The following is a 57671-nucleotide window of genomic DNA, read 5'->3' on the forward strand; positions in this document are numbered from 1 at the left end:
GGCGACCTGCTCCTGCAGCAAAAACGGGGGCGAACATACCCTCGTGCCGTGAAAAGCCGATCTCAAAAATATGCCACTCGGTTCGTCAAGGCTCTTAAGTGAACCGCATTAGGTCGCATGACCGGCCTTTTTCTTGTCGGCCCCTAGCTCCTTGTTTCGATGCGTCTTTGCAATTTTCGCCGATGCCGGCAAATCGCTAAACGCCTTGGCGATGCAGCACGAAGGCGGGATCATAGGGCACGCTGAATTCGCCGACGTCGGACAGCACGGCCAGCCGGTCTGCGCGCGTCTCCACCTCCGTCACCCGGTCCCAGCCCGGCGGCACCGGCATGATGCCGATGGCCTGCCGCAGGTCGACCTCTCCCGACGGCGTCAGGCTGATCGAGGTCGGGATGCCCTGCTCGCTATAGTCATTCGGTTCGACCGACGCCCTGTGGCCCGCCAGCAGATAGGTCCGCACTTCCTCCAGGCCGAGCACGCCGCGATGGCGGCTGTTCCAGGGGCTGTAATAGCGCCCCCCATTGCTCATCCACAAAAGGGTGGAGGGAAAATCTTCCGGCCGCTTCAGGCTCAGCACCAGATCCGCCTCGTGGTGCCGCAGTGCGGCGCCCCAGGCGAGCTCCCGGCCAGGCGCCTCGGGCATCATCACGCAATCCTCGTGATTGCGATCGAAGGGGTAGCAGCTGAGATTGGCCGTGCCGCCATCGGCAAGCGGCGCCTTCTTGAGATCGCTGAAGCGCGCGGGATAAGCCAGCGCCGAGCGCCCCTTGAGCGGATCGGCCTCTTGCGGATCGGCTGGCGTCTCGACGAACCGCTTGGGCGAAAAGCTCAGATGTCCGCCCTGCGGCAGCGACACCATCATGTGCAGGCCGACCGAGACGGCACCATCCCCGCCCTGGAACAGATGGCGCTGGTAGAGGAAAGGATGGCCGTCGCGAACAGTGAGTTCCTTGACGACGCGTGCGCCCATCACCCGTTTTTCCAGCTCGAAACGAGCCTGGCGCCCACCATCGATCGCGCGGATTTCGACAGGTTTCCAGGCCGAATTGGCCGGCCAGCCATGGGCCGGCGAACCATCGACATCGCTGAGGCCGAACGGGGCGCAGAGAAAGTCGCCCGACAGGCGCCGGAGATGGGCCGGCGTATCGGCGGCATGCGCCTCCTCCAACCAGGGCGCACGATGCAGGGGCGCGACCTGACGGCCGTCCCGTTCCACCATGAGTTCCCGGATATGCCCGACCGCAAGATCCAGAGTCACGCGGATGCCGCGCGCCTCGACCGTGACAAACTCCTCATCGGCGGCCATGAACTGCATCTCCCCTGAATCGGCTGTTTTTATTCGTGTCAAAACAACAAGATAGACTTCCCTTGCCGCCAGTATGATCCAAAAGCGGCCAGACGCAACAGGCGGCAAGCTGCCGCAAAGTGCCGCTCCTCGGCGCTTGTCTTCTGTCCCGCCGGAGGATTTCGAACCCCGGCGAAGAAGGCGCTTGCAACAATATAAATGCACTAATATATTAATCGACGTCACGCAGGAACCGATCATCGGAGCTATCCGCCATGCTGGACACGCTGCGACATGCGAATGTGAGGCCGCGCTCCACCGCTACCAATGTCTATGAGATGTTGCGCAGCGACATCGTGCTTGGCGTGCTCAGGCCCCAGCAGCCGATCCGCGAGGCGGAGATCGCCGCCAGCCTTTCCGTGTCCCGCACGCCGGTGCGCGAAGCCCTGCTGCGTCTTGCCAATCTCGGCCTGGTCGAGATCTTTCCGCAGAGCGGTACGGTCGTTGCGCCGATCCGGGTGGAAAAGGTCAAGGCTGCCCAGCTCATTCGCGAGGTCGTCGAGGTGGAAGTCAGCCGCAGGGCCTGCCAGGCGGCGAATCAGGCCGACCTCGACGCTCTGGCCGGCATCGTGGACGAGCAGGAATTCGCCGCCGGCCGCAAGGATTTGCGCCGTTTCTACGAATTGGATGAAGCCTTCCATCGCCGCATCTTCGCAACGGTCGATTGCCTCGCCGCCGCTGACGAGCTGGAGGACATGAAGGCCCATCTCAACCGCCTGCGCTTCGTCACCGTGAACTGGCCGAACCGGTCGGACGCCATCATCGCAGAACATCGCGACATCCTTGCCGGCCTCGCCGCCGGCGACCAGGACGCCGCAGCCATCGCGATGCGCAACCATCTGCGCACGATCCTGCAGGCGCTCGACAGTTTCGTCGCGCGCACGCCTTGAACCAGAGCCGCCGGAAAGGCGGCCGCCCTAACGACAAAACCAAAGCTTCGGCAACGACCGCAAGCAGGAGGGAACCCATGATCGTCACGAAGCTCCGCCAATTTCTGGCATCTTGCAGATTCCCCTTGAGCGGGCCCAGGGCTCGATCAGGGGGAATCTGCCTGGCGGCCGTCGCCGGCCTGCTCGCCGCGGGATTGTTGGCCTCGGCGACCCACGCCGCCGACAAGCCGCAGCTGACGGTCTCGCATGACAAGGCTGGCTGGCAGGCCAATTTCGAGGCCTATGGCAAGGACGACCCTACTGCGAGCTGGCAGGTCACGCCTTTCGGCGACACCACCAATTACCAGGCCGCCGTCCGAGCCGCCCTGCCGACCACCTCGGCGCCGGGCATGTTCACCTGGTGGTCCGGCTACCGCATGAAGGACCTGGTGGAAGCAGGCCTGCTGGAGGACCTGACGGCGATCTGGAAGCCTCTGCTGGCCGAAGGCAAGGTCAAGCAGGAAGTGGCCGATGCCTTCAGCTTCGATGGCAAGATCTATGCCGTGCCCAACAATGTCGCCTATTGGGCGATGTTCTATAACAAGAACGTCTACAAGGAACTCGGCCTCGAGGTTCCCAGGACCTGGGAAGAACTGGAGGGCAACCTCGCCAAGATCAAGGCTGCCAACAAGATCCCGATCGGCCAGACCATCGAGGGACGCTGGCCGGCCTTCATCTGGTTTTCCGAGTTCCTGGTGCGATCCGATCCGGATTTCTATGTGAAGCTGATGGCCGGCAAGGCCAAATATACCGATCCGCAGGTCGCCGCCGCCTTCGCCACCTGGAAGGACTGGATGGCCAAGGGCTGGATGGATGACGGCACCTCGCCCTTCGGCTTCACCACCGGCGACAGCATGAACAATTCCTTCGCCCAGGGAAAAGTCGTTCACATGCTGGTCGGCACCTGGTTTGCCGACACCGTCACCAAGGCCGGCACGATCGAGGGACGCGATTGGGGCCTGTTCGTGCTGCCCAACAAGAAGGCCAGCCTGCCGCCCAGCGTGATCTTCGAGGCGGGGCCGCTGCTGGTGTCGAAGAACTCCGACACGCATGAGACCGCCGTGAAGGCCGCCGCCCATTGGATGAGCAAGGCAGGCGAGCAGCGCTGGGCCGACCTCACCGGTTTCCTCGTTGCCAATACCGATGCCAAGCTGCCGGATGACAAGGAGGTGGCGAAGCTGAACGATGCGGTTGTCAAGGGCAACTACAAGCTGCTCGGCCGCTATTGGGAAACCACGCCCTCGCCGATCGCCGAAGCGGCCGTCGACGAGATCTCCAAATTCGTGCTCGACCCGAATTCCGCGCCGGAGGTGATGCAGAACCTGCAGAAGATCGCCGACGATTACTGGGCGGCGCATCCCAAGCCGTGAGAGACGGCACTTCTCCACGACGCTCGCAGAATGAGGCTCAGTTCGCCTCCCCCACGAAGCTGGGGGAGGTTGTCCGACGAAGTCGGGTCGGAGGGGGGGGGGCGGCGGGCGCGGTTGGCCTTGGCACGCCTGCTCGACCGTCGTGTCAGCTCGGCATGTTCCACGCGCTGCCCGCCACCCCCCCCTTCCGTCGTTGCTTTGCAACGACACCTTCCCCAGCTTCGTGGGGAAGGAGAATGGCGCCTTATCCTGAACCCCAGCACTCGGCTCTCCCATGTCCCCCCTGTCCGACCACAAGCAGCGCGAAGCCTATCTCTATGTCGCCCCGGCGGCGCTGATGGTGGGCGTCTTCCTGATCCTGCCGATGCTCTACACCACCCTGCTCGCCTTCACCGACTGGAACGGCATGACCGCGCCGCGTTTCATCGGCCTGCAGAACTTCTTCAAGCTGGTGACGGATGCCAATTTCACCCGCCCCTTCGTCAACACGCTGAAATGGATGGTGCTGGGCGTGGTTTTGCCGGTCGGGCTCGGCTTCTTCTTCGCCTATGCCATTTCAGGGCTGAAGGGGGCGAAGCTGATGCAGATCTGCATCTACATTCCCGCCACCATCTCGGCCTCCGCCGCCGGCATCGTCTTCGGCTTCGTGCTGCGCGACCAGGGCGCCCTCAACATCCTCCTGGACACCATCGGCCTGGGGGCACTCAAGGTGAACTGGCTCTATGTCCAGCCTTACAACACCTATGCGATGATCGGTGCCTATACCTGGCAGGCGACCGGGCTGAACGTGATGATCTTCCTGGTCGGCCTGCAGGGGTTGCCCAAGGAACCGGTGGAAGCAGCCACCCTCGACGGTGCCGCCGGCTTCGTGCTCGCCACCAAGATCATCATCCCCATGCTGATGCCCTATGTGGTGATCGCCTCCCTCCTGGCGGTGATCAACTCGTTCAAGGTGTTCGACACCATCTGGGTGATGACCGGCGGCGGCCCGGCCCGCATGTCCGAAACCCTGGCGGTGACCATGTACAAGGAGGGATTCGCCAACTTCAAGATGGGCTACGCCTCGGCCGTCGCCGTGGTGATCTCCGCCCTCTCGCTGGTGTTCTCCTATCTCTATTTTCGCAACATGCTCGCGCGCGAGAGCCAGGTTTAGTCATGGAGCGTATAGCCATGGAACGTGCAAGCGTGGCGCAATCCGGCGATCGCAGGAAAACCATCCTTTCGGGCGCCATGCTGGCGGTGACGCTGGTCTGGCTCTCGCCAATGGCCTTCCTCTTGATGAACACGCTCAAGACGGCCACCGATTACACCCGTGGCCCACTGAAGCTGCCGACCAGCTTCAACCTCCTCAACAACATCGCCAATGCCTGGGCACAGGGTATCCAGAGCGGCTTTATCAACTCGCTGCTCTATGGCGCGGCGAGTTCCCTCACGGCCGTGCTGCTCGCCGCCCTCGCCGCCTATGGCATCGTCAGGCTGAAGCTGCCGCGGGGCCTGGGCTGGTTCCTGTTCATCTATTCGGGCACGATCTTCCCGCTGCAGATGTATCTGATCCCGCTGTTCAAGAGCTATATCGCCCTCGGCATCTACGACACCAAGATCGGGCTGTTCGCCTTCTACACCGCGATCTGCATCCCCTTCGCCACCTTCGTAATGCGTGGCTTCTTCCTCACCGTGCCCTGGGACATCCAGGAAGCGGCCGAAATGGACGGTGCCTCGAGCTGGAAGGTGTTCTGGAAAATCATGATGCCGCTCGCCAAGGCGCCCTTCCTGATGCTGACGCTGGTGCAGTTCACCTGGGTGTGGAACGACCTGCTCTTCGGCATGATCCTGGTGCGTTCACCCGATGCCCGCCCCGTTCAGGTCGCCCTGCTCGGCATGCAGAGCCTCTACGGCCAGGCCGACGCACCCACCATCATCACCGCCACCCTGATCGTCTCGCTGCCGACCTTCCTCTTGTTCCTCATACTGCAGAAGCACTTCGTGCGCGGCCTCGCTCTATAGCGTTTTGCGATGCTGACCGAATCACCAAGAATCGCAAAGACGCGTTCGAACAAAGAGCCAGAGCAAAAGTGCGTTTTCGCTAAAACGCGCTTTGCTTCTGGGAACCGCGAGCTGATGCGTCATTTCTCCCTTTTCTCTTCCTGCAACCGGATAGTGCGATGAAGATCGTCGACCTTAAGGCCACCACCGTCGCCGTGCCGCTCGAAGCGCCGCTGCGCCATGCCGCGGGCGCGCATTGGGGGCGCTTCATCCGCACCATCGTGGAAGTGATCACCGACGAAGGCATTATCGGGCTCGGCGAGATGGGCGGCGGCGGCGAGTCGGCCGAGGCAGCGGTGCGCGCCCTCCTACCCTATCTCGAGGGCCATGATCCGCTGCAGCTCGAGCAGCTGCGCTGGAAGATCATGAATCCCACCGCCTCGCTCTACAACAACCGCATGCAACTCCACGCCGCCATCGAAATGGCCTGCATGGATGCCGCCGGCAAGAAACTCGGCATCCGGGCCTGCGACCTCATAGGCGGCGCCATACGCGAGACGATTCCTTTTGCCAGCTATCTTTTCTATCGCTATCCGCATGAAGAAACCGGCCAAGGCGGCGAGACCAGCCCGGACGAGATCGTCGCCCATGCCCGCGAACTCAAGGCCCGGCATGGCTTCACCAGCCACAAGTTGAAGGGCGGTCTCTTCCCGCCGGAGCACGACATCGAAACCTTCCGCGCCCTAGGCGCTGCCTTCCCGAACGATCGGCTGCGCCTCGATCCCAATGCTGCCTGGTCGGTGGAGGAAGCGGTCCGGGTCGGGCGAGCGATCGAGCATCTCAACAACGACTATTTCGAGGATCCGACCTGGGGCCTCGAAGGCATGCGCCGGTTGCGAGGCCTCGTCCGCATCCCCACCGCCACCAACACGGTGGTGGTGAATTTCGAGCAGCTCGCCGCCAATCTGCGCCTGGAAGCGGTGGATGTCGTGCTGCTCGACACCACCTTCTGGGGCGGCCTGCGCCAGGCGCACAAGGCCGGCACGGTGCTGGAGACCTTCCAGTACGGCGCCGCCGTGCATTCCTCGGGCGAACTCGGCATCCAGCTTGCCTCGATGCTGCATCTGGGCGCGGCGCTACCGAACCTCTCCTTCGCCGCCGATGCGCATTACCATCATCTCACCGACGACATCATCGTCGGCGGGCCGCTGCGCTATGTCGATGGGGCCATCGCCCTGCCGCAGGGACCGGGCCTCGGCGTCGAGCTCGATCGCGACAAGCTCGCCCGCTATGCCGAGTACTACCGTGAGGTCGGCGGCTATACCTATGACCGCGACCCCGGCCGCCCGGGCTGGTATTCGATCCTGCCCGAGCAGCGCTTCGCCACTCCCCAAAAATAAAGGGAATCCGGTCAGGCCGACCGATAGCGCTCGGCTGCGTGCTCCTGCCGGAAGTTCGGCAGCATGGCGCGGCGGGCGGCATCGAAGGCCTCCCACTGCCCCGCATCCGGCAAGGGCGGAATGGTGACGCTTTCCCGCCTGTCGAAGCCGACCAACGCGGCGTCGACCAGTTCGCCGACGTCCATCACGCCTTCCAGCGTGTTCACATCGCGGCCCGAGCGCTCCCAGATTTCGGTGCGGGTCGCAGCCGGCAGCACGGCCTGGACATAGAGGCCGCGCGGGCCGAGCTCCACCTGCAGGCTCTGCGACAAGGTCAGCACGAAAGCCTTGGTCGCTGCGTAGACACCCAGGCCGAATTCCGGCGCCAGCGCCACCACCGAGGCGATGTTGACGATGGCACCCGTTCCCGCCGCCAGGAACCGGGGCGTCACCGCACCGGCCAGCCGCGTCAGTGCCGTCACGTTGAGACGGATGAGCCTCTCCAGCGCATCCGGATCCTGGTCGGCAAACCCGCCATGGGCGGCCGCGCCGGCGTTGTTGATCAGGATGCCGATCTTGGCGTCCTCGCGCAGCCGCGCCTCGACGCGCGCCAGATCCTCGGCGGCCGTCAGATCCGCCCTGAGGATGTCGACGGCCACGCCGTTCTCCTGGCGAAGGCGGTCGGCAAGCGCGTTCAATCGCGCCTCGTCCCGCGCCACCAGCACAAGGTCGTGGCCGCGCCGGGCGAAGCGTTCGGCATAGGTTGCGCCGATGCCGGTGGAGGCACCGGTGATGAGAATCGTGGGTCGCGTTTGGGTCATGACATCTCTCCGTTCCTATTCATGGCGATCATCATATATAGTGCATTCATGATAGACATCATGTATAAAGTCAAGCGAGACAGGAGAGCCCGTCATGAAAGTCAGCCGCGAACAGGTCACCGAGCATCGCCACCGCATCCTGGATGCGGCTGCGCGCCTCTATCGGGAGAAGGGGTTGGACGGCGTGAGCGTTGCGCAAATCATGGCGGCCGCAGGTCTGACGCATGGCGGCTTTTATGGTCACTTCAAGTCGAAGGAGGATCTGATCGCCCAGGCGCTCGCTCATGTGCTGTTTCAACCGGAGGCGGCCAAGCCTCCGGGCCGGACGATGGCCGACTATGCTACGACCTATCTCAGCCGGACGCATCGCGATGCGCGTGCCGAGGGCTGCTCCTTTGCCGCGCTCGGCACAGAAGCTGTGCGTGGATCGCAGGATATCCGTGCCGTGCTGACCCGTTCCTTGCGTGAGCAGATCGAGGATTTCAGCACGACCGCCCCGGGCGAAACGCCGCAAGAACGGCGTAGCGCGGCGATCGCCGGGTGGGCCGCCATGGTCGGCGCCGTGGTTCTGGCCCGCATCGCCGACGATCCCGCCCTTTCCGACGAGATTCTGAAGGCGACGCTTCGGCAGGTAGCCGGTTCGTAACGACGCCTGGCTTTCCCTCACCAAGCCGCCGGCGCTCGTCCATGCGGCCCGATCCCTCCTGGCTCAGGCCCAGCCGAACAAGGTGGGTTCCGGCTTTGGCAGGGCGCCCTCGATCTCGAGCAGCCGGCGCTTGGTCTCCACGCCGCCATAGGCCGAGAAGCCGCCGAACTTGCCACCGGCCGCCATCACCCGGTGACAGGGCATCACGATGGTGAAGGGGTTCTGCCCCATGGCCTGGCCGACGTCGCGCGCCAACAGGGGATCGCCCAATTGCTTGGCGATCTCGCCATAGGTCATGGTGGAGCCGGGAGGGATGCCCCGCGCCACGGCATAGACCCGGCGATTGAATTCCGGCACTGCCGTCATGTCGAGCTCGATGAAGCCGAGATCGGCTGTCTCTCCCGCCAGCAGGGCTTGGATGGCCGCGATGGCCTGGCGAACCAGCGCCGGCGGTTCGGCCTCGATCGCACCCGGCAGGGAGCGCAGCATGCGCGCCCGCAGGCCCGTCGGACTGTGGGATGGCAGTTGCACACTGACCAGGCCCTTATCGCCCCAAGCGAGGGCGCAAGTGCCGATTTCGGTGTCGAACAAGGCAAAATGGGGGGAAGTCATCGCTTCGTCTCCCTGTGATTGAACTTGCCGCGATATCACCGCAAAAAGTCCCGCGCTTCCACCCGATATCTATGGTCGGCAAGTATAGTCCGCCAGTCCGGTGCTGTCCCCTGGAGCAAAGCGTAGGCCGGCAAAAATGCTTCCTTATTCTAACCCACTGATCTCCAAGGCATCTTTGCAATCCCTGGCGGGGTCCGTCAAAGCGCAAGGCATTTTCATCGCATCGCCAGCCGGGTGCTTACTTTACCAAACGGCATCGCCAGACAGGCGTTTGCAAACTCAAACCGCTCCAAACAAGAGCTGGGCGCGAGAAAATCCGTTCATATCCGTTGAAAAAGCAGGATTTCCGTGCGTTTCCGGTGTACATGCGATGGCGATATCGAACCGGTCATGCGATAACGCCATCGGACGAATCATCGAAAGGATAACATCATGCCCGTCAGCACCAGCGATCTTGCCGACCGTATTGCCGCCGCTCATGGCCTGACTAAGACTGCCGCTAAGGCAGCTGTCGAGGACGTTCTGAAAGGGATCACCGAGGCGGCTGTCAAGGGTGAGGAAGTCTCCCTGAACGGCTTCGGTAAGTTCAAGGTGCAGGCCAAGCCCGCACGCGAAGGCCGCAACCCTTCCACCGGCGCCACGATCAAGATCGCCGCTTCCAAGAAGGTGGTCTTCCAGCCTGCCAAGGCGCTCAAGGATGCCGTGAACGGCTGATTTCGCGGGCCGCAAGCCCCGTTTCAAACACGGGACGGTGTCAGCTAGACACCGTCCCGTTTTATTTTGCGCATACCATTTCGATCTCAGGCAGGCGGCATTGCAAGGCCGCAGCCGCGCAGAACGATATCGCCGATGGCGAGCGCGGCCGCCTCGAAATCCTTCTTGGTCAGCCGGCTGACTTCCATGGCATCGCAGGCCAGCACCTCGAAATCGGCGTAGAATTGTGTCGTGCTCCACAGCATGATGAAGAAATGCGGAATGGCGATCGGCGCCATCCTGCCGGCAGCGACCCAGCCTTCGACCACGGCCGCCTTGGCGCGGGTCGCCTGCTGCACGTGGCTGCGGGCCGCCTTGTCGAGAAATTTCGCACCGCTGAGAATCTCGTTGGCGAACAGCTTGGACTGGGCGGCGAAGCGGCGTGAATAATCGAGCTTGGCCCGGATATAGGCCATGATGGCTTCGGCCGGATCGCGCCCGGGCTGCAGTTCCTCAAGCGCCGTATCCCAACTGGCGATCAGCCGGCCGATCAAGGCACGGTAAATATCCTCCTTGCCCGGGAAGTAGTAATAGACGTTCGCCTTGGGCAATCCTGAATGTTCGGCGACCTCGGCGATCCGCGTCCCGTCGAAACCCTTGCGGGCGAACAGGTCGATAGCAGCGGCCAGGATCGCCGCCTCGTTGCGGGCCCGGATGCGTTCCTCGTTGTCCGAGCCATCCTTGCGCGCCTTCTTTGCGCTGGTCGTCGCCACCTTGTCCTCCCGCACTCTCGAGATGCGTCCGTGCTCCGGAAATGCCGGTATCGGAACCCAATGTCAAAACCTGACCGAAACGTCAGATTTTTTCAACTCATAACTTGACGTTTTGGTCAGGTTTTGACTATCCTTCATGCAACGAGGGGGATGCAGCGGCGATGTCGACATCATTGCGCGAAGTCATGCGGGACGTGCTGGATGGCTGGCAGGCCGATCTGCCGCCCGCCTGGCGCGACATCCTCGGCCCGGTCGAACTGGGCTTCGCCGACATGGATGCCGGCCTGACGCTGGAGCCGTGGGAACCGGTCTTCCCCGTACGCAAGGGGCGCCTCTTTCCCGGGCAACCCAAGGGCGCGCATATGCTGCGCGCCTTCGACGGTCTCGCCCCCCACCAGGTGCACTGCGTGGTGCTCGGCCAGGATCCGTATCCGAGCCCCGACTTTTCGACCGGCCGCGCCTTCGAGGCCGGCAATGTCGCCGAATGGCGCGAGCTGGAGAAGATGTTCTCGGTCTCCATCCGCACGGTGATGCAGATGATCGTCGCCGCCCGCACCGGTGAGGGCAGCTGGACTGGCAGCATCGCCGATTGGCCGCGCCTGCGCTCCGCCATCGAGGCCGGCGCCGTCGCACTCGAGCCGGCCAATGCCGTCGCCGATCGCTGGGTTGCCAGCGGTGCCCTGCTGCTCAACGCCTCGCTAACCCTCAGCCGCTTCCAGGTCTCCATCGATCCGCATCAGAGCCGGGGCCACCTACCGCTGTGGCGGCCGCTGATGCTGGCGGTGTTGCGCCATCTCGCTGGTTCCGGACAGAAAGTGATCTTCCTCGGCTTTGGCGAGGCGGCGGCGCAGACCCTCCGGGCAGCCGGCATCATGGAGGGCGACGACTGCATCCTGCGCGAGCATCCGGCCCGGGGCGACGCGGTGCTCGGCCTGCCCAATCCCTTCATTCTCGGCAATGAGCGTCTCAAGGCGCTCGGCGCTGCCCCGATCGACTGGTAAGGCCATGCGTAACGATGCCGAATACGACTATGTGATCATCGGCGCCGGTTCGGCAGGCTGCGTCGTCGCCAATCGTCTGTCCGCGGATCCCGGCAACCGCGTGCTGCTGCTCGAAGCGGGCGGACGCGACCGCAATCCCCTGTTCCGCCTGCCCATGCTGATGGGCAAGCTCTTCAATTCCGGCCTCTACAACTGGAATTACCGCACCGAGCCCGAGCCCCATCTCAACAACCGCACGCTCTATTGGCCGCGCGGCAAGGCGCTTGGCGGCACCTCCACCATCAACGGCATGATCTATGTGCGCGGCAACGCCCATGACTATGACCGCTGGGCGCAGATGGGCCTGCCGGGCTGGTCTTATGACGAGGTTCTTCCCGCTTTTCGTCGCTCCGAAACCCATGTCGAACGCAATGGCAGCTTCCATGGTACCGAGGGCGCCCTCACCGTCTGCCGTGCCCGCGGCCGCAACGGGTTGTTCGATGTCTTCATCGAGGCCGGCGTGCAGGCGGGCTATCCCCGCAATGATGATTTCAACGGGGCCGAACAGGAAGGCTTCGGGCGCTACGATTTCACCATCCGCAAAGGCAAGCGCTGGTCGACTTCCCATGCCTTCCTGCGACCGGTGCTCGACCGGCCCAATCTCACGGTAGAGGTGAACGCGCTCAGCCAGCGCATCCTCGTGGAGAACGGGCGCGCTGCCGGCGTCCTGTTCACGCAGGGTGGGCGGCCGTGCACCGTGCGGGCCAGACGGGAAGTGATTTTGTGCGGCGGAGCAGTCAACTCACCGCAATTGCTGATGCTTTCCGGCATCGGCCCGGCTGATGAGTTGGCTAAGCATGGCATCGCCGTACTTAATGATCTGCCGGGCGTGGGGCGAAACTTGCAGGACCATGTCGATTGCTGCCTGAGCTATGAATGCAAGCAGCCGGTGACGCTCTATGGCGATTTGCGCGCCGACAAGCTGATCGCCTCGGTCGCACAGGGCATGGTGCTGGGCACCGGCATCACCACCACCTTTCCCTATGAGGCCGGCGCCTTCATGAAGTCGCGGCCCGACCTGGTGGCGCCCGACATCCAGGCCCATTTCATGCCGGCGCTAGAGAAGACCGCCAATCTCCATTGGCCCAATCCCTTCCGCAAGCAGGCAGTGGAGGCCAATCACGGCTTCACAATCCGCGTCGGCCCGGTCAATCCGGAGAGCCGGGGCACCATCACGCTGCGCTCCGCCGATCCGGCGGCGCCGCCCCGCATCCGAGCCAATTACCTCGCCACCGAATTCGACCGCAAGACCATGATCACCGCCATCCGCATGATGCGTGAGGTCATCGCCCAACCGGCCTTCGATCCCTATCGCGGCAAGGAACTGGCGCCGGGGCCCGGCGCGCTCAGCGACGACGCGTTGCTGGAATGGCTGCGGGCTTCGGCCCTGACCACCCTCCATCCGGTCGGCACCTGCAAGATGGGCAATGATGCCGACGCCGTCGTCGATGCCGAGCTCAGGGTCCATGGCGTCGAGGGCCTGAGGGTCGCGGACGCCTCGATCATGCCGATCATCTCCAGCGGCAACACCAACGCGCCGACCATCATGATCGGCGAACGGGCTGCCGATTTCATCCTCGACGCCAAACCATGACGGAGGCACGGCGGCCATGATCATCGAACAGCGCACCTACAGCTTCAAGCCGGGCCAGCTCGACCGCTGGCTGAAGAAATACGAGACCGAAGGCCTGCCGATCCAGAAGAAGCATCTGGGCACCTTCATGGGCCTATGGGTCAGCGAGATCGGCCCGCTGCACCAGATCGTGATGATGTGGGCCTATCAGGGCCTGGGCGATCGCGAGACACGACGCGCCGCCATGGCCGCGGATCCGGCGTGGACCAAGTTCATCGGCGAGGTCTGGGGCCTGGACGCCATGATCTCGCAGGAGGTCAAGATGCTCAAGCCGACCTCGATCTGCCCGCCCTTGCCGGCGGCCTGACGGCCCGGGGCGCTGAAGCTCCCCGGAGAACAACAAAAATCAACACCATCCAAACCAAAAAAGGGAACTGACAGATGACGAAGACTCCCTCCGTTTCAGGCCTGTTCCGGTATTCGGCATCACGCCGCCAATTCCTCATCGGCACCGCAGGCGTGGCGGCCTTCGGCCTGCTGTCGAGCCAGGCCCGGGCCGCCGAAGGCCTGGTGGCACTGGTCCATACCCAGGCGGCGGGCGACAACGGCCCGGTCGACGGCATGATCGCGTCGCTGAAGAAACTGGCCGGCGAAAAGGGCTTTGCCACCCGCATCATCTATGCGCAGGACGCCGCGACCTATGAATCGATCTTCCGCAGCCTCGGCGATGCCGGCGCCAGCGTGGTCGTCTCGACCTTCAACGAGGTCGCCGAGCCCTTCAAAGCCGTGGCGCCCGAATATCCCAACACCAAATTCGTGCAGCTCTACGCCGACCCATTCGAGCCCGCGATCCCGAATGTGGTGACGGTGGCCTATGACTATTATCTGGGCTGCTATCTCTCGGGCCTGTTCGGCAGCCGCATCTCCAAGACCGGCGCGATCGGCTATATCGGCGGCGCCAGCATTCCCGGCCAGATCGCCGATCTCAACGCCCTCAAGGCCGCGGCCGCTGTGATCGGCCCCAACATCAAGTTCACCGGGGCCTTCGCCGGCTCGTTCCAGGATCCCGCCAAGGGTCATGAGATCGCCAATCAGTTGTTCCAGTCCGGCGTCGACTATATCCAGACCGACTCAGCCGCCACGGATACCGGCATCATCCAGGCCGCCACCGAAGCGCCCGGCCGCCTGGTCAGCGCCATCTCCAGAGAGCAGTACAAGCTCGGCCCCAAGGCGGTGGCCGCCATCGTCAAGCTCGATTTCGGCCTGTCGCTCTATCAGGAAGTCAGCAAGGCGCTGACCGAGGGCTGGAAGGGACATCACGTCGCCACCGGCATCGATACCGGCGTGATCGACTTTGAGCTCTCCGACACCTTCCTCAAGGAAGGCCCGGCCGATCTCGTTGCCAAGGCCAAGGAGATCTGGCCCGACATCGAGAAGGCAAAGAAGGAGATCATCGCCGGAACGCTCAAGGTGCCGCTCAACACCGCGCTCTAGAGCCCCCCTGCCTCCTCCTCCTCGTCGCGCGCCGGCTTGCCCCTGGCCGTGACGAGGCGCAGTGCTCCATCCGACAGGTTGCGGCCCGATGGCCCGCGTATCCGGGAAGACCACCATGCCCCAGCACGCCCTCGAATGCGGCGATGTCAGTGTCCTCTTCGGCGAGGTTGCGGCGCTCAGGCAGGTGAGCCTGGGCTTCGAGGCCGGCCGCATCCATGCCGTCGTCGGGCAGAACGGCGCCGGTAAGACGACCTTTGCCCGGGTCTGCGCCGGCATCGTCAGGCCTTCCTCCGGGCAATTGCTGATCGGGGGACAACCCGTACCGCTCGGCAAGGTCAATGCCGCCCGTGCCGCCGGGGTCGAGCTCGTGCATCAGAGCTTTGCCCTGCCGCCCTCCTTCACCGTCGCCGAGGCCATGGAATTCGGCGCGCAAGGGCGGGGGGCGTTGTTCTCCGCCAAGGCTCTGCGCGCCCGCTGGGCCACCCATCTCGAAGGCCTCGGTGTCAAGGTCGATCCACGCGCCCGCATCCGCGACCTGCCGGTGGAGACCCGCCAGGCGGTCGAGATCGCCCGCGCTTTGGTAACCGATGCCCGTATCCTCATCCTGGACGAGCCGACCGCCGTGCTCTCGCCCTCGGGTATCGAGACCCTGTTCGAACGGCTGCGTGGCCTGCGCGAGCGCGGCGTCACCATCATCCTCATCCTGCACAAGATCCGCGAGGTGCTCGGTATCGCCGAGACGGTCAGCGTCCTGCGCGGCGGGCGCCTGATCGAGGCCTGCGTGCCCGTGAGCGAGATCGATGCCACCCGCCTCGCCAACTCGATCATCGGTACCGCCGCCGGCCTCGACAAGGCGGACAAGGCCGCTCTCGTCGGCGAGGGCGCCAACGCACCTCCCGCCCACGACATGAAGCCATCCACCGGCGCCCCCATCCTCGAGATGAAGGCCGTCACCACCCGTCCCGACGGTGAAGGGCGTCCGCTCGAGCGGGCCGATCTCGCCATCCGCGCCGGCGAGATCGTCGGCATTGCCGGTGTCGAGGGCAACGGTCAGCAAACTCTGGTCCGTGCCCTCGCGGGGCTTGTCGGCCTGGAGCGTGGCACCATTGCGCTCGATGGGCTGGATGTCACCAGGCGCCCCGTGCTCGAGCGCCGCGCCGCCGGCCTGCGCATCATTCCCTTCGACCGCAACAGCGAAGGACTGAGCCTGACCAGCTCGCTCTGGGAGAACTGGGCCGCCCGCAACCTGCTGCTGGGACGCATCCTTTCCTTCATTGCTCCCGCGCGGCTGAGGAAGGCCTGCCAGGCCAGCCTGCACGGGTGGGACGTCCGTTTCTCCACCACGACCCAACCGGCCGGCTCGCTCTCGGGAGGCAATGCCCAGAAGGTCATCCTCGCCCGGGAGATCGACGAGACGGCGCGGCTGGTAATCGCGGCCCAGCCCACCCGCGGCCTCGACATCGGCGCCACCGCCTTCGTCTGGCGCGCGCTCAGAGCTTGCCGTGACCAGGGCTGCGGCGTGCTGCTGATCTCCTCGGATCTCGACGAGCTCTTCGACATCGCCGACCGGGTGGTCGTGATGTTCTCCGGCCGCATCGTCGCCGAGTTCACCGCCCCCTTCGAGATAGCGGCCGTGGGACAGGCCATGGTCGGCGACGTCGCCCTGGAGGAAGCCGCATGACCGCCCGCCTCCTTTCCATCCTGCGCGCCGTCAGTTTCGTAGCCCTGGCACTGGGCTTGTGCGGCATCGTGTTCGAATTTGCCGGCTACTCGGCTCCGGAGATGTTCCGCAGCATCGCCGACGGCGCCTTCACCTCACCCAATGCGCTGATGAAGAGTCTGCGCTGGGCCCTGCCGCTGGTGATCACCGCCGCCGGCGTGCTGGTCTGCTTTCGCTGCGGCTATTTCAACGTCGGCGCGCAGGGCCAGTTCTACCTCGGCGCCATCGGAGCTGCGACCGCCGTCGAATTGCTCAACGGGGCACCCGCATTGGTGGTGGTGCCATCGGCCATGCTGGCCGGCATGCTGGCGGGCGCCCTGTGGGCGGCCTGGCCCGGCTTCCTCAGGCTGCGCTACGGCACCGATGAGGTGATCACCACGCTGATGGGCAATTTCATGGCCGGCCTGCTCCTGGTCTATGTCACCTCCGGCCCGCTGAAGGATCCCTCCGGCACCGGACAGGTCACGGCAAGCCGGCCCGTCGCCTCCACCTACCGCATCGCCACCTCGGTCGGCGTCTCGCCCACCATGATCGCGCTGTCCGTGCTGGTTCTGGTGCTGGTCTGGCTCCTGGTGAACCGCACCGCTTATGGCGTGCTCTCCAGCCTCGCCGGCCGCAATGCGGTGATGATCGCGTGGCAGGGCGCCCGGCTCTCCCGCCTTGGGCTGTCGGCCTTCCTGATCAGCGGCGCGCTGGCGGGCCTCGCCGGCTCGATCGAGCTGCTCGGTCCCAATGGCCGCCTGGTCAGCGGCTTCCTGCCCGGCCATGGCTTCACCGCGATCCTGATCGCCCTCGTCGCGGGGCTCTCCGTGGCCGGCGCGGCCATCGTCTCGCTGTTCTTCGGCGGCCTTGCCGCCGCCAGCCTCTATCTGCCGGTGATCGCCGGCCTGCCGGCCGCCGCCATCGACGTGATCAACGCCGCCATCGCCCTGTTCATCACGGCGCGCACCTGGCTGCTGCCCGGCTTCATCAAGCGGCGCCTGCCGGCGCGGAGGACCCAGCCATGAGCGACATCCTCATTGCCATCCTGCGCTCGGGCACACCGCTGATCTATGTGGCCATGGCCGGCATGCTGGCCCAGCGGGCCGGCATCTGGAATCTCGGCCTGGAAGGGCTGATGATCGCGGGCGCCTGCGCCGCTGCCGTCGGCACCGCCAAATCCGGCTCGGTCGCCTTCGGCCTCGGCCTTGCCATCGTCGTCTGCGTGCTCGGCTCGATGCTGCTGTGGTTCGTGGTCGAGAAGCTGCGCGCCCATCCCATCATCGCCGGCCTCGGCCTCACCGGCCTCGGGCTCGGCGGCACGGATCTCGCCGTCCAGGCCATCTATGGCAGCCAGGCCTCGGTGATGGCCGGCCGGGGACTGCCCCGGCTCGGCGAGGCCTTCGGCCCCTTCGGGGTGCTCTCCGTGCTGGTGATCGCCATGCCCTTCGTGGTGCTGGCGCTCTGGGTCATCGTGCGGCGCACCCGCTTCGGCCTGCAATTGACGGCCTGCGGCGAACATCCCTTCGCCGCCCGCAGCGTGGGCGTGGCGCCGGCCCGCATGCGCCTGATCGCCCTGATGGGCGGCGGCGTGCTCTGCGCCCTCGGTGGTGCCGAACTGGCGCTCGGCACGCTCCAGCTCTTCAGCATCAACATGACGGCCGGCCGCGGCTTCATGGGCTTTGCCTCGGTGATCTTCGGCGGCGGACATCCCATCGGCTCGGCCCTGGCCGCGCTGTTCTTTTCCGTCGTCGATGCCCTCGGCATCCGGGCCCAGCTCGTCTTCGGCGACAAGGTGCCCCGCGATCTCCTGCTCGCACTGCCCTATCTGGCCACCGTGCTGGGCGTGTGGATCAGCGGGCAGCTGCGCGGCGGCGTCAAGGCAGCCGCGACCGGCGGCGAATTACGGGATTACTGACAATGACGGCCTTTGCCCAACGCCACGCGATCAGCGATGTCTGCATCCTCACCGCGGACATCGAACGCTCGATCGCCTTCTACACCGACAGGCTCGGCTTCACCCTGAAGCACCGCGCTCCCGGTTTCGCCGATTTCAACGGCGCCGGGCTGACACTGGCCCTATGGGACATCGGCCATATCAGCCATCATGCCGGCCTGTCGGCCGAGCGCGGTTCGGGCCATCACAATGTGCTGATCGCCGTGCTGATGTCCTCGCCGGCCGAACTGGATGCCTGCCACGCCGAGCTCGCCGCCAAGGGCGTGGCCTTCGAAAGACCCCCAGCCGATTATGCCTGGAATGCGCGCTGCTGCTATTTCGCCGGCCCGGATGGAGAGGTCTGGGAGCTCTATGCCTGGCTCGACGGCGGTGCGCCAGGGAAACTGGCATGAGCAGGGTCCTGATCCGCAACGCCACCATCCTTGCCATGGGCGGCGAGCATGGCAGCACGCCCTTCGGGGGCGATATCCTGGTCGAGGGCAATTGCATCGCCGCCATCGGCCCTGATCTCGGCGACCACCCCGGCGCGAGGCTGATCGACGGGCGCGGCCGGCTGGTGATGCCGGGCCTCGTCAACGCCCACACCCATTCCGGCGAAACTTTCTTTCGGGGGCGTTATGAACGCCTGCCGCTGGAATTATGGCTGCTCTATGCCTATCCGCTGCTGATGGGCCCGCTGCTGCCGCCGCGCCTGCTCTATCTGCGCACGCTGCTGCTCGCGATGGAATCACTGAAGGGCGGCGTCACCCTGCTGTGCGACGATTTCTTCGACCCGCCCCGTCACGATCTCGACCGGCTCGGCACCGTGTTCCGTGCCTATGAGGATGCCGGTATCCGCGCCAATGTCTCCAGCGCGGTGATGAATATCCACCCACTCGATGCCGTCGCCTATGGCCGGCAGATCATGCCGGCAGACCTGCAGGCGAAACTCGATTTCGGCCCGCCGATTACCGCGTCCGCCTATGTCGATTATTGCCGCTCCGCCCTGGCGGCCTTCCAGGACAGGGCCGGACGGCTGCGCTTCATGATCGCTCCCTCCGCGCCCCAGCGCTGCACGCCCGAGCTGATGCTGGCCTGTAACGAGCTGGCCCGGCAATGGCGCGTGCCGTTCCATACCCACATCCTGGAAACCAAGACCCAGGCGGTGACCGGCGAACTCCTCCACGGCAAGAGCCTGATCCGCTACCTGCACGATCTCGGCCTGCTCCATTCCGGCATCACCATTGCCCATTCGGTCTGGGTCGACGAGGACGATATCGCCCTGATGGGCGCGGCGGGCTGCTCGGTGGCTCACAATGCCGTCTCCAATCTGAAGCTCGGTGCCGGCATCGCGCCGCTCCGCCGCCTCATCGATGCCGGCGTCACCATCGGCCTCGGCACCGACGGCGTCTCATCGAACGACAGCGCGCGCATCTTCGACGTCATGCGCACGGCTGCCCTGGTACAAAGTGCCACCGGCCCCGATCATGAACGCTGGGTCTCCGCCCGGGAAATCCTCAACGCCGCCACGCTGGGCGGCGCGCATACGGCCCTCCTGGGAGAGCTCACCGGCTCCCTTGAAGTCGGCAAGCGCGCCGACCTGATCATGCTTCGGCTCGACAGCCTCGCCTTCACACCGCTCAACGACATCGTCAGGCAGCTGGTCTATGCCGAGAACGGCGCTTCGATCGAACGCGTGATGGTCGAGGGCGAGATCGTGGTGGAACAGGGCCTGTTGACCCGCATCGACGAGGAAGCCGTCCTGGCCGAGATCCGCGAGGCCATGCCGGCTTTCCTGACGGAGCATGCCGAGATCGAAGCCCGCAACGCCATCTTCCATCCCTATTTCGAGCAGATGCATCAGCGCGCCACGGCCCTGGATGTCGGCATGGACAGATATGCCGGAACGCGGGGGTGAGCGATACCACTTCCATTGAAGCCTGACCGTCATTCCCGGCGAGGCCATAGGCCGAGGGAAGGGGATCCAGGGGCCATAAGTTGAGCCCTCCAGCCCTGGATCCCCTTCCCTCGCCCTCTCTCGCTTTGCTCGCGAGCGGCTCGGCCCGGGATGACGGACTCACCTCTCCAGGTCCGCCAAAGCCCGCTGCGAGCGGCGTGATACATCGATAGCCGGAAGCCGTCTGGTCAAGCGGCCACTGGGCCTGACCGCCGCCCCGTCTCGACCAGGCCGGCCCAACGCCCCGGGGTCACCCCATAGGCCTTCTTGAAATGGCGTGTGAGGTGGCTCTGATCGGCAAAGCCGGTGGCGGCGGCGACCTCGGCGAGCGATTCGCCTGACGCAATCAGGGCGCGGGCCTGGCCCAGGCGCCGCATCAGCAGGAAGCGGTGTGGACTGGTGGCGAAAACCGCCCGGAAATGCCGTGACAGGGCGTAGCGATCGAGCCCCGCGATCTCCTCCAGTTCCTCCGAACGTACCGCCTCGAGAGCATGGGCCTCGAGATAGTCGCGCACCCGGTCGACCTGCCGCCAGGCCAGGCTGCCGAGAGGCTTGAGCGGTTGGCCGGCGTGGCGCGCCAGCCCCTGTGCCAGGCGGGCAATGAGATCGTCAGCGGCAAGCTGTTCCAGCCCGCGGTCGAGCGGGCCGAGCAAGCCGAGAATATCCTCGCGCAGCGCCGGATCGCTGAAAACCGGCTGGCGCAGGAAAGGCAGCGACACCGCGCCGTCGCCGAGCCCCCGCATCAGGAGCGAGGGTTCCAGATAAAGGATGCGGTAGTGCAATCCCTCTTCGGTGCCGGCGCCGCCATCATGCAGCTCATCGGGATGCAGCACCAGCACCTGCCCTGGCAGGCTGGCGCGCGATACGCCGCGGTAACGGAAGCTCTGGACACCGTCGAGGGTGACGCCGACGGCATAGGTATCGTGGCGGTGCAGCTCGAAGGCATTGCCGTGAAACCAGGCTTCCATGCGCTCGATGCCGGGCAGCGGCGGCGCGGTGCGGACGCTGTCGCCGCACGAACGTTCAAGACCCTGGAAGGCCTGCTGCCCTAGGGCTGACGGCGTGGTTCCGGTCCGGGGGGCAGCCTCCGGAGACTTTGACTCGAAAGTCGTCATTCATGTTCGATACCAAGTTTGCCATCGTGTTGCGAGACGATCTTGCCTCCTGGCAGGCACTCAACGTCACCGCCTTCCTCACCAGCGGCATCATCGCCCAGACACCCGACATGATCGGCGAGCCCTATCGTGATCGCGCCGGGCGCTTCTACAATGCCCTGTCGGTGCAGCCGGCGATCGTGCTGGCGGCCGACGCGGAAACGATGAGCGCGATCCACCGCCGCTCGCTCGACCGGGGCATCAGGACCTCGCTCTATATCGAGGAGATGTTCAAGACCGGTCACGATGCCGCCAATCGCGCCGTCTTCGCCGATTACGCCGTCGACGATGCCAAGGTGGTCGGTATCGCGCTCCGGGCGGACAAGAAGGTCGTCGACAAGATCGTCAAGGGCGCGAAAATGCACCCCTAGGGCAGGGCGATTCGAATGCTCAAACCTCGAACTCGTCCAGCCTGACCGGACGGTTTTCGGCGAGCGAGCGGTATCCGGCCTCCACCAGCGCCATGGTGCGGACATTGTCGCCGGCCGAGAGCTGGGGGGTGGTCGCCATCTTCACCGCATATTGCAATTGCTCCATCACGCCGATGAAGGCCTGCGGAAACCATTTGCTCGTCCAGCTCGGGCTGACCCAGCGCCCGCCGGTCGCCGTCATCGAGGCATAACGCAGGGTGGAGGGCGTACCATCCGGCCAGCCGATGGTGCCCTGCGCCACGCCGTCGGTGCCCTCGACCCGCCACTTGATGTAGACGTCGGAATCGAAGCCCTCCTGCCGCGGCCCCGACCAGACGTCCTCCATGGAGACCGCGAGCAGGCCGGAGGGGAATTTCAGCGTGGAAACCGTGATGCCGTCGGTGTGCTCGAAACGGGTGCGCGGATCGGGGCGGGCGGCGGTGTAGATTTCGCTGGGCTCGCCGAACAGGAAGCGCAGCACGTCGAGGTGATGCACGCTCATATTGGCGAGGGTCAGCCGGTCGTAATCCGCCAGGAACCCCTGCCAATGCGGGATGGCGCGCATCTCGATGGTGGCGAAGACCGGACTGCCCAGCTCGCCGCGATCGAGAATCTGCCGCAGCACCCGCATCGCCTGGTCGAAGCGCATGTTCTGGTTGACCGATAGGATCTTGCCGGCGGCATCGGCCTCGTCGCGCAGGCGGCGGGCCTCCTCAAGAGTCAGCGCGAAGGGTTTCTGGGCAAGGATACCGCGAATATGGGGCGCGGCCAGCGCCCGCCGGATCAGGGCTGGCTGCTGGTCCGGCGGAAAGGCTATGTCGAGAATCTCAACTCTTTCGTCCGCGATCAGCGCCTCGGGCGTGTCGTGCACGGTTGGGATGGCGTAGCGCCCAGCGACGGCCGCCGCCTTCTCCCGGGTGCGCGAGGCGATGGCGACCACGGGAAAGCCGGCCTCGCGATAGGCGGCGAGCTGCACGTCGGCCATGATCATGCCGGCGCCGATGCAGCCGATGCGATAATCACGCGTGCGGATCTCGACATCGGGGCTGAAAGGCCCGGCAGGATCGGTCATCGCCTCAAGCCTTCACATTCGCCACCGAACCGCCGGTCACCCGCACGAGTTCGGCCGGCGTGGTGCGGAAGGCATGGGTCGGCGACCCCGCCGCTGCCCAGACAGGATCGAGGGCAAGCAGGTCCTCGTCGATCAAAATGAGGGCCGGCGCGAGATGCCCGACCGGCGCCACGCCGCCCACCGCAAAGCCAGTGGTGGCTTCGACCCAGGCCGGATCGGCCCGCTCGACCTTGCGGCCGAGGGCGGCGCCGACCTTGGCGCGGTCGATGCGGTTGATGCCTGACGCGACCACCAGGATCGGCATCTCGCCCGAGCGGAAGATGATCGACTTGGCAATCTGCGCCACGCTGCAGCCCACGGAAGCGGCAGCCTCGGCCGCGGTATGGGTGCCCTCGGCGAACATCGCGATAGTGTCGGGATGCCCGGCCTGCAGCAGGGCCTGGCGGACCCGGTCAATGGCTTGCGTCATGAAATCGTCCTCATCCGAAAGCCGGGAAGGTTAGGGCAGGCCGGCGAGGGTGCCAAGCGAAGCATGGTTGTCCTGGGATCGCAGGCGTCTCGCCTGCTTTTGGAAGCGCCGCGCTTAGGAAAGACAGAGGCAGGCGAGATGCCTGCGATCCCAGGGATACCCCATCAGGACAGCGCGTAGCAAAAGCGCGGAATCAGGCCGTTCTCGCGGGCCTCGCGTTCCAGCCCCTCGCGAAAATCGGGATGGGCGAGGCCGATCAGGGCCTTGGCCCGCTCGGCCACCGAACGCCCCTTCAGATTGACCATGCCATATTCGGTGACGACATACATCACGTCCGTCCGCGGCGTGGTGACCACATTGCCCGGCGTCAGATTGAGCACGATGCGGCTGCGGCGATCGCCACGCTTGTCGAAGGTCGAGGACATGCACAGGAACGACTTGCCGCCCCTGGAGGCATAGGCACCGCGCACGAATTGGAGCTGGCCGCCGGTGCCCGAGATATGGCGATGGCCATCGCTCTCGGAGGCAGCCTGGCCCTGCAGGTCCATCTGCGTGGTATTGTTGATCGACACCACATGGTCGTTCTGCGCGATATTGTGCGGCAAATTGGTGTAGTCGACCGGGTAGGATTTGAAATCGGGGTTGCGGTCGATCGCTTCATATTGGCGGCGCGAGCCGGCCGCGAAGGTGAAGGCCGAGCAGCCCCGGTCGATATTCTTGCGCGCACCGGTCACCAGGCCGGCGTCATAGAGCGAGACGATGCCGTCAGTCATCATCTCGGTATGGATGCCGAGATCATGGATGCCGCTGTCCTTGAGGATGGTGCAGACGGCGTTGGGCATGCCGCCGATGCCGATCTGCAGGCAGGCGCCGTCGTCGATCTCAGCGACGATGCGGGCTGCGACTGCCCGGTCGATCTCGCTCGGCTCGGGATTGCCGATCTCCGGTGCCTTCTGGCCGTCACCCTCGATGATGTGGTCGACTGCGCTGACATGGATGCGGTTGCCCTCGCCAAAGACATAGGGCGTATCCTCGTTGACCTCGACGACAACGGTGCGGGCCCGTTCGAGGATGGCCTCGACATAGGTAGCGCCGCCGCCGAAGTTGAAATAGCCCTCCGCATCCATCGGTGCCGTCTTGATCACGACAATGTCCACGGGATCGATGAAGCGGCGATAGAAGTCCGGCGCCTCGCCGAAATTCATCGGAATGTAGTTGCAGCGTCCGGCATCGTGCTGCTTGCGGTCATAGCCGGAGAAGTGCCAGTTGAACCAGCCGAAATGCTCGCCATTGGGATCGCATTCCTGGGTGGCGCGCGCCCGCATGGTGAGGCAGTGGCGGATCTTGACGTCATGGAGTTCGTCGCGCCGGGCGGCGAGGGCCACCTCGAAGGCATCTGGCTGGGTCAGCCCGAATCCATAGTCGAGCCACATGCCCGGCTTGACCCGCGCCGCCGCCTCGGCCGCCGTGATCTTGGTCGCCTGCTTGCCCCGAAGGCCAATGGTCATGGCGCTTCCTCCCAATCGTGACGGCGCTTTGCGCCCTTTGCGGCAGCTTCCCTGACGACCACAGCGCTGTCAACCAAAGGGGAGGGACGGACACGGCTTTCCGGAAGCCCGAGCATCCCGTCCGCTGACGCGGTGCGCCGATCTCCTTAGCGCCATCAGGTGATGGAGCGGGATCGGCGTCTTCCTTGAGCAAAATGCGGTGTTTCCAAAGATGCCGATCTGGAGGTCGACACACCGGACACACGCCGCCGACGAAAGGCCATTGCGTCCGTCAGCAATCTCATCTATATCCCTATTGAAATGAATATCACATAGTGAAATTTATTTCAATATTAATCGAAAGCACCGGGAAACAAGCCCGGCGAACACCATCGGGAGGTGAGGATGCCCATCAGGAAATGGCTCATCGGACTGGCTGCGAGCGCGGCCTTTGTCTCCGGCGCGAGCGCGCAGGCAGACAGCAAGTTCCGCTGCAAGGAAGGCGAGACCTATGTGATGAACGTCATGGTCTCGGGTGTGGAATATTGGTTCCCGGTCTATGAGGCCTTCAAGCAGGCCGCCCAGTCGATGGGTTGCAAGACGGCCTATACCGGCACGCCGGAATATGACGTCACCAAGCAGATCGCGAGCTTCGACCAGGCCCTGGCCAAGAAACCGGCGGGCATCCTCGTCCACCCGATGAATTCGGATCCCTTCATCGAGCCGATCAATCGCGCCGTCGACTCCGGCGTTTCGGTGGTGACCTTTGCGGCCGACTCGCCCAATTCCAAGCGCGCTTCCTATGTCACCTCCGACAATAACCGGGAAGGCAGCGCCGCCGCCGACATGGTCGCCAAGGCGCTCGACGGCAAGGGCGACTATGCCGTCTTGGAAAACCCCGGACAGGACAATCACGACAAGCGTGTCGCCGCCTTCATCGCCCGCATGGGCGAGAAATATCCCGGCATGAAGCTGGTCGGCCGGACCGCCACCAACCAGGATCCGAACAAGGCCTATCAGGCGGTGCAGTCCCTCGCCCAGGCCAATCCCAATCTCGCCGCTTTGTTCATGCCCGAGGCCAATTCGGCCCTCGGGGCAGCCCAGGCCTCCCAGGAGCTCGGCGGCAAGATCAAGGTGATGACCGCCGACGTGAACGGCAAGATCCTCGACATGATCAAGGCCGGACAAGTCTTCGGCTCTGTCAATCCCAATCAGGGCATCCAGGGCTATATGGGCTTCATGCTCCTGTTCATGGCCCAGCACCCCGATCTGATCGACCCCATGAACGATTGGAAGCGCGCCGGCTATAACCCGATGGGTGTCCCCTTCGTCGACAATGGCTTTGCCGTCGTCTCCAAGGACAATGCCGACGACTTCTATTGGGACGCCTATCTCAAGCGCCGCGGCACCAAGGGCATCGAGGAGTGAGGCAGCCCGCCTGCCTCTTCCAGCAGCTCCGCTATTCGAGGCTCGTTCAAGAATAGCCTCGGTGTCGCCCCGATGCGGCTCCCTACCTGGCATCCTCGCAAGCTTTGCTTGTGAGAGGGATCCAGAGGTCGATGTGCTGACTGACCTCTGGATCCCATTCCATCTCCTACGTCCCGCCAGTTTCCTTGCCATTATCCAGGACGAAGACCGGTCATGACCCAAGATCTCGCCCTTGAAGTGACTGGCATCAGCAAAGCCTATGGAGCGATCCAGGCCCTGCGCAATGTCAGCCTCAGCGTCCGCAAGGGCGAGATCCATGCCCTCGCCGGGGAGAACGGCGCGGGCAAATCCACCCTGATGAACATCATCGACGGCATCGTCAGGCCCGATACCGGCGAGATCCGCATCCGCGGCGAAAAGGTCGAGATCGGTTCGCCGGCTCGGGCACAGGCCCTCGGCATCGGCCTGGTGCACCAGGAGATCGCCCTGTGCGGCGGCATTTCGGTGGCCGAGAACATCTTCATGGCCGCCACCAACGCCCGCCGCGGCTTTTTCATGAATTATGGCGAGCTCCGCGAAAAGGCGCGCGCCCTCCTGGCCGATCTCGGCCGTATCGACCCCGACAGCCTGGTCGGTGATCTCACCATCTCCGAGCAGCAGATCGTCGAGATCGCCAAGGCGCTGACCCTAGACTGCTCGATCCTCATTCTCGACGAGCCGACCGCCGCGCTGACCGAGCGCGAAGCCGGCAAGCTCTTCGCCATCATGGCCGGCCTCAAGGCGCGCGGCATTTCCATCATCTATATCAGCCACCGCATGGCGGAGATCTTCGCCCATTGCGACCGCATCACCGTGCTGCGCGACGGCCAGCACGTCTCGACCGACGATATCGCCGACATGACGCCCGAAAGCGTGGTCGGCAAGATGGTCGGGCGGACCCTGGGCACGCTCTATCCGCCGAAGAACCCAGGCAGCGCCGAAGCGTCCGCCTTGATGAGTGTGGACGGCCTCTCCGACGGTGTGCATTTCAAGGACATCTCCTTCGAGCTCCGGCGCGGCGAGGTCTTGGGTGTCGCCGGGCTGATCGGCGCCGGCCGTACCGAAATGGCGCTCGGCATTTGTGGGCTGATGCGTCGCAGCGCCGGCAGGATCGTGCTCGACGGACGCGATGTCACGCCCTCGACCTATGCCGACAGTATCGCCAGCGGCATCGTCTATCTCTCGGAGGACCGCAAGGGGTCGGGCATCTTCCTCGATCTGCCGATCGCGGCGAATGTCTCGGCACTCGACCTCGGCCGTGTCTCCACCCGCATCGGCTTCGTCGATCGTGCGGCCGAACTGGAGCAGGCGCGCCGCCTCGGCGATCTCCTGCGCCTCCGCCGCGGCTCGCTGAACGATGCGGTCGCCACGCTGTCGGGCGGCAACCAGCAGAAGGTCGCCATCGCCAAGATGCTGTCGGTGTCCCCCAAGGTCATCCTGCTCGACGAGCCGACCCGCGGCGTCGATGTCGGCGCCAAGGCGGAGATCCATCGCATCCTGCGCGAACTCGCCGACCAGGGCACCGGCATCCTGGTGATCTCTTCCGAACTGCCCGAGCTGATTGGCCTCGCCGATCGCATCCTCGTCATCCACGAGGGCGAAATCGTCGGCGAGGTGACGGAAACGGAAATGACTGAAGACAAGCTGATCCGCCTCGCATCCGGATTGGGCAAAGACGCCGGGAGGGCGGCATGACTGTCATGGGTGAAACCTCAGTGAATCAAAAACACCCCGAAGCGCCGTCGCGCGCCCGTCTCGGCTGGCTGCGCGGTCTCGGCAACATGCGCGAACTCGGCCTCTTGCTGATCATCCTGGCTCTGTGCGTGGTGATGTCCTTCGCCTCGCCCTATTTCCTGACCTGGACCAATCTGCGCGCCATGACGATGTCATTCGCCGTCGAGGGCATCGTGGTGGTTGGCATGACCGTGCTCCTGATTGTCGGCGCCATCGACCTGTCGGTCGGCTCTGTCGTCTGCATCGCCATGGTCATCGGCGGCTGGCTCTTCCTGGCGGGCGTCGATCCCTGGCTCGCCAGCGCCATGGCGATCCTTGCCTGCTCCGCCATCGGCGCCGCCATGGCGCTGGCGGTCACGCGCATCGGCCTGCATTCCTTCATCGTCTCGCTCGCTTTCATGGTCATCATCCGAGGCCTGTGCCTGGCGATCACCGGCGGCACGCCGCTGTCGCTGTTCTCCCTGCCGCCGAGCTTCAAATTCATCGGGCAAGGCTCGGTCTACGGCGTGCCGGTGGTGATCCTGATCTTCCTGGCCGTGGTCGTCACCTTCGACCTCCTCCTGCGCAAGGCCACCCTGTTCCGCCGTGTGTTCTACACCGGCTCCAACGAACGGGCCGCCGCCTATTCGGGCATCCGCACGGCCCGGGTGAAGTTCTTCTGCATCGTGCTGTGCTCGACGCTCGCGGGAGTGGCCGGCGTCATCTACATGGCCCGCTTCGGGGCGGCGACGCCGACATTCGGCGTCGGCATGGAGCTCAACATCATCGCCGCCGCCGTGATCGGCGGGGCCAGCCTTAATGGGGGCTCGGGCACCATCCTCGGCGCCATCCTTGGCATGGCCCTTCTATCGGTGGTGTCGAGCTCGCTGATCCTGCTCGACGTCTCGCCCTACTGGCAGGACACCATCCGTGGCCTGATCCTGTTTGCCGCCGTCGCCTTCGATCACCTGCTACATAAGCGCAAGCAGGCCCAGACTCGTAAGGCATAGGACAAGCATCGTGGCAAAAGAGAACGAAGGCGACCAGCGGCTCCGCCGCATCCATCGGGTATTGGTCATGCATTACATCGAGGGCCTTTCGCAGGCGGAGATCGCCAAGCGCACCGGCCTGTCCCATCCGATGGTCAATCGCCTCGTCAAGGAGGGGCACGAGCGCGGCTATGTCCGGATCGAGGTGAAGTCGCCGCGCCAGGACTTGTTCGAGCTCGAACAGGCCCTGGCTGAGGCGAGCGGCCTCACCGAAGCGATCGTGGTGCCCTCCGCCTCCGACCAGGAGGGCGTCAACCTCCAGGCTGCCGGGCGTTCGGTCGCCGACCATATCCTCACCGTGCTCCGGGACGGCGACACCATCTGCGTCTCCGGCGGCGTCGGCGTCAGTGCCGTCATCCAGGCCCTGGCGCCCACCCGTGCCTATGACGTCACCGTGGTGCCGGCGACCGGCGGCGTGCAGGGCAAGCATTTCGTCGACGTCAACCACCTCGCCGCCCAGCTCGCCTCCAAGCTGCAGGGACGCGCCTTCCAGATCCATGCGCCGATCTTCGCGGCCTCGCGCGCCGAGCGGGATGTGCTGATGTCGCTGCAATCGGTCGGCGAAGTGCTGGACCGGGCGCGCGGCGCCCGCATCGCCCTGGTCGGCATCGGCTCGGTGCTTTCGGAGAGTTCGACCTATTTCAGCCTCCACGCCCCGGACGCCGGTGGGCTCGACGGCCTCAGGCAAAGCCGGGCGGCCGGGGAGCTGATTGCCCATCTCATCGATGCCGATGGCCGCCCCTGCGACTACCCCCTCAACGAACGCGTCGTCGCGCTCAGCCCCGAGGAACTCAGGGCCATCCCGATGACCATCGGCATCGCCACCGGCGCGCACAAGGCCGAGCCGATCGCCGGTATCCTGCGCGGCGGCTATCTCGACATCCTCGCCACCGACGAGGCGACCGGCACCCACGTTCTCGACATTCTCAAGAGGCCGACATGACCCCTCCGTTTCCCTTGCGCAAACTGGGCCACTCCGACATCGCAGCCAGCGCCATCGCGCTCGGTACCTGGGCCATGGGCGGCTGGATGTGGGGCGGCCATGATGACGAGGCCTCGATCGCCGCGATCCGCGCCTCCATCGACAAGGGCGTTACGCTGATCGACACCGCCCCGGCCTATGGCCTCGGCCGCGCCGAGGCGCTGGTGGGGCAGGCCGTCAAGGGCCGCCGCCACGAGGTCGTGATCGCCACCAAATGCGGGCTCAACTGGCATCACGGCAAGGGCAATCACTTCTTCGACGAGATGGGCCACAAGGTGCATCGCTATCTCGGCCGCGACGGCATCCTGCACGAGATCGAGCAGAGCCTGGCGCGCCTGCAGACCGACTATATCGACCTCTACATCACCCACTGGCAGGACCCGACCACCCCGGTGGCCGAGACCATGGACACGCTGCTCGAACTGAAGCGGGCCGGCAAGATCCGGGCCATCGGCGTCAGCAACGTCACCGCCGACGACCTGAAGGCCTATCTCGCCGCAGGCCCCGTCGACGCCATTCAGGAACGCTACTCCATGCTTGACCGCGAGATCGAGACCAGCCTCCTGCCGGTTACCGCGGCCAACGGCGTCTCCACGCTCAGCTATTCCTCGCTGGCGCTGGGACTGCTTACCGGCAAGATCGGGCCGGAGCGCGATTTCGACGGCGACGACCTGCGCAAGGACAATCCGCGTTTCTCGCGCGACAACCGGGCCCGCGTCGCCGATTTCGCCACAGAGGTGACCCCGATCGCCTCGGCCCATGGCGCGACGATCGCCCAGCTCGTGATCGCCTGGACCATCGCCCAGCCGGGCATCACCTATGCCCTGTGCGGGGCGCGCGACGAGCAGCAGGCCAGCGAGAATGCCGCCGCCGGACGGCTCGCTCTGTCGGCCGATGACCTCGCCGCCATCGACCGCGCCATCGCGGCGCATCTTGCTGCCGTCACGGCCTGACAGGGTGGAGTTGGTGGCATGACGCTCACCCGGGCGGAACGGCTCGACAGGCTGCGCGCAAAGGGCCACGCGGCGGTCCTTGTCGTCGGCGGCGGCATCAACGGCATCAGCGCCTTTCGCGAGCTTGCTCTGCAGGGGATCGATGTCGTGCTCGTCGAGCGCGGCGACTTCATGAGCGGGGCCAGCGCGGCGCCCTCCCGCATGATCCATGGCGGACTGCGCTATCTGGAGAATGGGGAGTTCGGCCTGGTGAAGGAGTCCCTGCTGGAGCGCAACCGCCTCCTGCGCAACGCCCCCCATTACGTCAGCGCCCTGCCGACCCTGGTCCCGCTGGCCAACCGCTTTTCCGGCACCGCCTCGGCGATCCGCCGCTTTTTCGGCGGGCGGCCGAAGCCGGGGCCACGCGGTGCCCTGATCGTGCGGCTGGGGCTCGCCCTCTACGATTTCTATGCCAGCCGCGAGCGCCAATTGCCGAAGAGCCGCTTCTTCGGCCGCCGCGCCACCCGCCTGAACTGGCCCGCCTTCCATCCCGACATCAGCTATGCCGCCCTTTATCATGACGCCAAGATCAGCCGGCCGGAGCAGCTCGGCCTCGAACTGATCGCCGATGCGGAGGCGGCCTCGCCCCAAGCGCTCGCACTCAACCATCTCGGTCTCTCCAGCCTGGATGGCACTGTCGCTGAACTCACCGACAGCCTGACCGGCGAGCGCATCACCCTTGCCGCCACGGTGATCGTCAATGCCAGCGGAGCCTGGATCGACCATACCAACACCCTGCTCTCGGGCCGGCAGAGCGCACTGATCGGCGGCACCAAGGGCTCCCATCTCGTCCTCGACAGCCCAGCCCTGTTGAACGCCATCGGCGAGCGCATGGTCTATTTCGCCAATCGCGAAGGGCGCGTGTGCATCCTGTTCGCCCATTTCGGTCATATCCTCGCCGGATCGACCGACATTCGCGTCGACACGCCCGACGGCGTGCGCTGCGAGGCTGGTGAAACCGCCTATATCCTGGAGTCGATCCGCGAGGTCTTTCCGGCCATCCCCCTGTCGGAAGCCGATATCCTGTTCCGCTTCGCCGGGGTTCGCCCCCTGCCGCGCGCCGATGCGAATGTGAACGCCGAGATCTCACGTGACCACAGCTGTGAATGGTCGACGCCTCCGGGGCCGGTTCCCATCCTCAACCTCGTCGGCGGCAAATGGACGACCTTCCGCGCTTTCGGTGCCCAGGCCGCGGATACGGTGCTGGCCCGCCTCGAGGCGACCCGCATGCTGTCGAGCGAGGCCATGGCGATCGGCGGCGGCAAGGGCTTTCCCCAAGGCGAAGCCGGACGCCGGGACTGGCTGCACCAGGCGGCCATCTCGACGGGAGCTTCGCAGGCGCGCTGCGCCGCCTTGTTCGAACGCTACGGCACGCGCATGCTCGATTTCACGCCCGGCGCCGACGATGCCCCCCTCGCCGGTCTACCGAGCTACAGCCGTGACGAGATCCGCTGGATCCTCGCCACCGGCCAGGTCGCCACTCTGGCCGATCTTGTTCTCCGGCGCATGACCATCGCCTTCAGCGGCGAGCTGTCGCTCGATGCGATCCACGAACTCGCCGCGCTGGCGGCTTCCTCTCTGGGCTGGAACCAGGCGCATACCCAAGTCGAGATCGACCGGCTGCTCACCCATCTCGATCACTTTCACGGCCTCGCGGCAGCGACGCTCGCGGCCCGCAATTCTTCACTTTCGGCCCCTTTTTTACCCTCCCCTGGAGGGGGAGGGCCGACGCGAAGCGTCGGGGTGGGGTGATTTCTTGACGAGGAAGTTCCGTTCTCCACGCCAAACCCCTGCCTATTCCCACCCCACCCCGGCCCTATGGGCCGACCCTCCCCCTCCAGGGGAGGGTAAGAAAAGCCACAGGGAAGACCCATGTACCTCACCAAGAAAGTCCGGATGAACCGCCTGTTCGGCGCCGGCAAATGTCTTGACGTCGCCATCGACCATGGCGTCTGCAACGAGCCCTCCTTCCTCGACGGGCTGGAGGATATGGGCAAGGTCGTGCGCATGCTGGCCGATGCCGGCCCCGATGCCATCCAGATGAATTACGGCCAGGCCGACCTGCTGCAGGAGATCCCGGGCAAGCACAAGCCTGCCCTGGTGATGCGCATCGACATGGGCAATCCCTACAACCGCCAGCGTCATCGCGAGATGTGGGCTCTGCTGCAGAACGCGCAGGACCCGATTGCCCCGGCGCTCCGCATGGATGCGGCCTGTGTGGTGGTCAATCTCTTCATGCTGCCGGACGAACCCGACCTGTTCCGCCAATGCATCGAGAATATTTCGCGCGTCGCCCAGGATTGCGAGAAATACGGCATGCCGCTGATGATCGAGCCTCTGGTCATGCAGCCGGCCAGCGAGCGCGGCGGCTATCTCGTCGACGGTGACGCCGAAAAGATCGTGACGCTGGTGCGCCTCGCCCGCGAACTCGGCGCCGACATCGTCAAGGCCGATCCCACCAGCGATTCCGGCGATTTCCATCGCGTAGTCGAGGCCGCCCGCTGCCCCGTGCTGGTGCGCGGCGGCGGCAAGGCGGATCTGCGCCAGGTCTTCGCCAACTCCCACGCTTTGATGCGCCAGGGCGCGCATGGCATGGTCTATGGCCGCAACATCTACCAGCACGACAACCCCGCCCGCGTGGTCAAGGCCCTGATGGCGATGATCCATCAGGGCGCCGACGATACGCAGGCCTGGGCCATCTACGAGGCCGCAGCGTGACGCGCCATCTCCTCGGCATCGATGCCGGCAACACCGTGGTCAAGGCGGTCCTGTTCGACCTCGAAGGACGGGTCTTGGCGCGGGCAGCGCTCGACGGCCAATCGCGACAGCCGCATCCCGGCCATGTCGAGCGCGACATCGCCGAACTCTGGGCCAATGCCGCCACGGTGATCCGGCGCTGCCTCGAGCAGGCCGGCGTCGAGGGCAAGGACGTCATCGGCATCGGCACCGCCGGTCACGGCAACGGCCTCTATCTCATCGACCAGAACGACCAGCCTCTCATCGGCATCCAGTCGATCGACAACCGGGCCGCCGACCTCGCCGCCGAACTGCGCGCTTCGCCGGCTGCCGACGCCCTCTATCCGCTCTGCCTGCAGCGGCCATGGCCGGCCCAGACGGCGACGCTCCTGATCTGGCTGAAGCAGAACCGGCCCGATCTCTACGCCAGGGCCGGTACCGCCTTCCTGTGCAAGGACGCGATGACGCTGATGCTTACCGGCAGACGCGTCTCCGATTTTTCGGACATGAGCGGCGCCGGCTTGCTGCGCCTGCCCGAGCGGCGCTATGACGACGCCTTGCTGGCGGCCTACGGCCTCGGCGATGCAGCAGGACTGCTGCCCGATCTCGTCGAGTCCGAAGCTTCGGCAGGCGGCGTGACCGCCGGCGCCGCCACCACCACCGGCCTCGCCGAGGGTACGCCGGTTGCCGCCGGCTTCTTCGACATCATCGCCTCGATGATCGGCGCCGGCATCAACACGCCCGGCGAGGCGGCGATCGTGGCCGGCACCTGGGGCATCAACCAGGTGGTACGCGAGACGCCGCTGATAGACCAGCGGGTGTTCCACGCCTCGACCTGGCGCCCCAACCGCTATGTCGCCGTCGAATCCAGCGCTACCTCGGCCGTCAATCTCGAATGGTTCGTGCGCGAGTTCGGCGGCGGACATGGTCCCACCGAGTTCGAAGCCTGCAACGCGCTGGTCGCCTCGGTCACGCCCCATGCGGAACTGCCGCTGTTCCTGCCCTTCCTGTTCGGCGCTTCCACGCATCCCGACGCACGCGGCGCCTTCATCGGCCTCGCCGGCTGGCACGGCAAAGCGGAAATGCTCCAGGCGCTCTATGAGGGCGTGGTGTTCGAACATCGCCGCCATATCGAGCGCCTGCGCAGCGCCGGCGCCGAGATCACCCGTGCCTCGCTGTCCGGCGGGGGCTCGCGCAGCCCGGTCTGGTGCCAGATGTTCGCTGATATTCTCGACCTGCCGGTCACGGTAGCCGAATGCCAGGAAACCGGTGCGCTTGGCGCGGCCATCGCGGCGGGCGTCGCAGCCAGGGCCTTCCCGACGCTCGACGACGGCATCGCCGCCATGGTGCGCCAGGCCGCGCAGTACCAGCCCCGCATCTCGGACCGGGCGCTCGTGGAGGCACGCTACCGCCTCTATTGCAGCCTCGCCGAGACCATGCCCGAACACTGGAAACGCTATCGCGAGGGCGCATGAGCGAACGCATCGAGCGCGAATGCACAGATCTTGGCGCCTACGACTATGTCGTCGTCGGTGCCGGCTCCGGCGGCTGCGTGCTGGCCAACCGGCTCAGCGCCGATCCCAAGACCAGGGTGTTGCTGCTCGAAGCCGGCGGCTCGGATCGCTATCACTGGATCCACATCCCGGTCGGCTATCTCTATTGCATGGGCAATCCCCGCACCGACTGGGGCTACAGGACCGTGGACGAGCCAGGCCTGAACGGGCGCTCGCTCGCTTATCCGCGCGGCCGGGTGATGGGGGGCTGCTCCTCCATCAACGGCATGATCTATATGCGCGGCCAGGCCGCCGACTATGACCATTGGCAGCAGCTCGGCAATGCCGGCTGGGGCTGGGACGACGTACTGCCGCTGTTCCGACGCTCGGAGAACCACCATGCCGGAAGCGCGCCCTTTCATGGTTCGGAGGGCGAGCTGCGCGTCGAGCGCCAGCGCCTGTCCTGGCCGATCCTGGACTCGGTGCGCGAGGCGGCCGAGGAACTCGGCGTGCCCCAGATCGACGACTTCAATGCCGGTGACAACACCGGCTCGGCTTATTTCGAGGTCAACCAGAAGGCCGGCTTTCGCTTCAATGCCGTGCGGGCCTTCATCAATCCCGTCAGGCACCGCAAGAACCTCACCATTCTCACCGGGGCGATGGCCGAGCGCATCCGTTTCGTCGACGGACGCGCCGATGGCCTCGAACTGAGGCTGGATGGCAAGCCCGCCTGCGTCCGCATCAAGCGCGAGCTGGTACTGGCGGCCGGCGCCATCGGCACGCCGCAGCTCCTGCAGCTTTCTGGCGTTGGTCCGGCGGGGCTGCTGGCCAGGCACGGCATCCCCCTCGTGCTGGATGCGCCCGGCGTCGGCGAGAACCTGCAGGACCATCTGCAGATCCGCACCGTGTTCAGGATCAGCGGCGCACGTACCCTGAACGAATGGCAGGCCTCGCTGCTGGGCAAGGCTGAGATCGCCCTCACCTATGTCCTCAAGCGCTCCGGGCCGATGGCGATGGCACCGAGCCAGCTCGGCATCTTCATGAAGTCGGATGCGCGTTTTGGCAGCGCCAATATCGAGTTCCATGTCCAGCCTCTGTCACTCGACGCCTTCGGGTCTCCGCTCCATCCCTTTCCGGCCATCACCGTCTCGGTCTGCAATCTCAGGCCGGAGGCACGCGGCCATGTCCGCATCGTCTCGCCGGATGCCCAGACCCATCCGGAAATCGCGCCGAACTACCTTTCCACGGAAGGCGACCGTGCGGTCGCGGCCGATTCGATCCGCGCGGCCCGCCGCCTGATGGCGACCCGGCGCATGCAGGCCTTCCGGCCGGAGGAGCTGAAGCCGGGGCCGGCGATCCAGTCGGCCGACGATCTCGCCAAGGCCGCCGGCGACATCGCCACCACCATCTTCCACCCGGTCGGAACGGCGCGGATGGGCACCGACGCGGCGGCCGTGGTCGACCCCGAGCTGCGCCTGCGCGGCATGTCCGGCCTGCGCATCGCCGATGCCTCGATCATGCCGACGATCGTCTCCGGCAATACCCATGCGCCCGTGGTGATGATCGCCGAGAAGGCCTCGGACATGATCGCCGCTGCCTGGCGGGGGTGAGGTCGTCCTTTGGAGGGGCGGGTCTTCGGACCCGGCTCTTTCAAGGTGTTGAGGTCCGAAGTCCAAATAGGGCAGAGCGGCCCCTCATCCGCCCCTTCGGGGCACCCAGTCCACTCCAAGTGGAGTGGACGATACCCGCAAGGGGAGAAGGCGCCGGCAGGCGGATGAGGGGTGGCAACGCTCCTTCTTCCAAAATAATGCGACAATCCTTCCCTCTGGACGCCCGGCGATTCCGGGTCTAACCTTGGAATCGTTCCGAGGGGTGTCCTGCGCAAGCGGGGCTGAGATGGCCTAGAGCCGAACCCTTCGAACCTGATCCGGGTCATGCCGGCGAAGGGACGGGAACAGGGCTTTGGCGCTAGGAATTGGCTCCAGGTCCCGGAATCGGCTGGGATGCCGGTTCTGCCCAGACAATCGTCGCCCCGGATCTCCATGACTCGCAACGAGGAGGAGATCCATGAACATCCAAAATCCCAAGACCAAGATTGCCGCGCCGCAAAGCGTGACCACGGGGCCCATCGCCGGCTCCCGCAAGGTCTATGCGGCCCCCGCTTCGCATCCTCAGATGCGGGTGCCCTTTCGTGAGATCGCGCTGAGCGATGCTTCGCTCGCCCCGATCCGCGTCTACGATCCCTCCGGCCCCTATACCGAGGACAGCGCTAGCATCGACCTGCAGCAGGGCCTGCCAACCCTGCGCGAAAGCTGGATCGCCGGCCGCGGCTTCGGCGCGATCGATGGCCGCACCGTTAGACCTGAGGACAATGGCAATGTCTCCGCCGACAGGCTCGTGGCACCCTGCCCGGCTGATCGTAAGCTGCGCCGGGGCGCCGACGGCCAGCGCGTCACCCAATATGAGTTCGCCAAGGCCGGCATCGTCACCGAGGAGATGGTCTACGCCGCCTTCCGTGAAAACCTCGCCCGCGAGAAAGCCTTGGACGGCGCGGCCGAGCGCCGGGCCGATGGCGAGGATTTCGGCGCGGCCATCCCTGAATTCGTCACGCCGGAATTCGTGCGCGACGAGATCGCCCTGGGACGGGCCATTCTGCCCGCCAACATCAACCATCTCGAACTCGAGCCGATGGTGATCGGCCGCAACTTCCTGGTGAAGGTCAACGCCAATATCGGCAACTCAGCCGTCACCTCGGGTGCCGCCGAGGAGGTGGAGAAGCTGGTCTGGGCCACGCGCTGGGGCGCCGACACCGTTATGGACCTCTCCACCGGGCGCAACATCCACAACATCCGCTCCTGGATCCTGCGCAACTCGCCGGTGCCGATCGGCACGGTGCCGATCTACCAGGCGCTGGAGAAGGTCGACGGCGATCCCTTGAAGCTCGATTGGGAGGTGTTCAAGGACACGCTGATCGAGCAGGCCGAGCAGGGCGTCGACTATTTCACCATCCATGCCGGCGTTCGCCTCGCCCATGTTCCACTCACCGCCAGCCGGGTCACCGGTATCGTCTCGCGCGGCGGCTCGATCATGGCGCGCTGGTGCCTGGCCGGTCATCGCGAAAGCTTCCTCTACGAGCATTTCGGCGACATCTGCGACATCATGCGCCGCTATGACGTCTCCTTCTCGCTCGGCGACGGCTTGCGTCCGGGCTCGATTGCCGATGCCAACGACGCCGCCCAGTTCGCCGAACTGGAGACGCTGGGCGAGTTGACCAAGATCGCCTGGGACAAGGGCTGCCAGGTGATGATCGAGGGGCCGGGCCATGTGCCGATGCACAAGATCAAGCAGAACATGGACAAGCAGCTCGCCGCCTGCGGCGAGGCTCCCTTCTACACCCTCGGGCCGCTGACCACCGACATCGCGCCGGGCTATGACCACATCACCTCCGGCATCGGTGCGGCGATGATCGGCTGGTTCGGCACCGCGATGCTCTGCTACGTCACGCCCAAGGAGCATCTCGGCCTGCCCAACCGCGACGACGTCAAGACCGGCGTGATCACCTATCGCATCGCCGCCCATGCCGCCGACCTCGCCAAGGGCCATCCGGCGGCCAAGGTCCGCGACGATGCCCTGTCGCAGGCGCGCTTCGACTTCCGCTGGGAGGACCAGTTCAACCTCTCCCTCGATCCGGATACCGCGCGCGCCTATCACGACGAGACCTTGCCCAAGGACGTGCACAAGGTCGCCCATTTCTGCTCGATGTGCGGGCCGAAATTCTGCTCGATGAAGATCACGCAGGATCTGCGAGAAGAAGTCCGGGCGATGGAAGAAGCCGCACGGCAGGGCATGGCGGAAAAATCGCGCGAATTCCTCGAACAGGGCGGGGCCCTCTATGTCCCGGCCGAGTGACGGACGACGGCGCATCACCATTGTCGGGGCCGGCGTTGCCGGCCTCGTTACGGCAATGGAATGCGCGGCGCGAGGTGCCGAGGTCGAGATCCTGGAGCGCAGCGAGGTCCTGGGTGCCCAGGCCTGTTCCTGGCTGGCCGGCGGCATGCTGGCGCCCTGGTGCGAGCGGGAAAGTGCCGAGGTCGAGGTCGAGCGGCGCGGCGAACTCGCTCTCGCCTGGTGGCCGCGCCATGTGCGGGAAACTGTTCAGCGCGGCACGCTGGTGGTCGCGCCCGCCCGCGACGGCAGCGAGATCGCCCGTTTCGCCCGCCGCACCCAGGCCCATCTCCCGATGGATGAGCCCGGCATTGCCACGCTCGAGCCCGATCTTGCGGGCCGCTTCCACCAAGGCCTGTTCTTTCCGCGCGAAGCCCATCTCGACCCGAGACGGGCGCTGCAGGTGCTGGCAGGGCGCCTCGCCGACCTCGGCGTCGCCATCCGCTTCGGGGTCGAGGCCAGGCCGCATGCCCTCGATGCGGACGCCGTGATCGACTGCCGGGGCTTTGCCGCACGTGCAGAGCTGCCCGATCTACGCGGTGTCCGGGGCGAGGCCATCGTCGTCCATGCGCCCGGCGTCAGCCTGTCCCGGCCCGTGCGTTTCCTGCATCCGCGCTTTCCGCTCTATATCGTGCCGCGCGCCGACCATCGCTTCATGATCGGCGCCACCATGATCGAGAGCGAGCATGACGGGCCGCCCACTCTGCGCTCGACCATGGAGCTGATCGCTGCGGCCTTCAGCCTGCATCCGGCCTTCGGGGAGGCCGAAATCATCGAGCTCGAGGCCGGGCTGCGTCCTGCTTTTCCCGACAATCTGCCGCGCCTCACCGTGGTCGGGCGCGTCATCTCGCTCAACGGCCTGTTCCGCCACGGCTTCCTGCTCTCGCCGGCCCTGGCCCAGGAAGCCGCCGACCGGATCCTGCCCGTGCGGACAGCCCATCAAGGAGTTTTTGCATGACCTTGACCGTCAACGGTGAAAGTCAGGAAATCGATGCCGCCACACTCGCCCGCCTGCTCGAAGCGCTCGAACTCGGCGACAGCGTGGTGGCCACCGCCCTCAACGGCCGCTTCGTGCGAGCCGTCGATCGCGACCGGACCGCCCTCAAGGATGGCGATGCCGTCGAGATCCTTGCCCCCCGGCAGGGAGGATGACCATGGCCGACACCCTCATTTTCTACGACACACCCTTCACCTCCCGCCTGTTGCTCGGCACGGCGCAATATCCCTCGCCAGCCATCCTGGCGCAGGCCGTGCGCGCGTCCGGTGCCGGTATCGTCACCGTCTCGCTGCGCCGGGAATCCGGTGGGGAGCGCAGCGGCCAGAGTTTCTGGAGCCTGATCCGAGAACTCGACGTCAAGGTGCTGCCCAACACTGCTGGCTGCCACAGCGCGAAGGAAGCGGTGACGACGGCGCAGATGGCGCGCGAAGTCTTCGGCACACCCTGGATCAAGCTGGAGGTGATCGGCGAGGCCGATACCTTGCAGCCCGATGTCTTCGGTCTGGTGGAAGCGGCCCGCATCCTCATTTCCGAAGGCTTCGAGGTCTTTCCCTACACCACCGAAGACCTGGTGGTCGCCGAACGCCTGGTCAATGCCGGCTGCCGGGTCCTGATGCCCTGGGGCGCGCCGATCGGCTCGGCGCGCGGCCTCAACAATGTCTATGGCTTGCGCAGCATGCGCGCGCATTTCCCCGACATTCCGCTGGTTGTTGATGCCGGCATCGGCACGCCTTCACATGCAGCGCACGCCATGGAACTCGGCTATGACGCGGTGCTGCTCAACACCGCCGTCGCCAAGGCGGGCGATCCCGCCGGCATGGCGCGGGCCTTTGCGCTGGGTATCGAGGCCGGGCGGCTCGCCTTCCTCGCCGACCCCATGGTGCCGCGTGACATGGCGGCTCCCTCGACGCCGGTCTTCGGCAAGGCGGTGCTGGCATGAGCATCATCGACACTATCTGGCGTCTCGATCCCTTCTATCCCGTGGTCGAGAGCGTCGACTGGGTAGAGCGCCTGGTGAAGCAGGGCACGAAACTGGTGCAGTTGCGCATCAAAGAACGCGACGACGAGACGGCGCTGCCCGAGATCCGCGCCGCCTTGGCAGTCTGCCGCGCCCATGGCGCCGATCTGGTGGTGAACGACTATTGGCAGGCGGCCATCGCGGCCGGCGCCGATTTCCTCCATCTCGGCCAGGGCGACCTCGACACCGCCGACCTCGCGGCCATACGCAGCGCGGGCCTGAAGCTTGGCATCTCGACGCATGATCATGCCGAACTTGCGCGCGCGCTCGCATGCGGGCCTGATTATGTGGCGCTGGGACCTATCTATCCCACCACGCTCAAGGTGATGCCTTTCGCGCCGCAGGGGCTCGAGCGCATCGGCGAATGGAAGAAGCTGATCGGCAAGCTACCGCTGGTCGCCATCGGCGGCATCACCCTCGAACGGGCGGCGGGTTGTCTCGCCGCAGGGGCCGACGCAACAGCCATGGTCAGCGACGTTACCCGTCATCCCGACCCGGATGCACGGATCCAGGCATGGCTGACGGCAACCCGGCCAGCTTCGGTCAGGGCATGACGGCGATCGCGCTCAGCATTGCCGGTTCCGATTCGGGCGGCGGCGCCGGCATCCAGGCCGATCTTGCCGCCTTTCGCGCCTTCGGCGTGTTCGGCACCACGGCAATCACCGCAGTTACGGCGCAGAACACCTGTGGCATCCGCGCCATCCACGCGGTGCCGCCGCCGGTGCTCGCCGTGCAGATCGAGGCCGTGCTCGACGATTTCGACGTCGCCGCCATCAAGATCGGCATGGTGCCGACAGCCGAACACGCACGAATCATCGCCGAACTGCTGGCAGACCGGCGGCTACCGATCGTGCTCGATCCCGTGATGTCAGCCACCACAGGTCGGCTGCTGGGCGAGACGGGCACATTTGAGGCCCTCAAATCCCATCTCCTGCCACTGGCCACCTGCCTCACGCCGAATCTGCCGGAAGCAGCGGCCCTGCTGAACGGCGCGCCAGCGGAGGGTGAAGCAGAGATGGTCGAGCAGGCCCAGGCACTCCTCGGCCTCGGCCCGCAGGCGGTACTGCTGAAGGGAGGGCATGGCCATCTCGGCGAGGCGGTCGATATTCTCGCCATCCGCGACGGCACCCGGCGCTTTGCCGGCGCCTGGGTCAGGAGCCCGAACCTGCACGGGACTGGCTGTGCCCTCTCGTCGGCCATCGCCGCCAATCTCGCAGGCGGCTGTACGCTTGCCGAGGCGGTTCACCACGCCAAGCAATGGCTGGCAGGTCGCCTCAAAGCTGGAATCGGGCTTCAGATCGGGCGGGGCAGCGGTCCTGCCGTGTCTTTCTGAGAGAAAATCGGGCAGCCATGCGAAAGATGCAGAGCAGCCCCTTCATTGCAGCAAAGCAATCCCATGCCACATTCCGCCCCATAATGTGGCGCAAATGGGGCAGGTTCTTTGCACAACTGCCGATGGGATCGACTTGGCTGCGAATGTGCTGCAGAGCAGCATGAAGCGTCCCACAAGCATAGATGCCCTTTCATTGCCTCCCTTACCCATGATATCGTGCAGCTAATTCATTGATGTTCGACTTGAACAACACGTATAGATCCAACGATTTCATGAATTATTATAAAAAATGAATTTTATTGGGAGAAATTTTATGATCATGGAAGTTATTTAATTGCATTTTAACTATCCGAGGTCATCACGCCTGTCTTATTTTTGCCTTGAAATCTGCGCGGACCTGTCACCAGTTCGAAAGCCGGTGTGGCGAAAACGCTACAGACTCCGTCAACGCTTTCTGCTTATATCCAGCCACTGTGATTTCCGGTTTTTTGGAGTATCGAACTATGAAAATGCGTTTGGCCCTCGCGGCTCTTCTGTTGACCTCGACCTCGGCCTTCGCTGCCGACCTGGCTCCCCAGGCTGTCGAGCCGGTGGCCCCGATCGTTGCCCCCGTCTACAACTGGACCGGCTTCTACGCTGGTGTCCACGCCGGCGCTACCATCGCCCAGGGCAAGATTGGTACGGTCAAGGCTGACGGTGCTGGCTTCCTCGGCGGCGTGCATGCCGGCTACAATGCCCAGTTCGACGGTGGCTGGGTCGTCGGTCTTGAGACCGACATCGACTATTCGAGCTTCAAGAAGTCGAAGACCGATGCTGCTGGTCTGCGCGGCACCCTCAAGAACGAGTGGCAGGGTTCGACCCGCGCTCGCTTCGGTTACGCCTTCGACAACATCCTGCCCTACGTGACGGGTGGTGTTGCCTACGGCAACGTCAAGACCAGCATTGCCGGCATCGGTTCCAAGACCGATACCCGCGTTGGTTGGACCGCTGGCGCCGGCGTCGAGTACGCCATCGACCAGAACTGGATCGTGCGTGGCGAAGCTCGCTATGTCGACCTCGGCGACAAGAGCGTCACCATTGCCGGCAACCGCACGAAGGTGAAGTTCGACGCTGTCAACCTGAACCTCGGCGTCAGCTACAAGTTCTGATCCGCGTATCTGGATCATTGCGTAAGGAAGAGCCCGGCGAAAGCCGGGCTTTTTCTTTGTAACCCTCCTCGGAACTGGGCTATCTGGATTTACTTGCCGACAAGCACGGCGAAAGCCCCGCTTTTCATCCGCAAATTCATCGAGGCCTCCGACCGTCACGTGGCCGAATGAAAGTGTAATTTGCCGGACCTGAAATGCGACCGTGACGTTGCACGGCAGCGAGCACCAATTTGGCGGTGCAGGGCCTTATCCACAGCACTGAGTGAATGCGAAGGGCTGCAACATCGACAATACTTGGATTTGCATTACCGACCTCCCACACAGGCCCCATATAAATTCTCAAATAACACCGATATTAATTTCGAAATATTTTCGATCCTTTGCACTCTAAAAGCAAAAATCCAAAAATACATAAAATCTTAACCATGCGAAGGCCGAAAAAAATCTTTGGTCTTGGTAGGAATTCCACCCAACCCCATTCCGTTTGTCTGGCACTGTGACCGGAATGCTACAGACTCCCTGGCTGGTTTCTGTTTATATGCCTCCATGCTGAATTTCGGTTCTGGAGCCTTAGTAATGAAAATGCGTTTTGCCCTCGCGGCTCTCCTGCTCACCTCGACCTCGGCCTTCGCTGCCGACCTGGCTCCCCAGGCTGTCGAGCCGGTCGCTCCGGTCGTCGCCCCCGTCTACAACTGGACCGGCTTCTACGCTGGTGTCCACGCTGGCGCGTTGATCGGCCAGGGCAAGATCGGCACGGTCAAGGCTGACGGTGCCGGCTTCATCGGCGGTGTGCATGCCGGCTACAATGCCCAGTTCGATGGCGGTTGGGTCGTCGGTCTCGAGACCGACATCGACTATTCGAGCTTCAAGAAGTCAAAGACGGATGCTGCTGGTCTACGCGGCACCCTCAAGAACGAGTGGATGGGTTCGACCCGCGCTCGCGTCGGTTATGCCTTCGACAACATCCTGCCCTACGTGACGGGTGGTGTTGCCTACGGCAACGTCAAGACCAGCATTGCCGGCATCGGTTCCAAGACCGATACCCGCGTTGGTTGGACCGCTGGCGCCGGCGTCGAGTACGCCATCGACCCGAACTGGATCGTGCGTGGCGAGGCCCGCTACATCGACCTCGGCGACAAGAGCGTCACCATTGCCGGCAACCGCACGAAGGTGAAGTTCGACGCTGTCGATCTGAACCTCGGCGTGAGCTACAAGTTCTGATCTGCGTATCTGGATCATTGCGTAAGGAAAAGCCCGGTTCGTCCGGGCTTTTTCTTTTTCAAGGCACTGATTAGAAACAGTCATATGCTCTGGCAGAGACAGCGAGAATGCGGGAGGAGCCTCAAGCCGCATCAATCCCGTCGCATTGGCCGCCACTGCAACCATCACTTCCAGTCATTTTCCCAAATCACTTTCAAGGCTTCGTCATGTCCGCCGTTCAGGACACGCCCTCCCTACTTCGTCATGGCGGTTTCAGGCAATTCTGGTCGGCCCGCGTGCTTTCCACCGGCTGTTTCCAGATCGTCTCGGTGGTGATCGGCTGGCAGATCTATGATCTTACCCGTTCCGCCCTTCATCTCGGCCTCGTCGGCCTGTGCCAATTCCTGCCGATGCTGGTGCTGACCATTCCGGCGGGCCACATTGCGGATCGCTTCGACCGGCGTACGGTCGTGCGTTGCTGCCAGATGGTGGCGGGACTGACGGGGGCCGCGCTGGCTTTTGCCTCGTGGCAGGGCATGATCAGCCCGACGATCATTTTCGCCGCCGCCGTCGTGATCGGCGCTTGTCGCACTTTCGAGATGCCGACGACAGCCGCTCTGCTGCCGATGATCGTCAGCCCCCTCCAATTGCCGCGAGCCCTTGCGTTGTCGGCCTCCGCCATCCAGACCGCCACCATCATCGGTCCCGCCTTGGGTGGCCTGCTCTATATCATCGGCCCCGGCTCAGCCTATCTTTTCGTGGCTTTGTTCTACGGCCTGGCCTCGATCCTGGTTTCACGCCTGCGGATCCTCACGCCATCAACTGCACGCGAGCCGGCAACTCTCAGATCGGTGTTCTCGGGCTTCTCCTTCATCAGGAGCCGGCCGATCATACTCGGAGCGATCTCGCTCGACATGGTCGCGGTGCTGCTCGGCGGCGCTACGGCATTGCTGCCGATCTATGCCCGCGACATTCTCCACACGAATGCCTTCGGCCTCGGCGTGCTCCGGGCATCCCCGGCCCTCGGCGCCCTGTCCATGTCCCTGATTCTGGCGCGTTGGCCGCTGGAGCGGCGGGTTGGCCTGAAGATGTTCGCGGCTGTCGCAGTGTTCGGCCTGGCCACCATCGTCTTCGGCCTGTCGTCCTGGTTTGCGCTCTCGCTACCGGCGCTGGTAGTCATGGGGGCCGCCGATGTCGTGAGCGTGGTGGTGCGTTCAACCCTGGTCCAACTCGGCACGCCCGATGCGATGCGTGGGCGCGTCAGCGCCGTCAACTCGATGTTTGTCGGCACTTCGAACCAATTGGGAGAGTTCGAATCGGGCCTTACTGCCGCACTGTTCGGCCCGGTTGAGGCCGTGGTGCTGGGCGGCCTAGGCACGATCCTCGTCGCTCTTGCCTGGTCGCGCCTGTTCAAGCCATTGCGCGATGCCGACCGTTTCCCCAGCAGGAGCGCCTGAGTTCGGCCGGCCTGGCCCTCATTCACTACCCGCTCATCCGCCCTTACACGACATGCCTCGACAAGTCGCGTCGGCCTGCCCATGGTGCCGATATGCGCACGCCATCCTTCAAACGCGATTCGAAGCCGGCCCCTCCCGACGAGGTACCTGGAGACCTGACGATCTCCGGCGTTATCGACCGAGTGACCTATCACAATGCCGAAAACGGCTTTGCGGTACTGCGCGTAAAGATCAAGGGCCGCAAGGATCTTGCCACCGTGCTCGGCCGCACCGCCGCGATCGCGCCCGGCGAGAAGCTCGAAGCCGAGGGGCGCTGGAGCGTCGACCCCGAGCGTGGCCTACAGTTTCGCGCCGATGTCATCCGGACCACCCCGCCGGGCTCCGCCTCGGGCATTGAACGCTACCTCGCTTCCGGCCTAGTGCGCGGCATCGGCCAGGAGACCGCCAAGAAGCTGGTCGCGGCCTTCGGCAAGGACACCCTCAAGGTGCTCGACAGCGAACCGGACCGGCTGAGTGAGGTGGCGGGCCTGTCGCCCCAGCGCATCCGGTTGATCCGGGAAGGCTGGAGCGCCCAGCAGGAATTTCGCGACGTCCTGGTGTTCCTCACCGAGCATGGACTCGGCGCGACGCGCGCCGCCAGCGTGCAGAAGGCGCTGGGCACCAATGCCGTCGAGCTGATCAAGGCCGACCCTTATCGCCTGTCACGCGAGATCAAAGGGTTCGACTTCCGCACCGCCGACCAGTTCGCCCTCAGTCTCGGGCGTGAGCGCGAGGATCCTTCGCGCCTCACCGCCGGCCTGCTCTGGGCGCTGGGCGAGGGTGCCACCAACGGCCATTGCGGTGTGCCGCGCGAAGCCTTGTTCGAACGGGCCGGGCGGGTGCTGGAGGTCGACGACTATCTCTTCAACGATGCGGCCACTCGCCTGCTGCAGACTCGCTCGATCATCGGCGACACCATCGAAGGGGCGCCGTCCTACTTCCTGCCGGCGTTGTGGAACGCCGAGGAGGCCGTCGCCACGCGGCTGAAGCAAATGGCCGGTGGCAACCCACCCTGGCGCCAGGAGGGCCTGCACCAGGCGGTGCTGGACACGGAAGCGCGCACAGCCAAGCGTCTCGCTCCCGCCCAGGCCCTGGCGGTGGAAACCGCCCTCGCCTCCAAGCTGCTGGTCATTACCGGCGGCCCCGGCGTCGGCAAGACCACCATCATCGATACCATCATCAAGGCGCTCGAACGCAAGGACGTGACGATCGCGCTGTGTGCGCCGACGGGTCGCGCCGCCAAACGCATGGCCGAAAGCACCGGCCAGGAGGCCAAGACTATCCATCGACTGCTGGAAATCGATCCGATTTCCGGCACTTTCCGCCGGCAGCGAGCCTATCCGCTCGATGCCGACCTCGTCATCGCCGACGAGGCCAGCATGATCGACATCGAGCTGATGCGCGCTCTGCTCGATGCCCTTTCGCCGCGCGCTGCCCTCGTCCTGGTGGGCGATGCCGACCAGCTTCCTTCCGTCGGCGCCGGTCAGGTGCTGGCCGATATCATCGCATCCGAGGTCATCCCGGTGGTCAGGCTCACCGAAGTGTTCCGCCAGGCCGAGACCAGCCGCATCATCGCCGCCGCGCATGCCGTCAATCACGGCGAGGTCCCGGAGGGGGCCAAGAGCCCGGATGAGGGTGATTTCTTCGTCGTCGATATGGCGTCGGCCGAGGATGGCGCCAACAAGGTCGTCGACATCGTCACCAATCGCCTGCCGCGCCGTTTCGGCCTCGATCCCGTCAGGGACATTCATGTGCTGACCCCCATGAACAAGGGGCCGCTCGGTTCGCAGACGCTGACGCAGGCCCTGCGAGAAGTCCTCAATCCGACCCGCGAGGGCGCGATCGTGCGCGAATTCGGCACCTTCGCTCCGCATGACAAGGTCATGCAGATCGACAATGACTACGACCGCGAAATCTTCAACGGCGATATCGGCTTCATCACACGCACCGATGTGAAGGTGGGGCAGCTCACCGTCACCTTCGACGGACGCGACGTCCACTACACCACCGCGCAGCTCGACAGCTTGGTGCCGGCCTACGCCACCACCATCCACAAGGCCCAGGGTTCGGAATATCCGGCGGTGGTGGTGGTGATCTCCAACGCGCACTATCCGATGCTGGCCCGCAACCTACTCTACACGGCCATTACCCGCGGCAAGCGCCTGGTTGTGGTCGTCGCCGAGAAGCGCGCTTTGCGACTGGCGGCGGAAAATGCCATGGGGCGCCGACGCTGGACCCGGCTGCGGGAGAAACTGGCTGCGCCGACGCCGAATGTTTCCTGAAGAACGCTTGCCGTCGTGGCGCAGCGCTATACAAAGACAGTTGGGCGAAGGGGGGACAGCAGGAATGCGGCGGATACGGACGATTGGCGCTTGCTTGCTGGCGATTTCGGCCGTCTGGGCCGGCCATGCCTTCGCCCAGACGAAGCCTGCGCCCACCACGCCGGCACCGGCCGCTCCCGTCGATGCCGTCTTCGAAGCGGCCAAGGCAGCCGCCTCGGCAATGGGGGCGGAGGATTTTGCCTCCATCCAGCAGGACCTGATCTGGACCGGCGATCTCAACTCCCTGCCTTCAGGCGAGATGGGCAAGCGCAGCTATGAGGCCATCCGCGCCTTCCAGAAGCGGATCAAGGCCAAGGAAACCGGCATATTCACGCCGCCTCAGCGCATCACTCTTGCCCAGCACGCCGCCAAGTTCACGGCCCGTTACGGCTTTACGACCATCACCGAGCACGGCATCACGCTGGGCTATCCGGCCAAGCTCACCACCGCGCGCATGGAAGGCAAGAACGGTCCCCATTTCGCTACGCCCAAGAACGACGTCACCCTCGACATTCTCGCCATCCCCGCCGAGAAGGAGAGCTTCGAGGCCTTGTTCGCACGCCTCAAGACCGAGCGCCCCGGTCGCAAGGTAACCTATTCACTGCTGCGCCCGGATTTCCTGGTGGTCGCCGGCAGCAATGACGGCAAGAGCTTCTATCTGCGCTTCGTCAAGACCGACACCGATTCACGCGGCTTCGCGCTCGGCTGGGACCCGGCGCTTTCCCCCGGCTTCGACCGCGTTTCCATCGCAATGGCCTCATCGATGAAATTGGCCGATGACGGTAAGCCAGCCGCCACCGAGGCTCCTCCGATTGCCAAGCCCGCCGACAAGCCGGCTCAGGCCCCCGAGCCGTCGAAACCGGCAGGACCGCCCGTGCCATTACCGTCGGGCGCCTCGACGGCGGCCAAGACTGGCTTGGGCACCCTGGTGTCATCGAACGGCGATATTTTGACCTATGCCGGCCTGGTGGCCGGGTGCGAGACAGTGACGCTCCAGGGCGGTGCCACGGCCAAGGTGATCGGCGGCGACCTCGGCAACGACGTCGCGCTGGTCCGAGCAACCCCGCCCCCCGGCCCGGCGCCTCTCGCCTGGCGGCAGCCGCCCCTGACACAAGGCGAGGCCGTCGCTCTGCTGTCCGGCCCCACGCCGACAGCGACCACCGTCACGGCGCTGATCGGCGGCAACGACGACAGTCGCCGCATCTCGCTGGGCTCAGGCGCACCTGGCGCCCTGATCGATAAGGACGGGGCCCTGGCAGGCCTCGCCGCCGCCAACGGCGAAGCGACGGCCTTGAAGGGACTGTTCGTCACCGCTTTCCTGCGCGCCAGTGGCGTCACCCCTCCGGAACGCGGCGGTGACCCGAGCAAAGCCACCGTCACACTGAGCTGCACGCCCAAATCATAGAGCAAAGGCCGCGTCCACCAACCGGCGCATTACTTCCTTATCGCCCCACCCGTAGCGCAGCGGTAAGAAAAGACCACTATCCTTCTTCGCGGAGAACGGTGCTTCGCTACGATAGGTCCCGGTGCATCGTCGTCTGCACTTTTCATTATTGCCAAACGCCAATCCATTGTAACAAATGGTCCAGAGTTCGGCCCCGTCTCCAAGCCTGCCGACGAGGATCCCGGCGGGCACGGATCTCAAGCGGGTTGCCGGCTCGCTGTATGGGCCGAGGTAAGACTTGAGATGTTTCGACTGAAGGCGATCGCCGCTTCCCTCAGCGGGAAGCTCTGCCTGTTCATGGCCCTTGCTGTGGCCGCGCCCCATGTTGCGCTAAGCCAGGAGGGCACCTTCGCCTCGGCCCAGGCGGCGGCCAACCAGTTGAGCGCCCAGCAAATCGCCAATCTACAGGAAGACCTGGCCTGGGCCGGCATGTTTTCGGAAGGGGGTTCTCCCCCTGTTTCGGGAATTTTCTACAACGCTACCTACCAGGCCATCCGCCAATATCAACGCAGCAACAATCTGCCTGAAACGGGTGCGCCCAGTGCGGCCCTGGTCAGTGAATTGGACGGCCGCGTCGCCTCGATCCGGCGCACGGCCAATCTCAAGACCCTGGAAAACAGCGTCCTGAAGATCAGCTACCCTGCCGGCGTGCTGACCAAACAGCAGGCAGTCAAGGGTGATACACGCTATACGACGCCATCGGGCGACGCGATCGTCCAACTGGTCAACATGGCGGGATCGCGCGAGCGGCTCGATCGAATGTTCGCCGACATGAAGAAGGCGGCCGGCAAGGTAAAATACGCCATCATGCTCGATGATCAGGGTGAGGCACAGCCCACCCGTTTCGTGATCGTCGGCGGTGATGCCAAACAAGGCCTCTATACGAGCATCGCGCAGAAGGACGATGCAATCGTCGGCTTCATCGCCAGCTGGGATCGCAAGAAAAGGCCCAGTTTCACGAATGCCGCCATCGTCATGGCCCTTTCGATCCGGCCGAAAACCATTGCCAATCCCTATGCCGCAGCAGCGGCTGGACAGAACGCGCAAGGCACCACCAAGATGTCGACGGCCGAACTGAACCGGCAGCTCGACATCTGCGCCAAGGCAAAGGATGCCGCCGAGATCGTCACCGCCTGCACGGCGGCGTTGTCGGCCGACACCCTGCTGGCGAAAAACCGGCCGACCCTCCTGTTCAATCGCGCCGTCGGTTACAACAGACAGAACAAGGCCGATCTGGCCCTTGCCGATCTCGACCAGGCCATCGCCATCGATCCCAATCAGGCAAGCTATTACACACAGCGTGGACATGTGCGCTACGGCCAGTCGAAATATGACGCGGCAGTGGCGGATTACAGCCAGGCCATCGTCAAGAAAACGCCGACGGCCGCCGACTACACCAATCGCGGCAACAGCTATTTCGGCCTGGAAGACTACCAGAAGGCTGTCGCCGATTACGATGCATCGCTGCGCCTCAATCCCGATGACATCGACACCCGCGCCTTTCGCGGTTCGGCCCTGCTGAGGCTGAGCAGGCCGGCGGAGGCCATGGCCGATCTGAACTTCACCATCGAGCGGGGCGGAGACAAGGTCGGCGCCGGCGACTACAAGAATCGCGGCGAAGCGCTGGCCGAACTCGGCCGCGCGGATGAAGGCAGGCCGGACTTCGCCAAGGCCGAGGCCATCGCCACCGCGAAGATCGAGACGGACAGCTATAATTTGGTCTATCGCGCCTTCGCCCGGGCCTTCAATGGCAATGCCGAGGGCGCGATTGCCGATGCGGACAAATATCTGTCCATCGATCCCAAGGCCAGCGAAGCCTTCCATGCGCGCGCGCTCGGCGATGTCGCCGGGAAGGATTTCGCCAAAGCGCTCGCCGATTTCTCCCAGGCCATCAGCATGGGGCGCAAGCGGTTGTTCATCCTGCGCCAGCGCGGCGATGTCTATCTGGCGACCGGCCAGCCCGAACAGGCGATCGCCGATTACCAGGCCCAGCTCAACCTCACGCCTGGTAACGCCCTGGCGATGGTGGGCCTTGAAAAGGCCAAGCAGGCGATGGCGGCCAAGCTTTTGGCGACTGCCGGCGCGCCGCAAGGCAATGGCTCCCCAGCCGCCGCCGGTTCGCCGCAGGCCGCCACGCTGGCCGCCCTGCCGCCCCAGGCCAAGGTCGCGCTCGGCCGCCGGGTCGCTCTGGTGATCGGCAATTCCAACTATGCCAATGTCGCCGCCCTGCCCAATCCCAGGAACGACGCGGCCAAGGTCGCCGACACCCTGCGCAAGATCGGCTTTGCCGAGGTGACGCTGGCCGAAGACACCGATTTCCGCAGCCTCAACCGCGCCTTGCAGGATTTCGCCAGCCAGGCCGACGGGGCCGATTGGGCGGTGATCTACTATGCCGGTCATGGCATCGAGATCGCCAACACCAATTATCTGGTGCCCGTGGATGCCAAGCTCGCCTCGGACCGCGACGTCACCTTCGAAGCCGTGCCGCTCGACCGGGTGATGGCCGCCAGCGAGGGCGCCAAGGGCATGCGCCTGGTCATTCTCGATGCCTGCCGCAACAACCCCTTCCTCGCCAACATGACACGCAAGACGGCAACGCGTGCCGTCTCGCGCGGCCTCAGCAGGGTCGAGCCGGATGGCGGCACCCTCGTCGTCTACGCTGCCAAGGCCGGCGAGGTCGCCCTCGACGGCAGTGGCGGCAACTCGCCCTTCGTCACCGCCCTGACCAGCAACCTGCAGAAGCCGGGGTTGGAGATCGGCAAGCTGTTTCGCCTGGTGCGCGACGACGTGATGAAGGCCACCGACCGCAAGCAGGAGCCCTTCACCTATGGCTCCCTGCCCGGCGAGGACTTCATCTTCAATCCAGGCTGAGGGACGGGCCGTGAATCATCCGTGTTCTCCAGGGAACTGCGGCATGTTGCGGTTGTGGCGAGAAGCTCCATGGTGCAGGAATACGCCCAAACTCAGGTCCTTCGACTTGCCGGCCGCGACCTGGCCGGCCGAAGTTCTGGCCACAAAGATCGATCCGGGGTTCCCCAATGTTGCGCTTGAAGACGATTGCCGCCCTGATCGGGCTGACGCTGGCCATCACCACCCCGGCCACGGCGCAGATCATCGACTATTCCCGCTTCGAGAAAGCCAAGCCGATCGGCGATCAATTGAGCGGCACGCAACTGCGCCTGCTTCAATCCGACCTGGCCTGGGACACCGGCTATAACAGCCTCGTCAATTTTCCCCTCTGGGGCAATTATGACGAGGGGACCTTCGTCGCGATCCGGAACTTCCAGTCGCATAACCTCAAGAGCTTTCCAAAACTCAAGCTATACCAGGAAGACGGCATCCCCTCGCCCGAGTTGATCAAGCTTGCCCGCAGCAAGGCAGCCAAGCGGCAGGCGCTGCTCGATTTCAAGACGGCCAGCGCCCAGGGCATGACCATCAACTACCCTGCCTCGCTTCTGCCGGATCGCGAGGAAACGGCGACGGGCCTGCGCCTGCGGGCGCCCCGCTGGGACATGAGCGTGGAATTGCAGGCCTTCGCGGCGGGAGACATGCCGTTCGAGGCGCGCTTCGAGGCCATGAAGGCCTCGCCCGAGATCACCAGGATCGTCCAGGCCAAACTGTTCAAGGCAAGAGCCGGGCGGAACCCGACCTATTTCGCGCTGTTCGGGACCAAGAACAGCCTGGGCTTCTACGCCCGCTTCATCAAGGCGGCCGACGGCTCGGCGCGGGGCGTGGTGATCCGCTGGAATGCCGATACCGGCAATGACAGCAATCAGATGGTGGAGATGTTCGAGGCCTATGATGCCTTCGCCGTTATCGTCGGCTCGCTGAAGCTGGACGAGGACGACAGCGATGCAGCGGCGGAGGCGCCGATCTCCGAGGCCGCCGATCTCAAGGCCAATCGTCAGCTTTGCGGAGGCGCCAAGACGGCTGATGACATCATCAAGGCGTGCAGCGACGTGCTGGCGGTGGGGGACCTGCTCCTTCCCGATACGCTTGCCGTCACCAATTCAAACCGGGGCTGGGGCTTCTACCTCAAGGGCGACTACGACAAGGCCATCGCCGACTACAACGAAGCCATCGCCCTGCGCCAGGACGACGACCTTCCCTTCTCCGGACGCGGCTATGCCCGTTTCGCCAAGGGCGACAATGCCCAGGCCATCGCCGATTTTGACCAGGCCTTGCGCCTGAAGCCCGCCCGGACCGAACTCCTGAGCTATCGCGCTTCCGCCGCCCTCAAGCTCGGCCGCCTGCAAGAAAGCGTCGACAACATCACCTCTGTGGTTGCCGGCGGCAAAGCCGTCACCCCCGATTACCTCAATCGTGGCGTCGCCCTGCTCGAACTCGGCCGCAAGGACGAGGCCACGGCGGACCTGAGCCGAGCCATCGATCTGGCGAGCAATGATTTGGCGGCCGATCCAGCCAAGAACGCCTATAGCCTGATGTATCGCGCCATGGCCAAGGCCTATGGCAATGACCCGGATGGCGCCATTGCCGACGCGACGCGCTTTCTGTCGAGCACACCGCAATCCCCCGAGGCCTTCCACGCCCGCGGGCTCGCCAACGCAGCCAAGCAGAATTACGACGCGGCCATCGCGGACTATACCAAGGCCATCGATCTGGGACGCAAGAGCTTCATCTTGCGCCAGCGCGGCGATGCCTATCTCGCCTCCGGCCAGCCCGATCTGGCCGCCACCGACTATCTGGCGATGCTGCACCAGTTTCCGACCAATCCGCTGGCCGCCTCCGGTCTCGAAAAAGCCAAGCAGGCGGTGATCCAGAAATTCGGAACGAACAATCCGCCTGCTTCGGACCCAAATGCTTCGGGGCAAGGCACACCCAGTACGCCGAAGCTCGCGCAAGCCCCCGCGGCGATGGGCAAGCGCATCGCCCTCATCATCGGCAATGGCGCCTATACCGGCACCAGCCCCCTGCCCAATCCCAAGCGTGATGCGGCCAGGTTGGCGGAGACCTTCCGCAGCATAGGCTTCACCGATGTGACGCTATTGGAGGACCTCGACAATCAGGGCTTCAACCGAGCCCTGCAGGAGTTTTCGGACAAGGCGTCGCAGGCCGATTGGGCGGTGGTCTACTATGCCGGCCACGGCATGGAGGTCGACAACGTCAACTACCTCATTCCGGTCGATGCCAAGCTGAAGAGCGATCGCGACATTCTGTTCGAGGCCGTTCCGCTCGATCGGGTGATGGCGGCCGGCGAAGGGGCCAAGTCGTTGCGACTGGTCATTCTCGATGCCTGCCGCAACAATCCCTTCGAGGGCGCCATGACCAAGAAGACCGCGACCCGCTCCGTCACGCGCGGCCTCAGCCGGGTCGAGCCAGATGGGGCGTCCCTGGTGGTCTACGCCGCCAAGGCCGGCCAGGTGGCACTGGACGGCGATAGCGGCAACTCACCCTTCGTCACCGCGCTCGACACCAATCTGCGCAAGCCCAATGTCGAGATCGGCAAGCTTTTCCGCCTGGTGCGCGACGACGTGATGAAAGCGACGGATCGCCAGCAGGAGCCCTTCACCTACGGCTCGCTGCCGGGCGAGGATTTCTTCTTCAATCAAGGCAAGTAGGGGGCGAGGCGTGTCACCCCTCAGACCTCGAAACAGGCGACCATGCGCTCGTGCTTCAGTTCGAGGAGCGGGCGCTCGTCCCGGCAATGGGGCTTGACGATCGGGCAGCGCGGATTGAAGGCGCAGCCAGCCGGCGGAGAGAAGGGCGATGGCAGTTCGCCCTGCAATACGATGCGCTCGCGCTTGCGGTCGGGATCGGCCTGCGGCGTCGCCGACATCAGTGCTCTCGTGTAGGGGTGCTGCGGCGCCGAGAACAGGGCCTCGCGCTTGCCCATCTCGACCGCCCGCCCCAGATACATCACCATCACGTCGTCGGCGATGTGGCGCACCACCGACAGATCATGACTGATGAAGATGTAAGCGAGCTTGAATTCCTGCTGCAGCTCGGCAAGCAGGTTGAGTACTTGCGCGCGCACCGAGACGTCCAGCGCGGAGACCGGTTCGTCCAGCACCAGGATCTTCGGCCTGAGCATCAGGGCCCTGGCGATGGCGATGCGCTGGCGCTGGCCACCGGAAAACATGTGCGGATAGCGCATCGCCTGCTCGGGACGAAGGCCCACCCGCTTCATCATGGCAATGGCCGCCTCGCGCCGTTCTCCCGAGCTCAACTTGGTGTTGACCAGCAAGGGCTCCTCCAGTGCCTGCGCAATGGTCTGGCGCGGATTGAGAGAGCCGAAGGGGTTCTGGAACACGATCTGGATTTCGCGACGCAAGGTTTTGCGCTGTGCCGCCGTCGCGAGCTTCACATCGATGCCGCCAATGGTCAGCGAACCGGCGCTGGGCTGCTCGATCATGGTGAGGAGGCGCGCGAGAGTCGACTTGCCGCAGCCCGATTCGCCCACCACCGCCAGCGTCTTGCCGGCATCGAGCGTGAAGCTCACGCCCGCGAGCGCCTTCACGGTGGCCTTGCCGCCGAACATGCCGCGCTTGACTTCATAGGAGCGCACGAGATCCCGTGCGTCGACGAGAACTGTCACGATACGGCCTCCATGCGGGCCGTCTTGCCACCAGTCAGCGGGTGGATGCACAGGGCCTCGTTATATTCGATGCCGGCTCGCTTCGGCGGTGCCGCACGGCATTCATCGGTGACATAGGAACAGCGCGGCGAGAACAGGCAGCCGCGCGGGCGGTCATACTGCCCCGGCACGACGCCGGGAATGGACGGCAGCATCTGCGACGTCGCCCGCTCGGGCAGGGCGGCCAGCAGGGCAGACGTATAAGGATGGCGCGGCGTATGGAACAAGGCGGCGGTCTTGGCCCTCTCGACCTGCTGGCCGGCATATTGCACGATCACGCGCTCGGCCGTCTCGGCAACCACGCCCATATCGTGGGTGATCAGCACCACCGCCATGCCACGCTCGTCGCGCAGCTTGACCAGGAGGTCGAGGATCTGGGCCTGAATGGTCACATCGAGCGCCGTGGTCGGCTCGTCCGCGATCAGGAGCTTGGGATTGCAGGAGATCGCCATGGCGATCATCACGCGCTGGCTCATGCCCCCCGACATCTGATGCGGAAAGGCCGACAAGCGGCGCGCAGGATCGGTGATGCCGACGTCCTTTAGCAATTCCACCGACCGTTCCTGCGCCTCGCGCCGGGACATCGGCAGATGGGCGCGAATGGCTTCGGCGAGCTGGAAGCCCACCGTGAAGCACGGATTGAGCGAGGTCATTGGCTCCTGGAAGATCATCGCCATGTCGCGGCCGATGATCTTGCGCCGTTCGCGCGCTGAGATCTTCTGCAGGTCCAGGCCGTTGAAGGCCAGCTTGTCGGCGGTGATGCGGGCCGTCTTCGGCAGGAGCCCCATCAGCGCCAGCATGGCCACCGACTTGCCGGATCCCGACTCACCGACGATGGAAACGATCTCGCCGGGGTCGATCGAGAGCGAGACGCTGTCGACCGCCCGGAAGAAGCCGTGC

At 64.8% G+C, this 57671-nt stretch carries 50 protein-coding genes and 1 riboswitch (2 of these 51 cut by a window edge); of the genes, 40 read left to right on the top strand and 10 right to left on the bottom strand.

Translation table 11 applies throughout. From position 1 onward, the window contains the following. Nucleotides 1-102, top strand: partial view of an IS4 family transposase gene (locus ACN6KF_RS19735; RefSeq protein WP_434955141.1) — the 3' portion only. Its footprint begins 1200 nt before the window's first position; 102 of the gene's 1302 nt are visible here — the last part of the coding sequence; its start codon lies beyond the left edge, outside the window; the stop codon is at nt 100-102. Between the two features lie 94 nt (nt 103-196). On the opposite strand, the gene ACN6KF_RS19740 is transcribed toward ACN6KF_RS19735, so the two are convergent. After that, on the bottom strand, nt 197-1306 hold the full coding sequence (locus ACN6KF_RS19740) for a hypothetical protein (RefSeq protein ID WP_434958480.1): 1110 nt from the start codon (nt 1304-1306) through the stop codon (nt 197-199). Nucleotides 1307-1560: 254 nt separating this feature from the next. On the opposite strand from ACN6KF_RS19740, the gene ACN6KF_RS19745 reads away from it, so the two are divergent. The 5 genes from ACN6KF_RS19745 (at nt 1561) to ACN6KF_RS19765 (ending at nt 7027) form a co-directional block, all read left to right on the top strand. After that, entirely contained in the window at nt 1561-2235 is a 675-nt protein-coding gene (locus ACN6KF_RS19745) for a GntR family transcriptional regulator (protein ID WP_434958481.1), read from the top strand. Between the two features lie 125 nt (nt 2236-2360). Then, nucleotides 2361-3644, top strand: coding sequence for an ABC transporter substrate-binding protein (locus ACN6KF_RS19750; protein ID WP_434958482.1), 1284 nt, complete (start codon nt 2361-2363; stop codon nt 3642-3644). 274 nt (nt 3645-3918) lie between these two features. After that, on the top strand, nt 3919-4797 hold the full coding sequence (locus ACN6KF_RS19755) for a carbohydrate ABC transporter permease (protein WP_434958483.1): 879 nt from the start codon (nt 3919-3921) through the stop codon (nt 4795-4797). A 17-nt stretch (nt 4798-4814) separates the two neighbouring features. Further along, on the top strand, nt 4815-5648 hold the full coding sequence (locus ACN6KF_RS19760; RefSeq protein ID WP_434958484.1) for a carbohydrate ABC transporter permease: 834 nt from the start codon (nt 4815-4817) through the stop codon (nt 5646-5648). A gap of 158 nt (nt 5649-5806) precedes the next feature. Further along, nucleotides 5807-7027, top strand: coding sequence for an enolase C-terminal domain-like protein (locus tag ACN6KF_RS19765; RefSeq protein ID WP_434958485.1), 1221 nt, complete (start codon nt 5807-5809; stop codon nt 7025-7027). A gap of 11 nt (nt 7028-7038) precedes the next feature. On the opposite strand, the gene ACN6KF_RS19770 is transcribed toward ACN6KF_RS19765, so the two are convergent. After that, a complete protein-coding gene (locus tag ACN6KF_RS19770) occupies nt 7039-7827 on the bottom strand; it encodes an SDR family NAD(P)-dependent oxidoreductase (RefSeq protein ID WP_434958486.1) in 789 nt (262 codons plus the stop codon). Nucleotides 7828-7921: 94 nt separating this feature from the next. On the opposite strand from ACN6KF_RS19770, the gene ACN6KF_RS19775 reads away from it, so the two are divergent. Next, the gene (locus ACN6KF_RS19775) at nt 7922-8473 is read left to right on the top strand and encodes a TetR/AcrR family transcriptional regulator (protein ID WP_434958487.1); all 552 of its coding nucleotides are present in this window, start codon (nt 7922-7924) and stop codon (nt 8471-8473) included. Between the two features lie 63 nt (nt 8474-8536). Here ACN6KF_RS19775 and ACN6KF_RS19780 read toward each other — a convergent pair whose 3' ends face one another. Continuing rightward, nucleotides 8537-9085 carry a methylated-DNA--[protein]-cysteine S-methyltransferase gene (locus ACN6KF_RS19780; protein WP_434958488.1) on the bottom strand — a complete coding sequence of 183 codons (549 nt, stop codon included), beginning with the start codon at nt 9083-9085 and terminating at the stop codon, nt 8537-8539. 432 nt (nt 9086-9517) lie between these two features. Here ACN6KF_RS19780 and ACN6KF_RS19785 point away from each other — a divergent pair, with 432 nt between their 5' ends. Beyond that, complete coding sequence (locus tag ACN6KF_RS19785) at nt 9518-9799, top strand: HU family DNA-binding protein (protein ID WP_068297566.1); 282 nt, start codon at nt 9518-9520, stop codon at nt 9797-9799. 86 nt (nt 9800-9885) lie between these two features. On the opposite strand, the gene ACN6KF_RS19790 is transcribed toward ACN6KF_RS19785, so the two are convergent. After that, a complete protein-coding gene (locus ACN6KF_RS19790; protein ID WP_434958489.1) occupies nt 9886-10551 on the bottom strand; it encodes a TetR/AcrR family transcriptional regulator in 666 nt (221 codons plus the stop codon). A 161-nt stretch (nt 10552-10712) separates the two neighbouring features. On the opposite strand from ACN6KF_RS19790, the gene ACN6KF_RS19795 reads away from it, so the two are divergent. The 9 genes from ACN6KF_RS19795 (at nt 10713) to ACN6KF_RS19835 (ending at nt 20211) form a co-directional block, all read left to right on the top strand. Then, entirely contained in the window at nt 10713-11552 is an 840-nt protein-coding gene (locus ACN6KF_RS19795; RefSeq protein WP_434958490.1) for a uracil-DNA glycosylase family protein, read from the top strand. 4 nt (nt 11553-11556) lie between these two features. Then, nucleotides 11557-13185: a GMC family oxidoreductase gene (locus ACN6KF_RS19800; RefSeq protein WP_434958491.1), complete on the top strand. Its 1629-nt coding sequence runs from the start codon at nt 11557-11559 to the stop codon at nt 13183-13185. A 16-nt stretch (nt 13186-13201) separates the two neighbouring features. After that, complete coding sequence (locus ACN6KF_RS19805) at nt 13202-13531, top strand: NIPSNAP family protein (protein ID WP_311937788.1); 330 nt, start codon at nt 13202-13204, stop codon at nt 13529-13531. A gap of 74 nt (nt 13532-13605) precedes the next feature. Then, complete coding sequence (locus tag ACN6KF_RS19810; protein WP_434958492.1) at nt 13606-14658, top strand: BMP family ABC transporter substrate-binding protein; 1053 nt, start codon at nt 13606-13608, stop codon at nt 14656-14658. Between the two features lie 115 nt (nt 14659-14773). Then, a complete protein-coding gene (locus tag ACN6KF_RS19815) occupies nt 14774-16339 on the top strand; it encodes an ABC transporter ATP-binding protein (RefSeq protein WP_434958493.1) in 1566 nt (521 codons plus the stop codon). Then, entirely contained in the window at nt 16336-17385 is a 1050-nt protein-coding gene (locus ACN6KF_RS19820) for an ABC transporter permease (protein WP_434958494.1), read from the top strand. Before ACN6KF_RS19815 ends, ACN6KF_RS19820 begins: the two co-directional genes overlap by 4 nt. Further along, nucleotides 17382-18275 carry an ABC transporter permease gene (locus ACN6KF_RS19825; protein WP_434958495.1) on the top strand — a complete coding sequence of 298 codons (894 nt, stop codon included), beginning with the start codon at nt 17382-17384 and terminating at the stop codon, nt 18273-18275. Before ACN6KF_RS19820 ends, ACN6KF_RS19825 begins: the two co-directional genes overlap by 4 nt. A 2-nt stretch (nt 18276-18277) precedes the next feature. Next, nucleotides 18278-18706 (top strand): VOC family protein, encoded by a 429-nt coding sequence (locus ACN6KF_RS19830; RefSeq protein ID WP_434958496.1) that lies wholly within the window; start codon nt 18278-18280, stop codon nt 18704-18706. Continuing rightward, entirely contained in the window at nt 18703-20211 is a 1509-nt protein-coding gene (locus tag ACN6KF_RS19835; protein WP_434958497.1) for an amidohydrolase family protein, read from the top strand. The genes ACN6KF_RS19830 and ACN6KF_RS19835 overlap by 4 nt, the downstream gene beginning before the upstream one ends. Nucleotides 20212-20438: 227 nt before the next feature. Here ACN6KF_RS19835 and ACN6KF_RS19840 read toward each other — a convergent pair whose 3' ends face one another. Further along, nucleotides 20439-21365: a helix-turn-helix domain-containing protein gene (locus ACN6KF_RS19840; RefSeq protein WP_434958498.1), complete on the bottom strand. Its 927-nt coding sequence runs from the start codon at nt 21363-21365 to the stop codon at nt 20439-20441. Between the two features lie 2 nt (nt 21366-21367). Here ACN6KF_RS19840 and ACN6KF_RS19845 point away from each other — a divergent pair, with 2 nt between their 5' ends. Then, nucleotides 21368-21775: a DUF2000 family protein gene (locus ACN6KF_RS19845; RefSeq protein WP_434958499.1), complete on the top strand. Its 408-nt coding sequence runs from the start codon at nt 21368-21370 to the stop codon at nt 21773-21775. 19 nt (nt 21776-21794) lie between these two features. Here the strand turns inward: ACN6KF_RS19845 and ACN6KF_RS19850 are convergent, their stop codons facing one another. The 3 genes from ACN6KF_RS19850 to ACN6KF_RS19860 form a co-directional block, all read right to left on the bottom strand. Further along, nucleotides 21795-22886, bottom strand: coding sequence for a Gfo/Idh/MocA family protein (locus ACN6KF_RS19850; protein ID WP_434958500.1), 1092 nt, complete (start codon nt 22884-22886; stop codon nt 21795-21797). Between the two features lie 4 nt (nt 22887-22890). After that, nucleotides 22891-23355, bottom strand: coding sequence for a YbaK/EbsC family protein (locus ACN6KF_RS19855; protein WP_434958501.1), 465 nt, complete (start codon nt 23353-23355; stop codon nt 22891-22893). A gap of 164 nt (nt 23356-23519) precedes the next feature. Beyond that, nucleotides 23520-24863, bottom strand: a complete 1344-nt coding sequence (locus ACN6KF_RS19860; protein ID WP_434958502.1) for an acetyl-CoA hydrolase/transferase family protein — start codon at nt 24861-24863, stop codon at nt 23520-23522. A 495-nt stretch (nt 24864-25358) separates the two neighbouring features. On the opposite strand from ACN6KF_RS19860, the gene ACN6KF_RS19865 reads away from it, so the two are divergent. The 22 genes from ACN6KF_RS19865 (at nt 25359) to ACN6KF_RS19970 (ending at nt 55755) form a co-directional block, all read left to right on the top strand. Next, the gene (locus ACN6KF_RS19865) at nt 25359-26270 is read left to right on the top strand and encodes a substrate-binding domain-containing protein (RefSeq protein WP_434959716.1); all 912 of its coding nucleotides are present in this window, start codon (nt 25359-25361) and stop codon (nt 26268-26270) included. Between the two features lie 213 nt (nt 26271-26483). Beyond that, the gene (locus ACN6KF_RS19870) at nt 26484-28004 is read left to right on the top strand and encodes a sugar ABC transporter ATP-binding protein (RefSeq protein ID WP_434958503.1); all 1521 of its coding nucleotides are present in this window, start codon (nt 26484-26486) and stop codon (nt 28002-28004) included. 5 nt (nt 28005-28009) lie between these two features. Continuing rightward, entirely contained in the window at nt 28010-29032 is a 1023-nt protein-coding gene (locus tag ACN6KF_RS19875) for an ABC transporter permease (RefSeq protein ID WP_434959717.1), read from the top strand. A 10-nt stretch (nt 29033-29042) separates the two neighbouring features. Beyond that, the gene (locus tag ACN6KF_RS19880; protein ID WP_434958504.1) at nt 29043-30014 is read left to right on the top strand and encodes a sugar-binding transcriptional regulator; all 972 of its coding nucleotides are present in this window, start codon (nt 29043-29045) and stop codon (nt 30012-30014) included. Next, on the top strand, nt 30011-31006 hold the full coding sequence (locus tag ACN6KF_RS19885) for an aldo/keto reductase (protein ID WP_434958505.1): 996 nt from the start codon (nt 30011-30013) through the stop codon (nt 31004-31006). The genes ACN6KF_RS19880 and ACN6KF_RS19885 overlap by 4 nt, the downstream gene beginning before the upstream one ends. Before the next feature lie 18 nt (nt 31007-31024). After that, nucleotides 31025-32797, top strand: a complete 1773-nt coding sequence (locus tag ACN6KF_RS19890) for a glycerol-3-phosphate dehydrogenase/oxidase (protein ID WP_434958506.1) — start codon at nt 31025-31027, stop codon at nt 32795-32797. A 120-nt stretch (nt 32798-32917) separates the two neighbouring features. Beyond that, nucleotides 32918-33763: a class I fructose-bisphosphate aldolase gene (locus tag ACN6KF_RS19895; RefSeq protein WP_434958507.1), complete on the top strand. Its 846-nt coding sequence runs from the start codon at nt 32918-32920 to the stop codon at nt 33761-33763. Continuing rightward, nucleotides 33760-35256 (top strand): FGGY-family carbohydrate kinase, encoded by a 1497-nt coding sequence (locus ACN6KF_RS19900; protein ID WP_434958508.1) that lies wholly within the window; start codon nt 33760-33762, stop codon nt 35254-35256. The genes ACN6KF_RS19895 and ACN6KF_RS19900 overlap by 4 nt, the downstream gene beginning before the upstream one ends. Further along, the gene (locus ACN6KF_RS19905; protein WP_434958509.1) at nt 35253-36884 is read left to right on the top strand and encodes a GMC family oxidoreductase; all 1632 of its coding nucleotides are present in this window, start codon (nt 35253-35255) and stop codon (nt 36882-36884) included. Before ACN6KF_RS19900 ends, ACN6KF_RS19905 begins: the two co-directional genes overlap by 4 nt. Before the next feature lie 248 nt (nt 36885-37132). Then, a riboswitch (TPP riboswitch) is annotated at nt 37133-37240 on the top strand. 101 nt (nt 37241-37341) lie between these two features. After that, nucleotides 37342-39183 (top strand): phosphomethylpyrimidine synthase ThiC, encoded by a 1842-nt coding sequence (gene thiC / locus ACN6KF_RS19910; protein WP_434958510.1) that lies wholly within the window; start codon nt 37342-37344, stop codon nt 39181-39183. After that, nucleotides 39167-40177: a glycine oxidase ThiO gene (gene thiO / locus ACN6KF_RS19915; protein WP_434958511.1), complete on the top strand. Its 1011-nt coding sequence runs from the start codon at nt 39167-39169 to the stop codon at nt 40175-40177. The genes thiC and thiO overlap by 17 nt, the downstream gene beginning before the upstream one ends. Then, the gene (gene thiS, locus ACN6KF_RS19920; RefSeq protein ID WP_434958512.1) at nt 40174-40371 is read left to right on the top strand and encodes a sulfur carrier protein ThiS; all 198 of its coding nucleotides are present in this window, start codon (nt 40174-40176) and stop codon (nt 40369-40371) included. Before thiO ends, thiS begins: the two co-directional genes overlap by 4 nt. 2 nt (nt 40372-40373) lie before the next feature. Continuing rightward, complete coding sequence (locus ACN6KF_RS19925; protein WP_434958513.1) at nt 40374-41156, top strand: thiazole synthase; 783 nt, start codon at nt 40374-40376, stop codon at nt 41154-41156. After that, complete coding sequence (locus ACN6KF_RS19930; protein ID WP_434958514.1) at nt 41153-41788, top strand: thiamine phosphate synthase; 636 nt, start codon at nt 41153-41155, stop codon at nt 41786-41788. Before ACN6KF_RS19925 ends, ACN6KF_RS19930 begins: the two co-directional genes overlap by 4 nt. Beyond that, complete coding sequence (thiD, locus tag ACN6KF_RS19935) at nt 41785-42567, top strand: bifunctional hydroxymethylpyrimidine kinase/phosphomethylpyrimidine kinase (RefSeq protein WP_434959718.1); 783 nt, start codon at nt 41785-41787, stop codon at nt 42565-42567. Before ACN6KF_RS19930 ends, thiD begins: the two co-directional genes overlap by 4 nt. A gap of 503 nt (nt 42568-43070) precedes the next feature. Next, nucleotides 43071-43715 carry an outer membrane protein gene (locus ACN6KF_RS19940; RefSeq protein ID WP_434958515.1) on the top strand — a complete coding sequence of 215 codons (645 nt, stop codon included), beginning with the start codon at nt 43071-43073 and terminating at the stop codon, nt 43713-43715. 576 nt (nt 43716-44291) lie between these two features. Next, nucleotides 44292-44936, top strand: a complete 645-nt coding sequence (locus ACN6KF_RS19945; RefSeq protein ID WP_434958516.1) for an outer membrane protein — start codon at nt 44292-44294, stop codon at nt 44934-44936. 206 nt (nt 44937-45142) lie between these two features. Further along, nucleotides 45143-46372 (top strand): MFS transporter, encoded by a 1230-nt coding sequence (locus tag ACN6KF_RS19950; RefSeq protein ID WP_434958517.1) that lies wholly within the window; start codon nt 45143-45145, stop codon nt 46370-46372. 92 nt (nt 46373-46464) lie between these two features. After that, complete coding sequence (gene recD2 / locus ACN6KF_RS19955; RefSeq protein WP_434958518.1) at nt 46465-48693, top strand: SF1B family DNA helicase RecD2; 2229 nt, start codon at nt 46465-46467, stop codon at nt 48691-48693. Between the two features lie 94 nt (nt 48694-48787). Further along, a complete protein-coding gene (locus ACN6KF_RS19960) occupies nt 48788-50137 on the top strand; it encodes a hypothetical protein (RefSeq protein ID WP_434958519.1) in 1350 nt (449 codons plus the stop codon). Between the two features lie 282 nt (nt 50138-50419). After that, nucleotides 50420-53047, top strand: a complete 2628-nt coding sequence (locus ACN6KF_RS19965) for a caspase family protein (RefSeq protein ID WP_434958520.1) — start codon at nt 50420-50422, stop codon at nt 53045-53047. A gap of 167 nt (nt 53048-53214) precedes the next feature. After that, complete coding sequence (locus ACN6KF_RS19970; RefSeq protein ID WP_434958521.1) at nt 53215-55755, top strand: caspase family protein; 2541 nt, start codon at nt 53215-53217, stop codon at nt 55753-55755. 20 nt (nt 55756-55775) lie between these two features. On the opposite strand, the gene ACN6KF_RS19975 is transcribed toward ACN6KF_RS19970, so the two are convergent. Both ACN6KF_RS19975 and ACN6KF_RS19980 read right to left on the bottom strand, forming a co-directional pair. Continuing rightward, complete coding sequence (locus ACN6KF_RS19975) at nt 55776-56732, bottom strand: dipeptide ABC transporter ATP-binding protein (protein WP_434958522.1); 957 nt, start codon at nt 56730-56732, stop codon at nt 55776-55778. After that, nucleotides 56729-57671, bottom strand: the 3' portion of a protein-coding gene (locus ACN6KF_RS19980; RefSeq protein ID WP_434958523.1) for an ABC transporter ATP-binding protein. Its footprint extends 47 nt past the window's final position; the window shows 943 of its 990 coding nt (coding positions 48-990); its start codon lies off the right edge, out of view; its stop codon occupies nt 56729-56731. Before ACN6KF_RS19980 ends, ACN6KF_RS19975 begins: the two co-directional genes overlap by 4 nt.

The sequence above is a fragment of the Labrys methylaminiphilus subsp. lupini genome (assembly GCF_051161885.1).
GTDB lineage: Bacteria > Pseudomonadota > Alphaproteobacteria > Rhizobiales > Labraceae > Labrys.

What these genes read in the sequence shown, in the direction of transcription:
- ACN6KF_RS19760 (WP_434958484.1), top strand. Translation starts at nt 4,815, where the DNA reads ATGGAACGTGCAAGCGTGGCGCAATCCGGCGATCGCAGGAAAACCATC.
- ACN6KF_RS19820 (WP_434958494.1), top strand. Translation starts at nt 16,336, where the DNA reads ATGACCGCCCGCCTCCTTTCCATCCTGCGCGCCGTCAGTTTCGTAGCC.
- ACN6KF_RS19780 (WP_434958488.1), bottom strand. Translation starts at nt 9,085, where the DNA reads ATGACTTCCCCCCATTTTGCCTTGTTCGACACCGAAATCGGCACTTGC.
- ACN6KF_RS19885 (WP_434958505.1), top strand. Translation starts at nt 30,011, where the DNA reads ATGACCCCTCCGTTTCCCTTGCGCAAACTGGGCCACTCCGACATCGCA.
- ACN6KF_RS19815 (WP_434958493.1), top strand. Translation starts at nt 14,774, where the DNA reads ATGCCCCAGCACGCCCTCGAATGCGGCGATGTCAGTGTCCTCTTCGGC.
- ACN6KF_RS19855 (WP_434958501.1), bottom strand. Translation starts at nt 23,355, where the DNA reads ATGACGCAAGCCATTGACCGGGTCCGCCAGGCCCTGCTGCAGGCCGGG.
- ACN6KF_RS19745 (WP_434958481.1), top strand. Translation starts at nt 1,561, where the DNA reads ATGCTGGACACGCTGCGACATGCGAATGTGAGGCCGCGCTCCACCGCT.
- ACN6KF_RS19805 (WP_311937788.1), top strand. Translation starts at nt 13,202, where the DNA reads ATGATCATCGAACAGCGCACCTACAGCTTCAAGCCGGGCCAGCTCGAC.
- recD2 (WP_434958518.1), top strand. Translation starts at nt 46,465, where the DNA reads ATGCGCACGCCATCCTTCAAACGCGATTCGAAGCCGGCCCCTCCCGAC.
- ACN6KF_RS19835 (WP_434958497.1), top strand. Translation starts at nt 18,703, where the DNA reads ATGAGCAGGGTCCTGATCCGCAACGCCACCATCCTTGCCATGGGCGGC.
- ACN6KF_RS19795 (WP_434958490.1), top strand. Translation starts at nt 10,713, where the DNA reads ATGTCGACATCATTGCGCGAAGTCATGCGGGACGTGCTGGATGGCTGG.
- ACN6KF_RS19890 (WP_434958506.1), top strand. Translation starts at nt 31,025, where the DNA reads ATGACGCTCACCCGGGCGGAACGGCTCGACAGGCTGCGCGCAAAGGGC.
- ACN6KF_RS19765 (WP_434958485.1), top strand. Translation starts at nt 5,807, where the DNA reads ATGAAGATCGTCGACCTTAAGGCCACCACCGTCGCCGTGCCGCTCGAA.
- ACN6KF_RS19930 (WP_434958514.1), top strand. Translation starts at nt 41,153, where the DNA reads ATGAGCATCATCGACACTATCTGGCGTCTCGATCCCTTCTATCCCGTG.
- ACN6KF_RS19840 (WP_434958498.1), bottom strand. Translation starts at nt 21,365, where the DNA reads ATGACGACTTTCGAGTCAAAGTCTCCGGAGGCTGCCCCCCGGACCGGA.
- ACN6KF_RS19875 (WP_434959717.1), top strand. Translation starts at nt 28,010, where the DNA reads ATGGGTGAAACCTCAGTGAATCAAAAACACCCCGAAGCGCCGTCGCGC.
- ACN6KF_RS19775 (WP_434958487.1), top strand. Translation starts at nt 7,922, where the DNA reads ATGAAAGTCAGCCGCGAACAGGTCACCGAGCATCGCCACCGCATCCTG.
- ACN6KF_RS19925 (WP_434958513.1), top strand. Translation starts at nt 40,374, where the DNA reads ATGGCCGACACCCTCATTTTCTACGACACACCCTTCACCTCCCGCCTG.
- thiC (WP_434958510.1), top strand. Translation starts at nt 37,342, where the DNA reads ATGAACATCCAAAATCCCAAGACCAAGATTGCCGCGCCGCAAAGCGTG.
- ACN6KF_RS19810 (WP_434958492.1), top strand. Translation starts at nt 13,606, where the DNA reads ATGACGAAGACTCCCTCCGTTTCAGGCCTGTTCCGGTATTCGGCATCA.
- ACN6KF_RS19945 (WP_434958516.1), top strand. Translation starts at nt 44,292, where the DNA reads ATGAAAATGCGTTTTGCCCTCGCGGCTCTCCTGCTCACCTCGACCTCG.
- ACN6KF_RS19865 (WP_434959716.1), top strand. Translation starts at nt 25,359, where the DNA reads ATGAACGTCATGGTCTCGGGTGTGGAATATTGGTTCCCGGTCTATGAG.
- ACN6KF_RS19825 (WP_434958495.1), top strand. Translation starts at nt 17,382, where the DNA reads ATGAGCGACATCCTCATTGCCATCCTGCGCTCGGGCACACCGCTGATC.
- ACN6KF_RS19970 (WP_434958521.1), top strand. Translation starts at nt 53,215, where the DNA reads ATGTTGCGCTTGAAGACGATTGCCGCCCTGATCGGGCTGACGCTGGCC.
- ACN6KF_RS19965 (WP_434958520.1), top strand. Translation starts at nt 50,420, where the DNA reads ATGTTTCGACTGAAGGCGATCGCCGCTTCCCTCAGCGGGAAGCTCTGC.
- ACN6KF_RS19830 (WP_434958496.1), top strand. Translation starts at nt 18,278, where the DNA reads ATGACGGCCTTTGCCCAACGCCACGCGATCAGCGATGTCTGCATCCTC.
- ACN6KF_RS19800 (WP_434958491.1), top strand. Translation starts at nt 11,557, where the DNA reads ATGCGTAACGATGCCGAATACGACTATGTGATCATCGGCGCCGGTTCG.
- ACN6KF_RS19845 (WP_434958499.1), top strand. Translation starts at nt 21,368, where the DNA reads ATGTTCGATACCAAGTTTGCCATCGTGTTGCGAGACGATCTTGCCTCC.
- ACN6KF_RS19940 (WP_434958515.1), top strand. Translation starts at nt 43,071, where the DNA reads ATGAAAATGCGTTTGGCCCTCGCGGCTCTTCTGTTGACCTCGACCTCG.
- thiO (WP_434958511.1), top strand. Translation starts at nt 39,167, where the DNA reads ATGTCCCGGCCGAGTGACGGACGACGGCGCATCACCATTGTCGGGGCC.
- ACN6KF_RS19770 (WP_434958486.1), bottom strand. Translation starts at nt 7,827, where the DNA reads ATGACCCAAACGCGACCCACGATTCTCATCACCGGTGCCTCCACCGGC.
- ACN6KF_RS19755 (WP_434958483.1), top strand. Translation starts at nt 3,919, where the DNA reads ATGTCCCCCCTGTCCGACCACAAGCAGCGCGAAGCCTATCTCTATGTC.
- ACN6KF_RS19850 (WP_434958500.1), bottom strand. Translation starts at nt 22,886, where the DNA reads ATGACCGATCCTGCCGGGCCTTTCAGCCCCGATGTCGAGATCCGCACG.
- ACN6KF_RS19870 (WP_434958503.1), top strand. Translation starts at nt 26,484, where the DNA reads ATGACCCAAGATCTCGCCCTTGAAGTGACTGGCATCAGCAAAGCCTAT.
- ACN6KF_RS19785 (WP_068297566.1), top strand. Translation starts at nt 9,518, where the DNA reads ATGCCCGTCAGCACCAGCGATCTTGCCGACCGTATTGCCGCCGCTCAT.
- ACN6KF_RS19740 (WP_434958480.1), bottom strand. Translation starts at nt 1,306, where the DNA reads ATGGCCGCCGATGAGGAGTTTGTCACGGTCGAGGCGCGCGGCATCCGC.
- thiD (WP_434959718.1), top strand. Translation starts at nt 41,785, where the DNA reads ATGACGGCGATCGCGCTCAGCATTGCCGGTTCCGATTCGGGCGGCGGC.
- ACN6KF_RS19950 (WP_434958517.1), top strand. Translation starts at nt 45,143, where the DNA reads ATGTCCGCCGTTCAGGACACGCCCTCCCTACTTCGTCATGGCGGTTTC.
- ACN6KF_RS19905 (WP_434958509.1), top strand. Translation starts at nt 35,253, where the DNA reads ATGAGCGAACGCATCGAGCGCGAATGCACAGATCTTGGCGCCTACGAC.
- ACN6KF_RS19860 (WP_434958502.1), bottom strand. Translation starts at nt 24,863, where the DNA reads ATGACCATTGGCCTTCGGGGCAAGCAGGCGACCAAGATCACGGCGGCC.
- ACN6KF_RS19895 (WP_434958507.1), top strand. Translation starts at nt 32,918, where the DNA reads ATGTACCTCACCAAGAAAGTCCGGATGAACCGCCTGTTCGGCGCCGGC.
- thiS (WP_434958512.1), top strand. Translation starts at nt 40,174, where the DNA reads ATGACCTTGACCGTCAACGGTGAAAGTCAGGAAATCGATGCCGCCACA.